The sequence below is a fragment of the Vibrio sp. E150_011 genome (genome assembly GCF_053544015.1).
On sequence record NZ_JBHFOL010000022.1, the window covers coordinates 1 to 57,671 of the forward strand.

Here is a 57,671-nt window from a genome sequence, read left to right on the forward strand (position 1 = left end):
GTCCTGGGTCCTGGGTCCTGGGTCCTGGGTCCTGGGTCCTGGGTCCTGGGTCCTGGGTCCTGGGTCCTGGGTCCTGGGTCCTGGGTCCTGGGTCCTGCAGGATGATGTTTTTAGGTTGCGTGATGTCAAGCGATTAACATAGCTTCTGCCAAGACACCCTAGGAACTAGGAACCTCTCTTCCCTAAGCCCGCTTTCCCCCCTATACCGTCGGCACTTTCAGCAACGTGATTTCTATCGTGGTCATATCCGGTCCTAGTTGTTCAACGCTTTTGATGACTTGGCCGGTTTCTTTGTCTTTCCAGTAGCTGTTGACTATTTTTGCGTCGATGGCATCAAATGTGACGGTTTCTGTGACTTTTTGGGTGTCGTAAGAGTTCACTGCGGTCGTAAGACGCTCGTCGCCACGCTCGGTTTGCAGGGCAATACCGTCGTAACCGTATTGGTATTTGGGCATCCAGTCATAGGTGACTTGCCAAGAGGTGTTGGTTTGTTGTGTACGAGACACGCCGGCTAGGTTGCCATCGTAAAGCCCGATGGTTTTTACGATGCGACCAGATTCAGTGATGATGACAGCTCGGTCTGAAGACATCCATTTATATTGAATCTTGCCGGTTTGAGTGTTGGGCTCAGCAAAGGCTAAAACCATAAAAATTTGTGGCCCTTCGTTAATTCGAACATAGGCGCTGGCGTAGGGAAGTTTATTGATGTTCTCGGCATTGAACTCAATGTCGTCAGCCCCAAACACCGCTTCAGCCATGGTGGCATTCACGTCTTGAAAGCGTTGCGAGCAGGCGGTGAGAAAAAGTACGGCGCACGCGAGAAGATATGGCTTAAGGTTCAAACTGACGTCCTTGTGGGTGGGTCCTGCAGGATGATGTTTTTGGGTTGCGTGATGTCAAGCGATTAACGTAGCTTCTGCTACGACACACTAGGAACTAGGAACTGCTCTTCCCTAGGGCCGCTTTAAATCAAAACAGCCTCTCCTACTGTACAACTCGTAGAGAGAGGCTAATTTAGAACAACAAAAGCCTATTGGGCTGGTGATGTTACTGTTGTTGCTGTGCTGTCATCCGAAGATGCAACGGCAACGACTGTCACTGCAGCTGCAGCGCCAACAGCGATAGCACCGGTTGTTGCTGCGCCAGCAGCACCACCAGCAGCGCCACCAGCACCAGCTGCGCCAGCTTCTGCTTCCGCAAACGCTGGGCTAGCCATGCCCGCTGCAATCGCCATTACTAATGCGATTTTTTTCATGATTATATTCCTTTACTCAATTATCGATAATTCAGTGCACTCAGTTGAACACACTGAACTGCTATGTTAGTGGAAAGTGTAAAGCGTTGTAAATGGGATTTTTTTTACAATTTGCTGACAGAGGGAGGGAAAAGCGGAAAAAAGCGGCAAAAGAAGGTCCTAGGTCCTGGAAAGAGCGGTTTAGTGCTCTTGTTGAGTGGTGAGTTTTAATTTCAATATTTTTAAATTGCTTCCAAATAATCCTACTTCAAAATAACCCCAGGAACTAAAATCGCTTTTCCTAGGACCCAGGGCCGCTCTTCCCCGTTCTTCCCCCCATTTCCCCCTTCGCATTAAATCTTATATACTCAAACCAATTATCCCATTCAAATTGGAAGAGTTTTATGATCATTGTAACTGGCGGCGCTGGCATGATTGGCAGCAACATTATCAAGGCGTTAAACCAAGCAGGCCACAACGATATCCTGGTTGTCGACAATTTGAAAAACGGGCGTAAATTTCAAAACCTCGTTGATCTTGATATTACCGATTATATGGATCGTGATGATTTCTTAACGCAGGTCATGGCGGGTGACGATTTTGGCCCTATTGAAGCCGTATTCCATGAAGGGGCGTGCTCTGCGACGACAGAATGGGATGGCAAATATGTCATGCTCAATAACTATGAGTACTCAAAAGAAGTACTTCATTACTGTTTGGAGCGTGAAATTCCGTTCTTGTATGCGTCTTCTGCTGCCACTTACGGCGATACGACGGTATTTAAAGAAGAGCGTGAATACGAGGGTGCACTGAATGTGTACGGCTACTCTAAACAACAGTTCGATAACTACGTACGTCGTTTAACCGCCGACGCTGAAGCGCACGGTGAAACGCTGTCACAGATTACGGGTTTCCGTTACTTCAACGTGTACGGTCCTCGCGAGCAGCACAAAGGCAGCATGGCATCAGTGGCTTTCCACTTGAATAATCAGATGAACGCAGGTCAGAACCCTAAGTTGTTTGAAGGCAGTGCTCAGTTTAAACGTGACTTCGTTTATGTTGGCGATGTAGCGGCGGTTAACCTGTGGTTCTTAGAAAATGGTGTTTCAGGTATTTTCAACTGTGGTACAGGCAATGCGGAAACATTTGAAGCGATTGCGGAGGCTGCAATTAAGCACCATGGTAAAGGAGTAATAGAAAACATTCCTTTCCCTGATCACTTGAAAGGTGCTTATCAAGAGTTTACCCAGGCGGATTTGACTAAACTGCGTGCAGCGGGTTGTGATGTTGAGTTTAAGACCGTTGCTGAGGGTGTGGCTGAGTATTTGGCGATTGTGAATAGTAAATAGGTCCTGGGTCCTGGGTCCTGGGTCCTGGGTCCTGGGTCCTGGGTCCTGCAGGATAGTGTATTAGAGACGACACCAGTTAACGACAACCAACGGTTTTCCGTATATTCACCACAAGCACCATCTAGGGCCTAGGAACCGCTCTTTCCTAGAACCATTTTTAGTTTTAAAGGATACCACCATGAACATTCTTATGGCTCTCTCCCAGCTTGAAGTGACGGGAGCGGAAGTCTACGCCACGACGGTTGGCAATGAATTAACCGCTCGAGGTCATAATGTGTTTTATGTGTCTGACACGTTAACCAAGCCTCATGATGGTCCCTTTTTCTCTTTGCGTTTTAATAAGCGCAGTGTGCCGCGTCGTTTTTGGCATGTGGGTTATTTAATTTATCTCATCAAGAAGCATAATATTCAGCTTGTGCATGCGCACTCTCGAGCCTCGAGTTGGAGTTGTCACGTCGCGTGTAAGTTGACGGGCACGCCTATGGTAACGACCGTGCATGGTCGCCAGCCCTCACATCGAACCCGTAAAAAGTTTCATGCTATGGGTGACAAGGCGCTTCCAGTGTGTGAGGCGATTCGTAATCAATTGGGTAAAGATCTTGAGGTGCCGTCGCATAAGATGATGGTTGCTAGAAACGGCATTGAAACGCGTCACTTTTTCCCTTCAGCGCCTCCCAAAAACGATAAGCCCGTCATTACCATTATTGGCCGTCTTACTGGCCCAAAAGGGGATCTATGCTATCGCCTGCTTGATGAGTGCCTCGATACTGCCCTGTATCATATTAAAGTGGTCTCAGGTTCAGCGATGGAGCCTCGTTTTGAGCGTTTTCAAGGTGATGTTGAATTTACTGGCTACACCAACGATGTGGCGTCGCTACTCCATGAATCGGATTTAGTCATTGGTGCTGGCAGAGTGGCGATGGAGTCATTGCTTTGTGGTCGCCCTACGCTTGCTATTGGTGAAGCCAATAACATAGGTATTGTAACGCCGGCGAATGTGGCACAAGCAATGGCTACCAATTTTGGTGATATTGGACCCAAAGATTTAGATATTGATTTTTCTGCTATCGCTCAGCAAATCGACGTTGGCCTGACGACCTCGCACTGTGAACCAGAGGTTTCCAGTACGATTCGAGACAACTACGACTTAGCCAATGTCACCGATCAGCTTGAAACCATCTATCAAGATGTGGTCATCAAAAAAGTGAAGAAAGACATCCCTGTCATCATGTACCATCGCTTTATCGATAATGATGACCAGAAAGGGGTGCACGGGACTTATCTGCACGTCGACATGCTTGAGAAGCACTTTAAGCTCATCAAAAAAATGGGCTTTGAAGCGATTACCTTTGAAGATCTCAGCAAATTAAAAATGATTGATCGCCTTAATCCTAAAAAGCGCTACATCATGATTACTGTTGATGATGGTTATGTTGATAACCTCACCCTCTTACTCCCTTTATTAGAAAAATACGATTTGAAAGCGGTCGTCTATGCGGTGACCGGCGAGACGTTTAATCGCTGGGATGTCGAGAACGACGCTAACCCAGAAAAACGGGTCGAGTTAATGAACTCGGAGCAATTAAAGCAACTGGCAGACTCTGGTCGAGTGGAGATTGGTGGACACACGTTACATCATCCGATGCTTTCTACGTTGTCGCCTGCAGAGCAAGAAAAAGAAATTAATGACAATAAACACATTCTCGAAACCCTGTTAGGTAAGCCTCTCACGTCTTTTGCTTACCCTTATGGTGACTTAGACGATTCAAGTAAAGTCATCGCGCAGCATGCCGGTTATCAATACGCAGTAGCGACTAACTCCGGTCCGCTTGCATTTCACCAAGATCCGTATCAAATTCGCCGCATCGCTATTTTTCCAAAGACCGATGTATTTGGGCTATGGCGTAAAATCAAAGGTGATTACCTGTTTAGAAAGTATGGCAAAATGGGGACCCAGAGTGTGCCGTTTAAGATTCGACGTCGAAACAAGGTTCGGGTCGATGATGAATCTTGTATCAAAGCACATAAGAAATGTCGTATTCGCGATTGTAATATCACCTTAAAAGGCGATAACAATGTGCTTATTTTCGAAGAAGGCGCCAACCTGCGAGGCGTAAACGTTGAATTAGACGGCTCGCATTGCACCGTTGTCATTGGCAAACACAGTGTGATAGGCGGTGGTTGCTTTATCTCAGCGAGAGAAAAAGGCACAACCTTGACGATCGGTGCACACTGCATGCTTTCTAGAAATGTAAAACTAATGACCAGTGATGGCCACGATATTACGGTTGACGGCAAGCGCATCAACCCTGCGAGAGATATTAGTATCGGTGATCGCGTTTGGCTGGCTGACAATGTCACGGTATTAAAAGGCACATCCGTAGGAAATGGGGCAATTATTGGTATTAACGCTACGGTTACTAAGGCAATCCCTGAACGTACCATTGCGGTAGGAACCCCTGCAAAAGTCGTGCAACACAATGTAGAATGGTCAGAAGAGTTAACCTATTAAGTTGAACGTGATGAAAATACTCATAATAGGCCCGTCATGGGTCGGTGATATGGTGATGTCGCAAAGTCTCTATATTACGCTAAAACAGTTGCATCCACAGGCTACGATTGATGTTTTAGCACCGGCTTGGTGTAAGCCTATTCTAGAGCGAATGCCGGAAATAGAGACGGCCATCGAGATGCCTATTGGACATGGTAAATTTGACCTAAAAGGGCGATACCAGCTAGGTAAATCTCTACGCGGCAAAGGCTACACCCATGCCTTTGTGCTGCCGAATTCCGCCAAGTCGGCGTTGATTCCAATGTTTGCAGGGATACCAAAGCGTATTGGCTGGAAAGGTGAATCACGCTACGGCCTGCTGAATGATTTAAGACCTGAGAAGCGTATCTTCCAATATATGGTTGAGCGGTATGTCGCACTCGCCTATTCGAAATCAGAGATGCGCCAGCAGGTTCAACTCGAACGCTGCCCTCCCCCTCAGTTATATGTTGACCCATCACTGCAAGCCCAAACGCTCGCCAAGTTTCACTTGAATGCGGAGAAGCCGATCATCGGTTTATGCCCAGGGGCCGAATTTGGACCAGCCAAGCGATGGCCTGATGAATATTATGCCACGACGGCTCAGTACCTCATCGAACAAGGACATCAAGTGTGGTTATTTGGCTCAGCGAAAGACAAAGAGGTCACTGAAAAAATTCGCACGCAACTTAGTCCCGATGCTCAGCAACAGTGCTTTAACCTTGCTGGGGAAACGAGTTTGATTGAAGCTGTGGATTTACTGGCCGCCTGTCATACGGTTATCTGTAATGACTCTGGTCTCATGCACGTCTCGGCCTCTGTTGGCTGCAATATTATTGCCGTCTATGGTTCCAGCTCTCCAGACTATACGCCTCCGCTGTCTCAAAACGTTGCGGTGGTTCATACTGACATCGAGTGTCGCCCTTGCTTCAAGCGTGAATGCCCATTAGGGCATCAAAAATGCCTAACCGAACTGAAGCCAGAGGTTGTCATCGCTCAATTTAACCAATTAAATGGAACCCCATCATGAAGCATTTGTGGTACGAAAAAGGTGCTTACGCCTCTAAAAAAGCTAAGGCCTATATCGCCAACGAATTTTCACCTGAGAAAATTAAGAAGATCGCCGTAATTCGTCATGCAGCACTTGGCGACCAAGTCATTACCCGCCCTTTTCTGATTGAGGCTCGTCGATTTTTTCCAAATGCTGAGATTACCCTAGTGGGTGTTGCTAACTATCAGTATGGCTTGCCCTCTGATCTTGTTGATCACACCATTATCATGGCCGATCGCATTCAAAAGAAAGACATGTCTGTTAAACAACAATTGGACGATTTTCGTCAATTGGACGAACAAGATATTATTTTTGATCTCGCAGGGACCAGCCGCTCACATTGGATGACCTTTTTTAGCCAAGCAAAGCTAAAGTTTGGTTTCCCATATCACTCAATTATGCGTGGCACACTGTATAACATCGCGGTTTTTCGCTCTGATTTCCAACCAGAGTTAGAGTGCATGTTAGACATGCTCAAGATGCTGGGCCATAGCCCTAAGATGCCGTTAGATTTTGGCTATCCAAAGCATGATGATGTGTATGTAGACAGTGAACAACCAGAGATCCTTTATTTCAATGGCGCCTCGCAGACTCGTAAGATCCTGACACAAGAGCAAATGAAGCAACTGATGGAGAAAGTCACCACGGAACTCCCCCACTATAAGCATGTCTACCTAGAGGGTAAGAATGACTTTGAAAAAGCAGGCTTTCTTACTGATTTAACGACGCAAGATAACTTTGCTATTCAACCTTGCTTAGACTTAGACGCACTGATTGAAAGAATTGCTAAAGCGAAGCTTGTCGTCGCACCCGATACCGGGATACGAAATATTGCGGTATCAACGTATACGCCAACCGTGGGTATCTTTTATATCACGGTGCCATTTCGTTATACGCCACTGGATGGACGTCACCATATAGTCATGAATGCCAATGGCGACATTCCGTCAAATGAACAAATTATCGAAGCGATTCATTACGCTCTTTAGGTAAATTATGTCTACAAAGAAGCCGACTATTTCTATCATCTGTCCTTGTTACAATGAGCAAGAGGTCTTGCACATTTTCATGGAGCGTATTACTGCAGTTCTTAGTGACACGCAGTATGACTATGAGCTTATCCTGATCAATGATGGCAGCAAAGATGACACACTCAGCGTTCTCAATACGATAAAAGAGCAAGACAAACACGTCCGTGTCGTGAATCTTTCGCGTAACTTCGGCAAAGAAGCGGCATTAACCGCTGGTCTTGACCTTGCTCGAGGCGAGGTGGTCATTCCTATCGACGCCGATTTACAAGATCCTCCTGAGCTCATTCATGATTTCCTAAGAGAATGGGAAAATGGCTTTGATGTTGTGGTTGCCAAACGTGTTGATCGCAGTACGGATACCTGGGCAAAGAAACTAAGTGCCGAGCTTTTTTATAAATTCCACAATGCTGTTGCTCAAGTAGAGATTCCTGAAAATGTCGGTGACTTTCGCTTAATTAACCGACGTGTAGTGGATGCAATTCAGTTACTTCCTGAAAACCAGCGTTTTATGAAGGGGATTTTCTCGTGGGTTGGCTTTAAAACGTCAGTCGTTGAATATAAGCGTGATGCACGAGAAGCCGGCGAAACCAGTTTTAACGGCTGGAAACTGTGGAACTTTGCCTTAGACGGCATTACCAGTTTTAGCACCGCACCGCTGCGTATTTGGCTTTATGTGGGTGGATTCATTTCTGCGCTGTCATTTATTTATGGCAGTCTGACCATTATTAAAACGCTTATCTATGGCATTGATTCACCCGGTTATGCATCACTGATCACTGTGATACTCTTTCTTGGTGGCGTACAGCTGATTGGTATTGGGGTGATGGGTGAGTATGTCGGTCGACTCTATATGGAATCGAAACGACGTCCAACGTACATTATCGAAAGCGACGATTACCACGATAAAGATGATGCTTCTGACAAGAAGAATGCCTTAGAAAAGGGCGAGCATAGTGAGTGATCTGCTCAATCGCTTATTACAATATCGTATTGTACGATTCGGCTTAACGGGCGGACTGGCGACCGCTATTCATATTAGCGTCGCTTTTGTCTTCTTGGCTTACATCAAAGACAATGTATTTTTGGCTAATATCTGCGGATTCACTCTCGCTTTTATTTTCTCTTATTTTGCACAAACTGTGCTGGTGTTTAGGCACAAGGTAAACTGGGGGAATGCGGCTCGCTTCTTTTTGGTCCAATTTGGCTCTTTGATGGCAGCACAAGGGATTAGTGAGCTGTTTTCTAACGTGATACTTTCTGACGTTAACAGTTATCTACGTGTCATTATCGTTGTCTTCATTTTGCCTATTATTACCTATGTCGTACATAAGGTGTGGACATTCTCAGAAGCTAGAGCTTAGAGCTTAGAGCTTAGAGCTTAGAGCTTAGAGCTTAGAGCTTAGAGCTTAGAGCTTAGAGCTTAGAGCTTAGAGCTTAGAGCTTAAGATGTCGAAATAAGAAACACGAAACAAGCAGTAACCACTTGGTATTTTAATAGACCTTGGTTTTATTCACTTATACTTCAGGACGTTGACTCTCAACATGTTATCAAAATCTTTTTTAGATAAAAACTTCACCGCCCTTTACTTACTGGGCCTCATCTTGGGTCTCGGGTTTGCTTTTGTCTACGCAGACAATCAAATCCTCCTTGGCGACCAGATGCAAATGATCGAAAAGGGCTACCTCGGTGCGTACGCTGATGTGTGGTTGAACTTTGGTAATGGTGCCAGTGCGGTAGGAAATGTTCCTGGTTCGCTTTCTACGTGGTTAGTGGCGGGTCCATTGCTGGTATGGGACTCACCTTGGGCGCCAGTGTTGTTATTGTTCGCAATGCGCATCGCTTCTTTGTTCCTACTCGACTCTGTGCTCAAGCAAATCTTTGATAAACCGATGCGTTTGGCTTTCTTAGCCCTGTATTGGCTTAACCCTTGGTTACTGTACGACAGCCTTCTTTATAATCCATCTTATTTGTGCTTCTTCGCTTCTCTGCACCTTTGGAGCGCATTCAAGATGAGAGAAGGTAAGTCATTTATCTATACCTTCTTACACATCCTATCTATCGGATTAGCGATGCAGCTTCATTACTCGTGGCCTGTTCTCGCCGTCTTATCGCTGTACATGTTTTATCGCGAAATGGGCAAGGTGTCTTGGGTGGGATTTACCGCTGCGCTGGTTGTGCTAATGGTCTCTCTGATACCGTACTCCCAAGAATATCTAGCAAATGATGAACTGAGTAGAGATGATAGCGATCGCTATATTGGTTATGGATTAGTCCACGTTTATCCTGTTTTAAAAGCGCTACTTTATTGGGTTCGTTATGCTTCTTTACTCTTCTCAAACAAGGTCATCGCTTACAGTGAGTTTCATTGGTTTACGAGTATTGAGTTCCTTAGAATCGCAGCGCTGTACTTGTGGAAAGGGATTATCTTCTTAATCGGCGGCTTGTCCGTTGTGTTGTCGGCCAAAGTAAGCTGGGATTGGTGGAAGTCGATCAAGAATGACATCAAGCGCGTCCCTAATACACCGGTCATCCAAGACAAAGCGCAATGGCTCAAACTCTATGCCTTTGGTGCGGTGATTGGTGTTTTAGTCAGTGCGGCATTATCGCCAATCACGTTCTCCTATTGGCATTTAATCTTGATTTATCCATTCGCCCTGATTCCTATGATGTTTGCGATTCAGCGTTACTCGGAGAGCCATGGGCATCTAATGGCAAAAATTGCACCCGTCGTCGTTGGGTATTTATTGGTGATTAATGTTTTGGCGTCTCATGACAGCATTAAGTATTCGTATACCGTCAGCTTTAGCGATCAGGTTAATCAATATTTACTCGAAACGCCTGAGAAGTATAAATTAGACCAACGCGATGCATTCAAAGGGCTGCTATAACCATGCTACGAGTCCTTTATTCTTTACTTCTAGCACTAATTGCGCCTTTATTTCTTTACGGTTTATACAAAAAAAAACCAGGAAAGCCGTCGGTAGGCGCTAGATGGAAAGAGCATTTTGGGGTGACGCCTTTATTGGCGCTTCGCTCCAATGAAGCCGGAGGTCCCTTATGGATTCACGCGGTTTCCGTTGGTGAGGTCATTGCGGTTTCCCCCCTTATAAAGGCGATTAAACAACAACATCCGTCCCTTGTGGTTGTGGTAACCACAACCACACCGACTGGCGCAGAACAAGCAGAAAAACTCGGTGATTTAATCCATCACCGATACATGCCATTAGATTTTGGGTTCGCATTGCGTCGTTATATCCGCATTATCCAACCTAGCCAATTGTTGATAATGGAAACAGAGCTATGGCCTAACACTCTGCATGCTGCAGCAACGGCGCAGATCCCAGTTAGTATTCTCAATGCTAGGCTTTCTGAACGATCTTATCAGCGCTATCAAAAAGTGAACGGGGTTGTTCGCTCTATGTTTTCACACCTTCAGCGCATTTATTGTCAAAATAGCGATGACCAAATACGGTTTCATAACCTTGGTGTCCCGATGTCAAAAATCACAGTCACGGGATCTATAAAGTATGATATTCAAGTTGATCCAATAACTCTTCAAAATGGTCGCCAGTTGAAAGAACAACTAGGAAACCGTCCTATATGGGCCGCTGCCAGTACTCACTTTGGTGAGGATGAGTTGATTATCGAGGCACATAAGGCCTTGTTAGTCACTCATCCCAACGCCCTGCTCATACTGATACCTAGGCACCCAGAACGATTTAATCAGGTCTTTGAGCTTTGTCAGCAATTGGGGTGTGACACCGTTCGACGAACCCAAGTTCACGATAGCTTGCCAGCAAACTATCAGATCTATCTTGCCGATACCATGGGTGAAATGATGACCATCCTTGGTGCTGCAGATATTTGTTTTATGGGCGGAAGCTTACTCGGCAGCAAAGTTGGCGGACACAATTTATTAGAGCCTGCCGCATTAGGCGTGCCCACACTCATCGGCCCGAGCTATTTCAATTTTAATGAGATTACGGAGGTATTAACCTCCAGAGACGCCACCCTTGTCGTCAACGCTCCTGAGCTTGCAGCAACATTAGAACAGCTATTTAATCATCCCCAGCAATTATCAGCAATGCGTCAAGCAAGCTTGGAGGTTGTGGCTGAAAATCGTGGTAGTATACAAACCACAATAGATCGCATGTATTTATAATTATGTTTCGTATAAGAACTACATGCCTAAATAACCTCGTGTGGCTATAACCTCCTAGGTCTATAGCCACCTATTTTACTTTTATTCGTTTTAAGGGTTTAAGTTTTGATGGATATCAGCTCAAAAATACAGGCGTCGTCGCATTCAGGTGCGACGCTGCAAGTACTTCAAGAGTCTGGCGAGTACTTTGTTCGCAAGCAGATTCATTCCGCCATTGACAAAAACCTGAGTGCGATTCAAAAACAACGTCGTTTTAAATCGATTAAAACACCCAGTTACGACATCATCGCTATCCCAGTCACGGATATTGATCATCAAGAAGATGAGCTTTCTATCATGATGCCTTATATCGAAGGTTTGGGTGGTGAACAAGTTGCCTACAAAGGCTCCAAAACCGTAGCAAAAAACCTTAAAGTTGCTCTGGATTTTTATCTGATCAATGGCATCGCTCTCGGTGATGACCAGCTCTATCCTGTCGACTCTGTGATAGATAAGCTAGAGCAAATATCGAATAACTTGGAAGGTAAATGGTCTCTTTTCCCTGATCTTGAGTCACACCTAGCGACGTTCAAGCAATATTGTAATAAAGACCTATTGATGCCAATGGGTGAGTGTCATGGTGATTTAACGCTCTCCAACCTTAAGGTCACTGAAGAAAATCAACTCGCACTGTTTGATTTCCTCACGTGCGAGATTAATAGCCCTATCCAAGATGCTGCCAAGTTAATACAAGACTTCGAGTATGGGTGGAGCTTTAGAAAAGAGAAGGTCAGCGTTCGTATTAAAGGTGAGATTTTTTGTGAGCATGCTATGCCCTCTTTTCTCAAAACCCTAGACCGACTCTTCTTCTATGAAATGAGAGTCGTAGAAACTTTAACCATATTGCGGATTGCCCCTTATATCCAAGAACAGGACAATGTTACTATTGACTGGTTCAACAACGTCATGAAAAAAACCATGCGCAAAATAATAGGATAACTATGTTTACGTTAATTCTTCCCGTCGCCGGACGCTCCTCTCGATTCCCTAATATGCGTCCAAAGTGGCTGCTTACCATGCCTGATGGCAAACTCATGATCGAAAAATCAATCGAGAACATCGATTTAGATGTATTTGATCGTGTTGTGGTTGTGTGTCTCAAAGAGCACCTAGAAAAGTACACATCAGAGGAAATGGTTTTAGAGAGCTTTGAGAAAAGTTGTGGCGTAAAACCCGACTTAGTCATTCTGGATGAGCCAACATCATCCCAATCCGACACGATTTATCAAGCGATTAAGCAAGGTAATATTGAAGGTTCAATCTTCATCAAGGATTGCGACAACCTCTTTACTTGTTCACCAGAGCCTATCAACTCGGTTGCAACCATAGACCTAAATGACATTGAATTAGTCGATGCTAAAAATAAGAGTTATGTCGAAGTTGATTCTCTTGATGTGATTTCTAATATTGTAGAGAAAGAAGTCATCAGTAACTTCTTCTGCTGTGGCGGCTATAGCTTCCGTTCAGCCGATGATTTCTGCCAAACGTTTGACAGCATTTCGTCAGAAAGTGAAGTGTATATTTCACATGTTATCTACAAAATGCTGATGTCGAACGAAGAATTTGTTCGCAAAACTGCAACCGATTATCTTGATTGGGGGACACTGCGCGAATACCGTCATTACTGTAAAAAACACCTCACTGTTTTTTGTGATGTTGATGGAGTACTACTTAAAAATGGCAGTAAATTTGCCAAAAGCGGTTGGAAAACACCTGGACTTGAGGCTAACTTGCGCAAAATTGCAGAACTGCAAAAAGACGGTGGGCTGTTCCTTGTCTTGACGTCTTCTCGTCCAGAAAGTGCGATTGAGTACACTACCCAAGAGCTCGCTAAGTTCGGGGTGCGCGTGGATCGTTGTTTATTTGGTTTACCACACACTCGTCGCTACTTAATCAACGATTACTCTGCCACTAACCCTTATCCATCTGCAGTCGCTATTAACCTAGAACGTGATAGTGAAACACTTAGCCATTTATTTGATGACTAACTCGTCATATGCCAGTCGACGCTGTCGACTGGCAAAGATTACGGTACCCCTGCTATGCCTTCCATTATTCAAGATGAATCTATCACTTTTGTTGTCCAAGGCCCTGTTCAAGCGAGCTCAAGCCGTAAACAAATTTCAGGTATCACTCATCAATGCCTGAACTCTATACGCCAATACTTTCCATCCTCAACGATTATATTGTCTACGTGGGAAAACCAGCCAGTTCAGGGGCTTGATTATGATGTGTTAGTAGAATCGAAAGACCCTGGCAGCAATACTATCTATCACGACGATACACCGGTTACACTGAACAACAACCGTCAGATTATCAATACACATGCAGGACTGTCTCGAGTAACAACCCAATACGCGGTTAAAATTCGAACAGACAATGTACTCACTGGTCGACAATTTGTTGAACTATATCAGAAATATAACCAACTACCTCGAGACCCCAAGCTTTCCTATTTTAAACAACGAACGTTAACAAGTAGCACTTTTTTTCTGAGCTGCCACTACGGAAAGCCCGTTCATTTCCACAAAAGCGACTTATTTGACTTTGGTTTAACGGAAGATTTGCTAAAAATTTGGCCGTATATACTGGTCAATGAGCCTCGCTTTATCCAGCAACCAGGATATAAAGTTCGATACCCAGCTACTGAGCAATTTCTCTGTTTATCTTGGTTAGGGGCGTTACTCAACAAGCCATTACACATTAATGCAAAGGCCGATGATGACGCAGGGCTAGGTCGAACATTTTGGCCTCTGTTTTTGGCGAATAATATCATTATCGACCTACCAGAAAAACTGGGCCTTGATGTCACAGAGCGTTTTTACAAACGGGGCAATTTTGCACTTGAGTATGACCTGAAAGATTGGCTTTATCTCAATAACGCCTCACCATCGCCAAAAGATGTAAAACGTCTTTCTCGAGCACTCAAAGCTGCCACGGCTACTGTTGCTCGAGGCTTAGGCAAGCCAAAGTCACTAAGCTAATGTTTGATGAAGTAACTACCATGACCCAGAAAAGCCAATCAAAATACCAAAACGGTCCAGAAAACCGTATCGAATCAAAAGATATTACTTTTGTGATTCAGGGGCCTATTTTTCCAGACATCACCGCGAATAGTATCCATTCGCTCCGCCGTTTATTCAAAAATAGTCCAATAATATTATCAACTTGGGAAGGCAGTGATACTCGGGAGTTAGACGCTGATATGGTTTTAGTCAATCAAGACCCTGGAACCACAGTGATAGGCTATCGCCAAGACGATTCCCCAATGTGTATTAACATCAATCGTCAATTACGGTCGACACTAAGTGGCTTACGTCAGGTGAAAACTCAGTACGCGGTAAAGCTTAGAAGTGATAACATCATCAATGATTCACGCTTTGTGGATGAATTTTTCAATTACCCAAAGAGAAATGCACAATACTCTATTTTTAACCAAAGAATTATTACCAGTACGTTTTATGCGAAAGAACAAACTAAAGGTATTTCTATCCCCTACTTTATGTCTGATTTTTTCCACTTTGGATTAACAGAAGACCTTCTAACGCTATGGGATATTGAAGAGTTTTTGCCTTTTCTGTACGACAAAGAAAAAAAGGGACAACGTCAGCATTGGCAGAGCCCAAATCGCCTACTTCATACAGAGCAAATCATGTGGAGTAAATGTCTGAGCAAGTTTTTCGACGTAGCGCTAGTCGACGAGTATGGTCAGTCAAAAGATATCGAAAAGTCATATCGATATATGATTAATAACCTCATTTTACTTGATAACGAACACAGCCTAAACCTCTCGGTTCAACCGCGCTTAGAACAACCAAACCCATTCCCTTATGAGTTTATATCTCAAACACGTTGGACATGGCTTTATCAGCAAGAATTTAACGTGACATCCAGTATTGGTTATCTATTTAAACTTAAATGGTACCTAGCAAGAGTGTTGAAATTTGGTCACAAAGGTATCCTCAACAGCATAAAAACCGCTACAATTCGATACAAAACTAGATGAAAATCTAGATTACAAAACCAAACAAACCTGTATTATATTTGCACTTCATTAGTTAGGCATCACTGTGACGACATCAACTTCTTGGCTTTTGCGAACCAATATTTTTCTTCTTATCGGATTATCCATTTCTATACCTGCATCTAAAGCGGGTATGAATGCATTCCTTTACCTCTATATCATCAGTTCATTTTTCGTACTGAAACTTAAAGATGTTAGGTTGCCAAAGAAGTACCTTTCCTTAATTCAGTATTCAATTATCATATTTGGACTTGGCGGTGCACTATCGTTATTGTCCAAAGGCGATGCTAATAACCTACTTATCTATATTCAAAAGTATGCTTATTTATTGATGCCTTCGGCCATAATTATCAGCATCCATCAATTCCCAAGAGCTTTAAAGTGGTCTGCTGTCGCTTTTCTTAGTAGCTGTGCATTTTGTTTGATGATTGATCTCTATAAATTTGCTTTTGTTTTCGACTTTTTCCGAGAAGGCCCTACACGCATATGGGGCCAAATAGGCTATAGTCGATGGCCTGTAGCGCTGGTTACAGCCATCACACTTGCCTGCTTAATTGAGCTCAATCTAAAATCATTGAAATATAGGTACCTTGCTTATGTTTTCATTGTTATATCATTATTTGGACTCGCTTTGACTGGAACGAAGGGAGGGATTGTTGCTGTTGCTATAGTAGGAATGTCATACATTGGCATTAAATCCCGAAAACATCGCTTCATATTACCTCTTGCTATCATAGGCGCTGTTTTAGCATTTAACCTACCGGTAATTCAAAAGAGCATCGGTGAGCGTTTCTCACTAAAAGAATTAAAGACCGCAAACTCAACAACAGAACGTGTAACTATGTTGAAAACAGGTGTTGCGATAACAAAATTCAATTCAGATAATGACCTCAATTATCTACTTTGGGGCGCGGGACTAGATAAGCCAGAAGTGCCTTATCAACAGGCTCTAGATTCTTTAGATAGCCCGACACGAGCTACTTTATTGCTAAAAAATGAATACTGGGGGTATACCGACTTACACAACAGCTACTTTGATCAGCTCTTGAAGAACGGTGTTATTTTCTCTGTCCTATTCTATGTCTTACTAACTATGATGCTTTATCATGGCTACAAATCCATGCGTCAACAAAAATTAATACGACATCTTCCTGTCATGTATGCTGGAACTATAATCGCCTATTTAGTATACAACATGTTTTACAGCAATTTCTCAGACTACGCTATTTACTCGCAGATATATTTTATAGCGCTAGCACTGGCCTTGCCTCTCGTGACTGATACAAAGAAGGTTCAAGATGACATCAGTTCCGAAGCAAAGCTGGAATCATGAACTGGCATATTGTTGAATCAGACCAATATCGGTTTCTTGAAATAGTACACCGCGCTTGTTTTTTTCTTTAAAGAATGAGCGCTCAAGTCTTTTCAAATTAGACTTTTTCCAATCGCAGCCCGATTGCTGACGACACTTATCAAAATCAATAATCCACACCTTATCTTGCTCATCAATCAAGATATTGTGGATATTGAGGTCAGTATGATTAACTTGCGCATCATGCATCTTACGGATCTCTTGACCAATGTTTTGATACATACTTTCTGGCAACGATTTTTCTTGCAAAATAGCGACCAAGTCGCGTGCGTTCGCAATCTTTTCACTCAATAAATCGGCACGGTAATAGGGACCTACTTTTACCGCGCGAGCGGCGATGGGACGAGGTACATTTACACCCGCGGCAATTAACGTGTGAAGCAATTGATATTCTTGATAGCTGCGTGTTTGCTCCCAACCCGCAAACCAATACTGATCTTTGACCATTTTTCCAAACAAGCCACCACGGCGATAATGCCTCAATGCGGCCTCAACGGTTTGGGTTTGCACAAACCACGTGGTTCCTCGGCCCTGAGCACTGCCAATGACTTTATCTTGCGATTGCCAAAAGTCCGGTTCAAAAACCTGTTCGATCGGCTCTTGCAGTAAGGCTTCATCATACCAATACGTTATGTTGTTCTTGTTCACTGTTTCCACAAACGCTTCCTAAGCTAAGGGCCTTGGCACTGACTCCACGGCTATCGTTATTATTTTCTTGCATCTAATTTTACATTCAAAGCACTCAACTGCATAATCCTTATATCTCCCTTTTCATTTAGACACTATGGCACTTTTTAATTCCCCTCCACGCTCTATTTGTGTGCTTCGCTTATCCGCAATTGGTGATGTTTGCAATACCGTTGCAGCGGTGCAGGCTATCCAGACGTTCTGGCCAGACACTCAGATAACATGGGTGACCGGTAAGCTAGAAGCTAAACTGCTGGAAAGTATTGAGGGTATTCATGTTGTGGTATTTGATAAACAAGCAGGCTGGAAGGGCTATACAGCGCTTTGGCGGGAATTAAAAGGTCAGCGGTTTGATGCGTTGCTGCATATGCAATACGCTTTCCGGGCAAGTATTGCCACACTAGGCATTAACGCTCGCTACACGTTAGGTTTTGATGGTGAGCGAGCGCAAGACTTTCAAGGGTTATTTACCAATACGAAGGTGCCGTCTCCCAATAAAATGCATGTTCTTGATGGGCTAATGGCCTTTACTGAAGTGCTCGGCGTGCCTCATGCTGCGCCTCTTTGGTCACTGCACTACTCGGAAAAGCACGCGCATTGGGCAGACAAGTCTCTTAACCGCGATCAGCCTAGCTATCATAGTAAGCCGCGTAACCTTGTTATCGTCCCTGCGGCGAGCAAGGGATACAAAAACTGGACAGCAAACGGCTATGTTGCGGTGATCAAGCATGCCATCACTCAAGGTTGGAATGTTATTCTAGCGGGAAGTCCGGCAGCCATTGAGGTTGAACTTGGCCAAGTGATTGAGCGTCAACTCTTGCCTTCCGATACGAGCTCTCGCGCTGACTCGCCGTCTATATCACACCACGTGACCAACTTAATTGGCCAAAGCAGTTTGTTAGAGATGTTGGCACTGATCGATAAGGCCGATATGCTCATCGCGCCTGATACGGGCCCAACACATATGGCCAATGCGATGGCAACCCCCGTGATCGGCTTATATGCTCACCACAACCCAAAACGAACAGGGCCATATAATTACCAAGACTATGTGGTCTCAGCCTATGAAGAAGCCATCCAAGCAGAAACTGACAAACCCAGTAGTGAATTAAGTTGGCGAGCAAGAGTAAAAGACAAACAAGCGATGCAGCGTATTCAACCTGAAGAGGTCATCGCCATGTTCGATCGCGTTGTTGAGCAAGAGCAGTTAGGCCCTGATTTGCTAAAATAAATCGCCATGGCTAAACCGTCTACGTGAGACTCACTGCCCCCTTCATAGGGATGACCGAATTTTTGATTAAGGTAAATAACGTGACTAAACCAACCCTTGCTGTCGCTTTGATTGTAAAAAACGAAACCAAACACTTACGAGCCTGCCTGGAAACGGTTCAGGGCTGGGTGGATGAGATCGTGATTCTTGACTCGGGAAGCACCGACGATACACCAGCCATCGCGGCGGAATTTAACGCTAAATTTCAGGTGAATTCAGAATGGCCTGGGTTTGGTGCTCAACGTCAATTGGCACAAAGCCATGTTGAGTCTGATTTTGTTTTTTGGCTGGATGCCGATGAGCGCGTCACGCCAGAGCTAAAACAAAGTATTTTGACGGCGGTTGAACGCAATGAACCCAACACGATCTACCAATTTGCTCGCTTAAGCTGGGTATTTGGGCGCTTTATCAAGCACTGCGGTTGGTATCCTGACAAGGTGCTTCGACTTTATCCCACCAAGCTAACGCAATATAACGACTCGTTGGTGCATGAAAAAGTAGAAACGAATGCCTCAATGACAGTAGAAGCATTGGATGGCGATTTAATCCATTACACCTACGATGATATTCATCATTATCTCGTCAAATCAGCGGGCTACGCTAAAGCTTGGGCAGAACAGCGCGAAGCACGTGGCAAACGCGCAAGCATCTCGCAAGGTATCGTGCATGCCATTGCTTGCTTTGTGAAGATGTACATTGTGAAAGCTGGGTTCTTAGATGGCAAACAAGGCTTTTTGCTTTGTCTGTTATCGGCGCATTCTACGTTCGTGAAATACGCCGATTTGTGGGTTAGGACAAGTACGTCTCAGCCCAAGGAGTAAGCGTCTCCAGTACCACACGAGTATCAATGCGAGTCATGTTTTCTTGACTCGCTTTATCTTCTGACGCCGGTGGACAAAAAGCGATATGTCGCCCTTCAGAGTTAAGTGGTCGCCAGCGTAGTGGTGTTGCTGAGCGCTTAGACGGGAAGAAACCCACCGTCGGAACATCTAACGCCGCGGCGATATGCAACGGTCCCGTCGAGCCAGCAATAAACAGGCTTGCACAAGCTATCGAACAAGAGAAATCGACTAAGCCATTATTCTTGTCGTACACCACGCTTGCTACGTGACGAGACTCCAGTGCAACCCTCAATTCTTCGGCTTTCTTTTCCTCTCCTGGTCCAGCAGTTAATACCACCTCAACCCCTTGACTGTCAGGCGATGTTTGCTCACGAAGAGCAAGGCCTGCCACCAGTTCAGCGTATTGTTCAATCGACAGATTATTTGCCGAGCCACCGCTGCCTGCATGCACATACACCCAAGGTTTTTGACTCTCCAAGCCAAGGCTTTGCGCTAGCATCGTGCGTTGCAGGGTGAGTTGCTGCGTATCAAAACTGAAATACGGCGCTTTGGGCTCAACAACATCTATCTTATTGTCATTTAAGAAAGCTCGCACAAGATCGAGGTTGTATTCATATTCTGGCTTGGCGCTCTGCGAGCGTTTTTGTTTAATGCGATGATTATAAAATATCTGCGCGAGTTTCGTTGCCGGGGCTAAGCGATAAGGAATGCGTGCTTTCCACACCAGTAACGCGTTGTACATGGTTGAAAACAGATTGATAGAGGCATCAAACTGCGCCGCTTTCAGCTCCGCTTGCAATAACTGCTGCTGCGCTTTATCTGCCTGTTCGCCTACATCCACAATCACGTCATCTATCCATGGACAGGCTGTCGCCAATGCTACGGTGTATTTAGGCACCAAGGCGGTAATATGACAATCCGGTAAAGACGATTTCAGCATCGCGAAGCTCGGCCATGCCAACATAAAATCACCGATTTTATCGTTTCGAATGACCAGGATTTTTTTCATCATCTTACTTCTCTCTCATCGCAGATAGGGCGCGTCTCAACGTTTCTTCATAATAACAACTCGAAGACAGAATGGTAACTCTCGCGCTCGCTTAAAGAATTTAAAATCGCGCATAATTTGCTACACTGACTGAAATTTCAAAATAGAGCCAACGCCGTGACACAGAAGCGAATTTCTCGAGTAATCTATCCAGGTACCTTTGATCCTATTACCAACGGTCATCTTGATTTGATAGAACGAGCGTCTTGTATGTTTGATGAGGTCATCATCGCCATCGCTGCCAGTCCCAGCAAAAACACGATGTTTACGCTCGAAGAACGAGTGGATTTTACTCTTCAAGTCACTCAGCATCTGGAGAACGTGACGGCAAAAGGGTTTTCTGGCTTGTTGGTTGATTTTGCGAAACACGAAAAAGCCAACGTCCTCATCCGTGGTTTACGCACCACTGGTGATTTTGAATACGAATTTGGGCTTACTAATATGTATCGCCGCTTACTGCCAGGCATGGAAAGTGTCTTTCTAACCCCGGCCGAAGAACATGCGTTTATTTCATCGACACTGGTTCGCGAAGTAGCGATCCATGGTGGGGACGTGAGTCAATTTGTGCCACCTATTATTGAAAATGCCTTAAAATCAAAAAATATCGTCTAGAAAAATATTTTCGTCGATAAAATCACAATCCCTAACAATAGATTGAATATCTGTTTATTGACCTACACTTGAACATTATGTGAGACTTCGTGGGTTTTTTAATCGTACCGGCGGCAATTGCTGCGCGGTACTTATTTTGCAAAGCGATCATTACGTTAGGTAATGAGGCTGGAGTTGTAAACAATGATAAATAAACAGCGCACGCTGTGGATACTGTTGATTGGTGCCTTACTGATTCGCCTATTGTCATTAGGCTTATATCCGTTAATGGACACCACTGAGTCTCGCTACGGTGAGATGGCAAGAATGATGGTAGAAACGGGCAATTGGCTAACGCCATTGTTCGACTATGGCGTCCCTTTCTGGGGTAAACCACCTCTATTCACATGGATGAGTGCAGCTAGTGTCGAAATGCTAGGACTCTCCGAATTTGCGCTGCGCCTGCCTCATTGGATTGCAGGTGTACTCGTGGTTTGGGCATCAGCGTGGGTGGCGAAAAAGAATGGCTACAACCCGCTCGTGGCGGCGCTTGTGCTGTCGACTACGTTGGTTTTTTCTATCTCTGCCGGTGCAGTGATGACCGATATGGCGTTGACTGTCGGACTGACGCTGGCCATGGTTGGATTTTATCAATGCTGGCGCGGTGAAACGCTATGGGGCTATGTGGGCTTTGCTGGCCTTGCGATCGGCCTTTTAGCTAAAGGCCCGGTCACCATTGTTTTATTTGGATTAGCCGTATTCCCTTGGATGGTGATTCAGCACGGCATTGTTGGCGCTTTTGTTGAACTATGGCGCCGTTTCCCGCTAGTCAAAGGCACGCTGTTAATGCTTGTCATTGCTTTGCCTTGGTACATCCTTGCCGAGCGTGCAACACCAGGTTTCATCGATTATTTCATTGTCGGCGAGCACTACAAGCGCTTTGTTGAGCCAGGCTGGACGGGCGATCTTTACGGTTCAGGTCACCAAGAACAAAAAGGAAAAATCTGGTTCTTCTGGCTGCTGGCAGTACTGCCTTGGTCATTGATTCTACCAATCATGATGATGGTTCGCGCTAAGTTTGGTCTCGAACAAGCGAAGAAAAACCAAGGCTTTACTAGCTTTGCTATCTGGTGGGCACTGGCGCCGCTGATCCTCTTTTCTTTATCCAGTAATATTCTGCCAACGTACGTGCTACCAGGCACACCAGCGGTGGCATTGCTTATTGCTATATTCTGGAAACAGAAAGATACCATCTGGGTATCGATTTCAGCCCTGATTGTACCCATTGCTCTCATTGCCGCCACATATCTACTGGCAACAGGAAAAGTTGCGGATAACAGTGATAAGACCATTTTTGAAACGGTTGATCCTGATATTAGCGCGTTCTATGTTTACCCGCGCTCCTACTCTGGTCAGTACTACAGTAACGGGAAAGCGAAGGTATTTGAGTCTGATAAGCAAGTTGAAGGCTTAGACGAGTTTTACATCATCTCTTACAACGACAGACAACGTGACTTTATTCCCTTTAAGGAAAAATACAGTTGTAGTGAAGAGGCGGTCGCCGAAAGTGCCGATCGCATGGCACTGTTGTGTAAGGTCAAACCTGAAACGAAGTAGTATAAGGCCGAGTGGCTATGGACGATTAACGCCATAAATCATTACGTTTATGGCGCACGAAAAAAAGGGACCGAGTGAAATCACTCGGTCCCTTTTTTTATCTCAACAATCCATAGCGAGCGTTATACCAAAGCGGTTAACTCTCGCCATTAGAATTGAGCGCTAGCGACTAGGGTTAAATACCATACTCTGCACGGTACGCCTTCACGGCTTCAAGGTGATCTGTGCTACCACCTTGACCTTCTAGATAGGTAATCAAGTCCGTTAGGCTAACAATAGAAATCACCGCACAACCAAAATCACGTTCCACTTCCTGAATCGCAGACAATTCACCCTTGCCCTTTTCTTGGCGATCAATTGCCACCAACACACCTGCTAAATCAGCGCCGTTGGCCTTAATGATTTCCATCGACTCACGAATGGCAGTACCCGCTGTAATCACATCATCCACCAGCATAATGCGACCTTCTAGTGGGCTACCCACCAAGCTGCCGCCTTCGCCGTGTGTTTTGGCTTCTTTACGGTTAAAGCAGTATGGCGTATCCACATCATAATGATCGGCTAGTGCCACCGCTGTAGTTGTGGCAATTGGAATACCTTTGTAGGCAGGACCAAATAGCACGTCGTACTGAATTGCAGAGTCCGCCAAGGCTGCCGCATAAAAGCGACCTAAGCGTGCCAAATCACGGCCTGTATTGAAAAGACCAGCGTTAAAGAAATAAGGGCTTTTACGGCCAGACTTTAGGGTAAATTCGCCAAATTTAAGTACTTCTTTTTCTAGGGCAAATTCAATAAACTCACGCTGGTATGCTTTCATCTTTTCTCTCTCTTTTGTTGTGTTCGTCACCCCTTAAAAATGGGATCGTCCAAAGCGAGTCATGCGCTTTATGAGGTTCTCGCTTTCGTGAGGATGACGGTTATCTTTTTAACCGTTATTCAGTGTGCGTTATGCACAAAAAAATAGCCCCCTTACGGAAGCCATTCAATAATTAGTCTGCTAATGCCGCCTTCTGAGCGGTGACGATCTCGGCAATGCCGTTTTTCGCGGACTCCAGCAACGCCATGAGCTCTTCATGACAGAATGGTTCGCCTTCTGCTGTGCCTTGGATTTCGATCATACGACCATCTTCCGTCATCACTACATTCATGTCGGTATCGGCGGCTGAATCTTCTACGTACTCAAGGTCACAGAAAATGTTTTCGCCAAGGATGCCAACAGAAACCGCGGCAACGTGGCTCTTCATTGGGTTCGCTTTCAGTGAGCCTTTCTTCACAAGGTGAGCAAACGCATCAGCCATTGCTACGCTCGCACCAGAGATAGCTGCAGTACGTGTACCGCCATCAGCTTGGATCACATCACAATCCACCGTCACCATGATTTCACCCATGGCTTCAAGGTCAACGACCGCACGAAGGCTACGTGCGATAAGACGTTGGATTTCCATCGTACGGCCACCTTGCTTACCACTTGCCGCTTCACGACGCATTCTTGTATGCGTTGAGCGAGGTAGCATGCCGTATTCAGCGGTTACCCAGCCCTTACCTTTGCCTTTCAACCAACGTGGAACATTTTCTTCCACAGTGGCGTTACACAATACTTTGGTATTGCCAAACTCGACAAGAACCGAGCCTTCAGCATAAGCAGTATAGTTGCGAGTAATTTTAATTGGGCGCACTTGCTCTGCTGCGCGATCATTTGGACGCATGGACATTACCTTTAATAGGGGAAGGGTTTGGTTGGGCGAAGATTATAGCGGAGAAGGGAGTATGGGTCTAGGTGCTTGGTCCTTGGTCCTTGGTCCTTGGTCCTTGGTCCTTGGTCCTTGGTAGAAGATAGTTCGCTTGACCCCAAGGGTCTAGGACCGTCTTTTACCTAGAGCCATCTTTTTAAACTGTGCTACCATGAGTGCAGTTTGAACAATTATTAAATTCAAGGAAATTAATCCATGATCTACAGCATGACCGCTTACGCTCGTAAAGAAGTCAAAGGTGACTGGGGAAGCGCCGTTTGGGAAATTCGCTCAGTAAACCAACGTTACCTCGAAACGTATTTTCGCCTTCCAGAGCAGTTTAGAGGCCTTGAACCTGTACTTCGTGAACGCTTCCGTAAGCGCTTGGCGCGCGGTAAAGTTGAATGTAACCTGCGCTTTGAAGCAAACCCAGCAGCAAAGAGCGAACTGAACATCAATGAAGCCCTCGCTCAACAGGTCATCAACGCAGCAAAACAAGTGATGAGCCTAACCGGCGAAGATAGCCGTTTGAACCCTTTCCAAGTCATGAACTGGCCTGGTGTGATGGAAACGCCAGAGCAAGACATGGATACCATCAATAAAGAACTACTGGTCGGTTTTGAAGCAGCACTCGTTGACTTTATTGAAGCCCGCGCAAGCGAAGGCAACAACATGAAAGCGCTCATCGACGCTCGTTTAGAAGCCATCACCGATGAAGTCGTCAAGGTTCGCGCGCGCATGCCTGAGATCATTGAATGGCAACGCGAGCGCCTATTAGGCAAATTTGAAGACGCTAAGATTGAACTAGAGACTGGCCGCGTCGAGCAAGAGCTGATTCTTCTTGCGCAAAAATCAGATGTAGCAGAAGAGCTCGATCGCCTTGATTCTCACGTCAAAGAAACCACGTCTATCATGAAAAAAGGGGGCGCTTGTGGTCGTCGTCTCGATTTTATGATGCAAGAGTTCAACCGTGAGTCCAACACGCTTGCGTCTAAGTCTATCAGCACCGACATCACCGCCTCTGGCGTAGAACTTAAAGTCTTGATTGAACAAATGCGTGAGCAGATCCAAAACATTGAATAACGTTGACGCTTTAATGAAGTAGGGCGCCCTACTTTCGTTAGGTTTACCTCTAACAACCTTTTATCAAAAGACCAGTAGTTACGCTACTGGTCTTTTTGCTTTCTAGACTTAAAGCCGCCCTACCGTTAACGCCATCTCAACACTTCACTTCACTTCACTTCACTTCACGGTATGGTTACCCATCAACGCCCCATCGGCAAAATATAACCAAAATGCGTCAAGCACACCTTAGTCATTCTCTATATTTTCCAGCCCATGCAATTTACTTCGTACTCGAATCATTTACCTCTTATCAATGTCAGGAATATGTCATGGCAATAGTATCGGTTATTCATCATCAATATAAAAACAACAGCGCCATGTTTTACCCTCCTTGTTGAACACCAATTTAAACACCTAACAATCAGATGTTTAAGCCAATTTATGGCTATTATTTTATTTTTACACATTGAAGAACATTCAATGAAAGTAATGGATAGCGCTTGATAATAAAATTAATATTACTTAGAGTACTAATCGTTTGGCTATAAGCTACATCTAAAAAGGATTGACAACATGGATCCCATACTGGAAGTTAAGGGACTGTACAAAGTGTTTGGAGAAGACACTGACCGCGCATTTTCAATGATTGATGAGGGTGCCGACAAAGAGAAAGTTTTCGAAAAAACGGGCTTAACCATCGGGGTTAACGACGTTTCTCTCAGCATTAAAGAAGGCGAGATTTTTGTTATTATGGGGCTGTCTGGCTCTGGAAAATCGACACTCGTACGCCTGCTCAATCGCCTCATCGAACCCACTCGAGGCAACGTTTTCCTCAAAGGCAAAGACATCGCACACATCTCAGAGGATGAGCTTCGTCAGGTGCGCCGCAATAACATCTCCATGGTTTTTCAAAATTTTGCCCTCATGCCTCACATGACCGTGATTGAAAATGCGGCATTTGGATTAGAACTCGCCGGTATTGAATTAGATAAACGCCGTGCAAGCGCTTTGGGTGCATTAGAGCGCGTGGGGTTGGAGCCGTATTCTGAGTCTTACCCCGATGAGCTTTCCGGTGGCATGAAGCAGCGTGTTGGTTTGGCAAGAGCGCTTGCCTGTGACCCAGATATTCTCTTAATGGATGAGGCGTTTTCCGCCTTAGACCCGTTAATTAGAACCGAGATGCAAGACGAACTCATTCGTCTGCAAAATGACGATAAACGTACCATTGTCTTTATCTCCCACGATCTCGATGAAGCCATGCGCATTGGCGATCGAATTGCCATCATGCAAAACGGGGAGGTTGTGCAGGTCGGAACGCCAGATGACATTCTCAATAACCCTGCTAACGATTATGTGGAAGCCTTCTTCCGCGGCGTTAACGTGGCCAATGTCCTGACAGCCAAAGACATTGCCCGCAAACAACCTGCTGCAGTCTTCAAAAAGTCTGAACATGATGGGCCCGCTTCTGCCTTACAAATCCTAATGGATAACGATCGAGATTATGGCATCGTCGTCGAAAAAACGAGCCACTACTCGGGCATTGTATCGATCGATTCGTTGCGTCAAGCGCACAAGGAAAAGCGAACCTTGGTCAGTGCTCAGATCGACCAAGGCATCACGCTTCAACCTAACCAACCAATCAATGAGATATTAGGGTTGGTGGCCAGCGTGCCTTACTCGGTACCGGTGGTCGATGACAGCGGAAACTATTTTGGCGTTGTGACGAAATCACGACTTCTTCAGACGTTAGATAAGGGATAAATGATGTCATCAGACCAAACTAATACCGATCCATGGTCACAACCGGTGCCTCAACAAGCGGCTTCTGATCCTTGGGGGCAAGCCAGCGACGCATCAAGCTCAACGGATTGGCTAAACAGTGAAACCGTTGATACCGTGCCCTTTGACCTTCTCAACCCATTCGAGAAAGCCGTGCTGCCCGTTGATAACTGGGTTGAGTCTGGGCTCAATTGGCTAGTAGAAAATGGCCGCCCTCTGTTTCAAGCGATTCGTATCCCGATCGATTTTATCCTAAGTTCATTTGAAACCGCGCTCGTTTCAACACCTGCGCCCTTCATGTTGATCATCTTATTCTTATTAGCATGGCAGTTTTCGAATCTAAGGCTTGGTCTCGCAACGGCGGTGTCTTTTGTGTTTATCGGCCTTATTGGCGCCTGGTCAGAGGCGATGGTGACCCTTTCATTGGTGATGACATCGGTGTTCTTTTGCTTGTTGATCGGACTCCCCTTGGGGATATGGTTAGCCAGGAGCCAAACCGCTGCGAAGTTTATTCGCCCGATTCTTGATGCAATGCAAACCACTCCAGCCTTTGTTTACCTAGTACCCATCGTGATGTTGTTTGGTATTGGTAATGTGCCGGGGGTCGTGGTGACCATTATTTTTGCTCTGCCGCCGGTCGTGCGCCTTACGATTCTGGGTATTCAACAAGTGCCTGAAGAATTGATCGAAGCCGGACATTCGTTCGGCGCCAGTAAAAAGCAGATGCTGTATCGCATCCAGCTGCCACTCGCACTGCCAACCATTATGGCTGGCGTGAACCAAACCTTAATGCTGTCGCTTTCGATGGTGGTTATTGCCTCTATGATTGCGGTTGGCGGTCTAGGTCAGATGGTACTGCGTGGGATTGGCCGTTTAGACATGGGGCTTGCCGCGGTTGGCGGGTTGGGCATTGTCATTCTCGCAATCTTGCTTGACCGAATCACTCAGGTTCTTGGGGTCAACGCTGGCAATACCAAACTACGTTGGTACCACACCGGTCCTGTTTCTATCTTGTTCAAAATGTTCACTCGGAAAAGTGAGCCAACATTAAATTTACGGAGAAATGAAAATGAATAATTCATGGAAGAAAACCCTAACTGCCAGCGTGGCGTCTGCACTCGTGTTATCGACAAATGTTTGGGCTGAGAAGCTGCCCGGCGACGGCGTTAGCATTCAACCACTTCAATCAACGGTTGCAGAAGAAACCTTTCAAACACTGATTGTTAGCCGTGCACTTGAGGCTCTAGGCTACGATGTGAAGGAAACAAAAGAAGTCGACTACAATGTGGGCTACACCTCTATTGCAAAAGGCGACGCGACCTTCCTTGCCGTTGGTTGGTTCCCACTTCATGCAGACAAATACAGCCAATCTGGTGGTGATGACAAATTCTATCGCAAAGGGCAATACGTCAGTGGTGCTGCGCAGGGTTACTTAATCGATAAAAAAACGGCAGAGCAGTACGGCATTACCAATATTGGTCAATTAAGCGACCCAAAAATCGCCAAGTTATTTGATGCTGATGGCGATGGCAAAGCCGATTTAACAGGCTGTAACCCAGGCTGGGGTTGTGAGCTTGTCATTGAAGAACAGTTGTCTGCTTATAAATTACGAGACACCGTGAGCCACAATCAAGGTAACTACGCCGCGATTATTGCCGATACTATCTCACGCTATAAGAACGGTGAGCCGATCCTTTACTACACATGGACACCATACTGGGTAAGTGGCGTATTGGTCCCGAATGAAGATGTAGTTTGGTTAGAAGTGCCGTTTTCGGCATTGCCTGGTGAGCGTAAAGGCGTTGATACGACGTTATCTAACGGCAAGAACTACGGCTTTGAGATGAATTCTATGAGCATCATTGCCAACAAGGCATTTGCTGAACAAAACCCTTCTGCCGCTAAGTTGTTTGAAATCATTAAGCTGAACATCAATGATGTGAGTGCTCAAAATATGATGATGAGCCAAGGTAAAAACAGCACTGCTGATATTGAATCGCATGTGAATGGCTGGATCAAAGCTAACCAAGGCCTGTTTGACTCTTGGGTTGCCGAAGCTAAAAAAGCGTCAATGTAATCTTAGTGGCGCGGTATGGTCCAGATAAGGCGATATAATCTTATTAAAACCTTATTACAGCCACTATGAGATAAATACCACCCTAGAAAATGTAAGCACTCCAATCGTTGGTAACTCAACGATTGGAGTTCGTGCAATACGCTTATGCTTATGCTTATGCTTATCGCTATAACCTGACGTTGTAAGCTATCGTTGCAAGCCAAAGCAATAAGCGACACAACACATCACCGCGATATCGTCTCTCTAATTACAGCAGAACCAGATACGTCCCAAACAGCGCACACAGCACATAAATCACGGGGTGCACTTCCTTACCCTTGCCCGCAACGACCATCGTAAACGCGTAACTGATAAAGCCCATTGCCATACCGTTAGCTGGAGAAAAACTCAGTACGGTGAACATGATGGTGAAAAACGCGGCAATGCGAGACTCTTTCTTTTCCCAATCTATCTGCCCAAGGCGACCAATCATATAGATACCGACCACCACCATTGCTGGCGCGACCATCGCAGCAGAGAAGACCGAGAATATTGGGTACAAAAACAACGATAAGAAGAATAGTCCTGCCACAACCACAGCGGCTAAGCCCGTTCTTGCCCCTTGCGATGACGCAATACCAGATTCAGAGAACGCAGTAATAGAGGTCGTACCCAGAACAGAACCAATCACCGTGCCACCAGCATCTGCTACCAGTGCAGAGCGTGCGTTCGGCACCTTGCCATCTTTATCAATGATGCCGGCATCTTTACCGACACCAACAATCGTGCTTAGTCCATCAAAGAAATCGACGATCAAAAAGATAATCACGATAAACAATAGGTCAAACATCTTCTCGGCCGTTAAACCTGAGATATCGAAGATCGCGCCAAAGCTCCCGGCCATACTTGGTGGCATCGACACGAGCTGCTCTGGGATTGGGGCATTTGATGTACCCATGAACGTATCGGCCAATACCGTTAATACAATGGCAGAAATGAAAGAGATGAACGTCGCCAGCTTGATGTCTCTGACCATGCAGCCTAGCGCAATAAAAATACTGATGTACGCAATGATGACTTTAGGGTCAAGGATGTCCCCCATGCCCACCAGAATAATAGGATTAGAGACGATAATGCCTGCATTCTTTAGGCCCAAGAAAGCAATAAAGAGACCGAGAGAAACCGTAATAGCGAGCTTAAGATCCTCTGGTATCGATTCAATCATTGCTTTGCGAATTCGGGTCATCGACAGGATCAAGTAAATAATGCCAGAGAAGAAGATGCCGAGTAGCGCCTCATGCCACACCAATGCCACCGAGCCACTTAATAGCATCCCTTTAAAGAAGCCGTTCATGCTCATACCTGGAGCAAGCATCACTGGGTAATTACCAAAAAAGCCCATAATAAGTGTCGCAATACCAGCAGCGAGTGCCGTAGCGGTAAAGACGGAACCACGGTCCATGCCAGGGATGTCACCAAGAATGGCAGGGTTGACCGCGAGGATATAACTCATGGCAAGGAAAGTAATGAAGCCCGCATACACCTCTGTGCCAACGGTAGACTTGCGCTCAGAAACTTTAAATGTAGATTCGATAAAAGAAGTTTTCGCTGATGGTTTACTAGCCACGTCGACACTCACGATAAAACCTGCTTATTTGGATTAGGAAAAGTCGCCAAGTTCAGTCATTGAACTTGGAAAAGTTGGCGCGGATTTTAATCGACCGTGTGAATATTTCAATGAATTTCGTGCCATTTGTGAATATTTTTTATCGCTTTAAAAACAACACCTTGATAAATAAGCAAACGTTTGCCACTACATTGCAATCACGACACGGACCGCCGAGCATTTTTTATGTTCGATGCCCTCTTTTATTATTTTTCCAGGTCAAGCCCTGTGACTTGTCGAAAATAGTCAAATTGTGCTACTCTTCGCCTCCATTTTTCTGACTGATTTTTCAACAGTCTCAGTCAGTATTATGTTTCGTTAATGAAACGCCTATCACTGCGCGTTTCTCGTTTTCAATCCAGAACTATGGACTCGTACCTATGGGCAAAGGCACTTTATACATCGTATCCGCACCAAGCGGCGCAGGTAAATCAAGCTTGATTTCAGCGATGCTAGAAACCAATCCTACGTATGCTATGAAAGTGTCGGTATCGCATACCACTCGTAGCGTGCGACCTGGTGAAGAGGATGGCGTGCATTATCATTTTGTTGAAAAAACAGAGTTTGAGTCGCTGATCGCTCAAGATGCTTTCTTTGAGTACGCCGAGGTATTCGGTAACTACTATGGAACGTCTCGACTATGGATTGAAGAAACCCTAAATAAGGGCATTGATGTCTTCTTAGATATCGATTGGCAAGGCGCTCGCCAAATCCGCGCGCAGATGCCGGAAGCAAAAAGTGTCTTCATTTTGCCACCGTCCAACGGTGAGCTGGAACGTCGTCTTAACGTTCGTGGTCAAGACAGCGACGAGATCATCGCTAAGCGCATGAGCGAAGCTAAGTCTGAGATATCTCACTATGACGAATATGACTATGTCATTATCAACGATGACTTTGATGTCGCGCTGATTGATTTCAAAGCGATCTTACGCGCTGAGCGCCTAAAACAAGATAAGCAAACCATCAAATACAAAGGCATGCTCGTCGCACTGCTTTCTGAGCAGTAGAGATAAGCGTGTTTTCGTCATTGTTTCTACGTATTTTGTGGTGATTTCCTGACAAAATGCAGTAAAAAGCAAATGACCTTACTATAACGGCCGTATTTACCTATATACTGTTACACAGACGCTACTGTTGTGCAGGTGATGTTGTTGTACAGGCGATATAGCTGTACAGACGTTATTGCTGTACGACAATGTCACTAAACAGACAATACTGGTAAACATGCATACTGGTTAACCGACGAGACTAGTAGTAAACAGGCGGTCGTCAGGCTCTATTGGGATCATTTGTGATCTAGCATCCAATCCCAATAGGCTGTATACTTTCTCGTCATCTAAAATTTAGTTAATTATTGGAGTTCTTATGGCACGCGTAACTGTTCAAGACGCTGTTGAAAAAGTTGGTAACCGCTTCGACCTAGTTCTTATTTCGTCTCGCCGCGCACGTCAAATGCAAATCGGTGGTAAAGACGCATTAGTGCCAGAAGAAAATGATAAGCCAACGGTTATCGCACTACGCGAAATCGAAGAAGGCTTGATCACTAAAGATGTACTTGATGCACGTGAGCGTCAAGAACAGCAAGAGCAAGAAGCCGCTGAACTAGCCGCGGTTAGCAGCATCGCTCACAACCGTTAATTCGGACCGAGTTTACTCGTGTTCCATCGACTTTCGGGCCTACAATTTGTACCTATTCGATAGCCTTAAAGACGTTGCCCAAGAATATCTAACAGAGCCTCACCTTGAGGCTCTGCGTCAATCTTATGTGGTAGCAAGAGATGCCCATGAAGGGCAGACCCGCTCAAGCGGAGAACCTTACATCATTCACCCTGTCGCGGTTGCTCGGATCCTCGCTGAAATGCGTTTGGATATTGAGACACTGCAAGCAGCGTTATTGCATGATGTAATTGAAGACACTGAAGTCACCAAAGAAGAGCTAGAAGAACAATTCGGTACCACTGTTGCCGAACTCGTCGATGGCGTATCCAAACTCGACAAGCTTAAATTCCGCGATCGTAAAGAAGCCCAAGCTGAGAACTTCCGTAAAATGGTTCTGGCAATGGTTCAAGACATCCGCGTGATTCTAATTAAGCTGAGTGACCGCACCCACAATATGCGTACGTTAGGCGCCCTGCGTCCTGACAAACGACGTCGTATTGCTCGCGAAACCCTCGAAATCTATGCCCCACTCGCCCACCGCCTTGGTATTCATAACATCAAGACCGAGCTTGAAGAACTTGGCTTTGAAGCCCTGTACCCGAACAGGTACCGTGTTCTGAAAGAAGTGGTGAAATCAGCGCGTGGCAATCGTAAAGAGATGATCCAGCGTATCCACAGCGAGATCGAAGGCCGCTTAGAAGAGGTAGGGTTAACGGTTCGCGTGTTGGGTCGTGAAAAGAACCTGTTCTCCATCTATAACAAGATGAAAACCAAAGAGCAGCGCTTCCACACCATTATGGACATCTATGCATTTCGAGTGATTGTCGATACCGCGGATACCTGTTATCGCGTGCTTGGCCAGGTCCACAGCTTGTATAAGCCACGTCCTGCTCGCATGAAAGATTACATTGCCGTACCAAAAGCCAATGGCTATCAATCCTTGCATACCTCTATGGTTGGCCCTCACGGGGTACCAGTTGAAGTACAGATTCGTACTGAAGACATGAACCAGATGGCAGACAAGGGTGTGGCTGCGCATTGGGCTTATAAAGGCAATGGCGATCGCTCCGGCACGACAGCGCAGGTGAAAGCCCAGCGCTGGATGCAAAGCCTGCTTGAGCTTCAGCAAAGTGCGGGCAACTCCTTTGAATTTATTGAAAACGTAAAATCTGATCTGTTCCCTGATGAGATCTACGTCTTCACGCCTAAGGGCCGAATTGTCGAACTGCCTCTTGGGGCAACCGCGGTCGATTTTGCCTATGCGGTGCATACCGATGTGGGGAACACCTGTGTCGGTGCACGTGTTGATCGTCAACCATACCCTCTCAGCAAGGCGCTGAAAAATGGGCAAACGGTTGAGATCATCAGCGCACCGGGCGCACGCCCAAATGCCGCTTGGCTTAACTACGTGGTGACATCACGCGCTCGCACAAAGATCCGTCAGGTTCTTAAAACCATGCGTCGTGAAGAATCCGTCGTACTTGGTCGTCGACTGCTTAATCATGCATTAGGTCGCCATTCTATCGATACTATCTACCCAGAAAATATCGATGAAGTACTCAAAGATCTGAAACTTGAAAGCACCGATGATTTACTTGCCGCGATTGGCTTAGGCGAACTGATGAGCATTATCATCGCTCGACGTTTGCTTGGTGATACCGATGAGTTGACGCAGACCAGTTCTGTACCATCGTCGGGTAAACGCCTGCCTATCCGTGGTGCGGAAGGTATATTGCTGACTTTTGCTAATTGCTGCCATCCGATCCCTGACGACAGCATCATTGCCCATGTTTCACCGGGTCGTGGGCTTGTTGTACACAGAGAAACCTGTCCAAACGTACGCGGCCATCAAAAAGAGCCGGATAAATACATGGCGGTGGAATGGAGCGATGGCTACGAGCAAGAGTTTACCGCAGAGCTGCAGGTTGATTTGCATAATCACCAAGGCGCGCTAGCTGAACTGACCAACGTCATTGCAAAAACAGGGTCGAATATCCACGGCATTTCAACCGAGGAAAGAGATGGCCGTTTGTATACCGTGACGGTATTACTGACGACACAAGACCGTGTGCACTTGGCGGGTATCATGAAGCGTATACGCGTGATGCCGCATGCCTTACGAGTCAGACGACGTAAAAACTAGTTTTCAATGTGTTAACTTCAACGGGTTCGATAGTCATATCGAGCCCGTTTTATTTGGACCTAATCATGAATCTCGAACGCTATAACCGAATCCAAGATGTACTTCGTGCACGCCAACCTGATCTCACGTTGCTGCTAGAGGAAGTCCATAAGCCCAACAACGTCTCAGCCGTCATTCGCACCGCCGATGCGGCTGGCGTCCACAAGGTGCACGCCGTTTGGCCCAATAAACAAATGCGCACGCTCAGCCACACCTCAGCTGGCGCGCGTAATTGGGTTGAAGTGGAAACTCACGATTCGATCTCTAGCGCTATTAGTGAGCTTAAACAGCAAGGTATGCAGGTTCTTGCTACTAACCTCTCTGACAAAGCGGTCGACTTTCGCGAGATTGACTACACCAAACCGACCGCGATTATTTTAGGCGGAGAAAAAGACGGGATTTCGAGCAGTGCGCTGAACGGTGCGGACCAAGATATTATCATCCCGATGGTCGGCATGGTTCAGTCTCTTAATGTTTCTGTTGCCAGTGCGCTAATCTTGTTTGAAGCACAGCGTCAGCGCCAATTAGCTGGCATGTACAATCGCGATGTCAGTGCGTTATCACCCGAAACCATACACCGTACGCTGTTTGAACGTGGCCACCCCGTTCTGGCGAAAGTCGCTAAGAAAAAACGCCTCCCTTATCCTCCATTGGATGACCAAGGGCAGATTATCGCCGATGAAGATTGGTGGAAGGAAATGCAACAGAAATAGGCATGGTTCTATGGTTCTATGGTTCTATGGTTCTATGGTTCTATGGTTCTATGGTTCTATGGTTCTATGGTTCTAGCCAACACTATCCATGGCCTATAGCAACCTTCAAAAACCACCTTCTCGGATGCAGTGACCTTAAACATCCAAGGAGGTGCAGCCACGATGAAAACATTTCTATCCATAAGGCCCTTTCATCCAAAGGCCCATTTTACCCGAAGAACCATGTTATCCACAGGACCATAGGACCGCTCTTATTCCCTCCTGTACAAAAAGACAGTAAAATGCTTGAATATCTTTATCTCTTTCTGTGATGGTTCGTCGACATGGCTCAGCTATTATCTGCAATTTCTCTTACTTCTCTTACTGGCGTTGGCGCTAAAGTCGCAGAAAAGCTGGCCAAGGTTGGGCTTCATACGGTTCAGGATTTACTGTTTCATCTTCCACATCGCTATGAAGACAGAACACGTATCTATCCCATCGTAAAACTGCATGCTGGGTTATGGGGCTCCGTGCAGGGAAAAATAATGAGCAGCGATGTCAATTTTGGCCGAAAGAAGATGCTCTCGGTTAAGATCAGCGATGGTAATGGAACCGTGACCTTGCGTTTCTTTAACTTCACCGCTGCCATGAAGAATAACTTTGCCGACGGCAAGATGATCGTGGCTTATGGTGAAGTAAAACGAGGCCACCTCGGCCTTGAGATTATCCACCCTGATTACAAGTTTCAAACTGAGGGGCGCAGACCCGCGCTTGAGCAAACCCTCACCCCGGTTTACCCCACCACGGATGGCTTACGACAACTGACCTTGCGTAACCTCACTGACCAAGCACTTGAGCTAATGGACAAAACTGCCGTTGATGAGCTGTTACCTAGTGGTTTATATAACCATCAAATCACCCTAACAGAAGCACTACACACCATCCACCGGCCGCCTCCTAGCATTAATATTGATGACTTTGACGAAGGAAAGCACCCGGCTCAACAGCGCCTGATTATTGAAGAACTGATGGCACAAAACTTGTCGATGCTGGCGGTACGTAGCCAAGGGCAACAAGACAAAGCCATCGCCCTGCCTGAGCAAGGTAACTACAAGCAACAATTACTAAATCAACTGCCGTTTACCCCGACTCATGCCCAGAATCGAGTGGTGGATGAAATTGAGCGCGACTTACTAAAAACCGCGCCAATGATGCGCTTGGTGCAAGGTGATGTTGGCTCAGGAAAAACACTGGTGGCTGCACTTGCCGCGCTGCGAGCCATCGAACATGGCTATCAGGTTGCCATGATGGCCCCCACCGAGTTGCTCGCAGAGCAGCATGCCATCAATTTCGCCAATTGGTTTGAGAGCATGGGCATTTCAGTGGGTTGGCTTTCTGGCAAACAAAAAGGCAAAGCCAAAGAAAGCGAATTAGCACGCATCGCCAACGGTGAGGCTCAGATGGTCGTGGGGACACATGCACTCTTTCAAGAATCGGTTGAATTTAACAACCTAGCCCTAGTCATTATTGATGAACAGCATCGTTTTGGTGTGCATCAACGCTTAGAACTAAGAGAGAAAGGGGCGAAACAAGGCTTCTATCCCCACCAGCTCATTATGACAGCGACGCCAATCCCAAGAACGTTGGCGATGACGGCATACGCCGATTTAGAAACCTCGGTCATTGATGAACTGCCTCCTGGCCGAACACCAATACAAACGGTTGCACTGCCCGACACCAAGCGCGATGCCATCATTGAGCGTGTCAAAAATGCCTGTTTAAATGAAGGTAAACAAGCCTATTGGGTATGTACATTGATTGATGAATCCGAGGTATTGGAGGCACAAGCCGCAGCGGATACCGCTGAAGAGCTGCAACGGCAGTTGCCTGAGATTAAGGTAGGTTTAGTGCACGGTCGAATGAAGCCAGCCGAGAAGCAGGCGGTGATGAAGCAATTCAAAGACAATGAGCTGCATTTACTCGTTGCCACTACCGTTATTGAGGTGGGGGTGGATGTACCGAATTCCAGCTTAATGATCATCGAAAACCCAGAACGCCTTGGGCTAGCGCAGCTGCACCAGCTTCGCGGCCGTGTGGGACGAGGAACCGTCGCAAGCCACTGCGTATTGCTGTATCACTCACCACTATCAAAAACCGCTCAGAAGCGCTTAGGCGTGCTTAGAGAAAGTAACGATGGGTTTGTGATAGCACAGCGAGACTTGGAGATCCGTGGCCCTGGTGAACTGCTAGGCACCAAGCAAACTGGACTGGCGGATTTTAAGATTGCCGATTTGATTCGAGACCAACGCTTAGTACCTGAAGTACAGCGACTCGCCCGCCATGTGCATGAGCAATACCCTGTCAATGCGAAGAAAATAATCGACCGATGGTTAGGCGATCGAGAGTTTTACGCGAAGGCGTAAACAAGATTTAGAGACACGGAAAGCGTCTCTATTTTCCCTTTTCCTCGCAGCGACTTGTTCCTCCGGCATTTCGCTACTTCGTTATCCTAGCGCTTCCATTATCCACCATTTCCGTCATTCCCTGCAAAAGCAGGGAACTTATTGAAGTGTGAGTCTTACCTTAAGCTGTTCTTACCGACAACAGGAAAACTGACTTGAGCCATGAGTCCGCCCTGGCTGCGGTTTGAAATACTGACCGTGCCATAATGTTGACCGATAATACGTTTAACAATCGCTAAACCAAGCCCAGTGCCTTCACTTCCTCTCGCCGTGTCACCACGAGTAAACGGTTCAAAAAGGCGACCAATTTGGTCAGCTTCAATACCAGGGCCATTATCCTCAATGCACACCCATGCCAATTTTTTATCCGCCGTCATGCCAGTACTGACCTTAACCCAGCCGTTACCATAACGAATCGAGTTCACCACCAAATTGGTAATAGCACGCTTAATCGCGATCGGGCTGCCGTTAATATCTTTGATCGCTTCCATCGGCTCAAAATCGATCTGTATTTCATAGCCGCCTTCTGAAGAGACAATATCCGATGAGATATCGTTTAGGCTCAATGCCTCAAAGGTTTGCGTATCGACAGGCTTCAGGTAATCCATAAACTGGCCGATGATTTCGTTACATTCTTCGGTATCACTGATGATGCCTTCGGCAAGGTAACTGTCTTGCGGTGACATCATCTCTGTTGCAAGACGAATTCGAGTCAAGGGAGTACGAATATCGTGACTGATCCCAGCCATCAACAAGGTTCTGTCTTCCTCAAGCTCTTGAATGCCTTTCGCCATTTGGTTAAATGCTCTCGTTACTGAGCGGATCTCCGAGGCCCCTTTTTCGGGAAGTGGTGGTGGGATTTCCCCTTTACCCACCAGCTTAGCGGCATGTTCTAACGCCATCAGCGGACGATTTTGCAAACGAATAAATAGCCACCCTCCCATCACAACAAGGAACGCCATAATCAAACTGTTTCTAAACAGCGGCGCAAAGTCTTCTTCTTGTAATTCGGACAACGGGATACGGATGAGGGAGTTAGGCAGCGCGTCAATCTGCATCCAGAGGATATAACTCTCCGCTCCGAGAATAAGACGAACCTCAGTCGGTGAGTCTAGCTCATCGCTCATTTCTTCACTCATCAAATCAATGGGCATCGCATGATGAAATTCACTGGCCATCGCACTGTCTTTGGCGTGAATGGTCACGCCCAGTTGCTTGAGAACGCGTCGCCTCAATGGCGCATCCATCTCAATTTTTTCATCAATCGCTTTATGGTCTTCCAAGATAAACGTCAGCTCATGCGCAAGGATCTTATTGAACTGTTGTAAGCTTGGGACCAAGGCATAATTGTAGACGGCATAGTAAGAGAAGACTTGGCTCGCAATCAGCAAGGTAAAAAACAACAAGATGGATTGCGTGAATGAGCTGCGAAATCGCATAGGACAACCTTTGAGGACAATGAAATGAAAAGTGGTGGCTCATAATAAACAAAAGGCCCTGAAATCATCCAGAGCCTTTTTGGTTTTCTTGTTATGCTTCTTTGCCATCAGGCACAAAGACATAACCCAAACCCCAGACGGTTTGAATATACCGAGGCTTGCTTGGATCAATCTCGAGCATGCGACGTAAACGAGAGATCTGTACATCAATGGAACGCTCCATTGCTGAATACTCACGTCCGCGTGCCATGTTCATTAATTTATCACGTGACATTGGCTCACGAGCATTGGTAACAAGGGCTTTCAGCACAGCAAACTCACCCGATGTTAACGGCATTGCCTCTTCACCACGGAACATTTCTCTGGTGCCTAGGTTCAAACGGAATTCACCGAATTCGACCAATGATTCTTCTTGGCTTGGCGCGCCAGGTGCCTCGATCGTTTGACGACGAAGTACCGCTTTAATGCGAGCTAGTAATTCACGCGGGTTAAATGGCTTCGGGAGATAGTCGTCAGCGCCGACTTCAAGTCCAACGATACGATCAACTTCATCGCCTTTTGCCGTCAGCATCAAGATAGGCAATGTGTTATTAGCATTGCGTAAACGACGACAAATCGACAAACCATCTTCACCTGGTAGCATTAAATCCAATACCATTAGGTGAAAGTTTTCTCTGGTTAACAGTCGGTCCATCTGCTCACTGTTAGCAACACTGCGTACTTGGAATCCTTGCTCTGATAAGTAACGCTCCAGCAATGCACGCAAACGCGCATCGTCATCAACAACTAAAATCTTGTGATTTTCTTGCATATTCGATTCCACCACTAAAAAAGCTATCTACATACTCACATCAAATGAGAACGATATAAGTATAAGAGGTAAATGTAACATTTCGTGGGCAAAATTTGCGCACAGAATTGTTAGCGTTTATGAATTAAGGGCCATGATTGTTACGCTGGTCACAAAGCCCGTCACTCTCATGTTGTTTTTTTTGTGTTATGACCTTTGGGTTGTACGAAACGAATTTAACAATGTCGTCAAATTCGTTTCTCTCACTAACCGTTTGTAACACTTTGACATCCGCTTTTGTGACGCTAAAAATTTCATAGCAACATTCCCTCGGTAAACTATACGGTATTAACAATACCAACGAAGGGGACGAGGACTTGAGACAAGACACCGGTGAACAATTTAACAAACACAATTTTGCGCAGGCATTAAAGTATTGGCGCAACTATCACGGGATGTCACAACTCGAGCTTGTAGAAGCACTGAGTTTATCTCATCGCGCGTTCCAGGGTATTAACCAACCCATGCTCAGTAAGTGGGAGCACGGCAATGGGCAGCCATCATTAATGCGTCGTATCGGAGTCGCTGCACTGTTTAGTCAAAACTATCAGTATCAAGCCGACGAGCAACGTATTATTCAAGGCGTCGACAAATATGATGACTTTTTCACCGGACATGATTCCATCTACTCTTATCGTATTGATGCGTTTAAGCACTATCGTTGGGAAGAATTACCAAGTGACTACCAAGAGCAAATCACACAAGCTCACAACTTGTATCGTCACCTTGCGCTCCCGGCATTAATTGAGTGTTTGAAAATTGATGAGATCAGTGTTGCCTTAGCAATGCATAATCAGACAATAGTCGGTCATGCCATTCTCGGTAAAAACAAATCCGGTCAAGAATGCTTATTGAGTTATCTCGCGATTGATAAGCCAAGCTACCAAGAAGTTCACCAATACATCTGTCAGCTGTTCAAAGGCAAAACAATATTAGTCAGCGCCTATTTACCGCTCGCAAAAACAATGCTTGAAGACATTTACGTGCCGATTAAATACCATCATGGTGATATCACGGTTTATGAATGCAACCTAGACACACTCAACAGCAACCCATTCTTTGAGCAACTTTTTGCTGATGCTCGTACCGTGTCGCTACTAAGCCACCATCAAAAGGTTCAACGAGATAAACGTACCGTTGTTCAGAATGATATTTCATACATAGCATAGATTGAGGTTTTCCAGTTTCATGGCAATATAACCATAACCTTGAAATACAATCACTATCTTGTGTTGAACATTGCTGAAAATGAAAACCAAATTAATTACTCGAGAAGGCTACAACAAACTCAAAGCCGAACATGATTACTTATGGCATGAACGACGCCCGGAAGTGACGAAAATTGTCACATGGGCGGCGAGCTTAGGTGATCGCTCAGAAAATGCTGATTACACATTCAACAAACGACTCCTTCGACAAATTGACCGCCGCGTCCGTTTTCTAAGAAAGTACTTACCTGATGTCACTATTGTTGACTATTCAACACAACAAGAAGGCAAGGTCTTTTTTGGGGCATGGGTAGAGATTGAGAATGAGGCTGGCGAAAGTAAGACCTTTCGTATTGTTGGCCCGGAGGAAATCTATGGCGGAGCGAAAGGCTACATCTCGATCGACTCTCCGATGGCTCGCGCACTACTAAAAAAAGAAGTCGATGATGAGTTCATGGTGGAAACGCCGGAAGGGGCAAAAGAATGGTTTGTGAATAAGATTACCTATCACGAGCCGAAGTGATCGTATCCAGGATACCCTCCACTATCGACAGATAAGACAGGCGCAATGACTTCGCGTTCAAAGGCCCTAGCACCCGCAGGTTAGACGCGCACCGTACTAAACGATGCGTGCCTTAATGCTAGTGAAACTTTTGATGCTAGTGAAACTAGAGCGCAATACCGATGTTGCTTACGCCCTGCTCTTTCAGCTCAAGACGCAGCTCTTTGATTAGCTCAACGTCGCGCTCTGTGCATTCGCGTAATGGTCTAAAAATTGCCCATTGGACATCCCACTCTTCGCAAACGACTTCATTGTCTTTTTGATTGTCGTTCGTGATCTCAATGTCTTGTTGGATTTCTTCAAGCTGAACGACGGTCATGACTGACTGCTGACTCACCTTCAATGACGATTCCATCAGGTAATCGCGGTCAAGTAGACCGTGCAATAATGTCGATAGAGACACACAAGCATCAATAGCAGGATGAACACCGTAGAAGTCAAAATCTTCTGAACTTGGAATAATTTCTTCAAGCTTTTCTAGCTGTTTTTCGAAATTGATTTTCGCCGTTTTCACAGTCAACAATTCCCACACGCTATCCAAAATATCACGGTATATTCGTGCTTCGGCAAACTGTGTGTTTTCACAAAACATCGCAAAATTAGGATACATGCGCTCGCACAAGCTGGTCATAAAAGTGATATGCTGCCAAGGCTCAAGTTTTTCGATACGTACCTGAATAGGGTTCTGTAACATGGTCGCTCTGCTGTGGTGAATAAAGACAGCGAAAGTGTAACCCCACGGATGAGGAATAGCCAGTAATGACGATGCAAAAGCATGCCTTAGCGCTTGTTACCGAAGACAATAATAAATACCTGTCTTTACTTGAGCAAAGGCAGTTGCCCGACTTAGAAATTTGCCAAAACAGCCAAGCCGCAACGATCGTGTTGGCCGCCCCTCCAAAACTGGCTAAAACACTGACTGATTACCCTAATGTGAAGTGGATTCAATCAACGTATGCCGGGGTGGATGCCTTACTCGACACGACGTCTAACCCGCATTTTCAACTCACCAATGTGAAGGGTATTTTCGGGCAACAAATCAGTGAGTACGTACTTGGCCATACCATCAATCATTATCGTCATTTCGATTTATATAAACAGCAGCAGGCCAATCGTGACTGGCAACCTCACCACTACCATTCGCTGCATGGTAAGCGAATGGCAATTTTCGGTACTGGTGCTATTGGCAGTCATCTAGCCAACGTTGTAAAAGCGCTGGGTATCATTCCTGTTGGTATCAATCGCACAGGCATTCCCCCGAGACAATCAGCATTTACTGAAACCTATCACATCAATGAAGCACACAAGGCGCTGTCCGCCATTGATGTTATTGTCTCAACATTGCCTAACACCCCCGAGACACTTGGTTTGTTTAACCAAATACTCTTTTCACCGTGCAAAGGGGCGCTCTTTTTCAATGTCGGCCGTGGTGCCAATGTCGATACGCCATCGCTACTGCGAGCATTGGAGCAAGGTCATATCGAGCATGCTTTTCTCGATGTGTTTATCAATGAACCACTCTCGCAAGAGTGCCCTTATTGGCACCATAGCCAAGTTACCGTGACACCGCACATTGCTGCGCTGAGTTTTCCAGATCAAGTAATCGACATTTTTGCGGAGAACTATTTGCGTTGGAGAGATGGTTTTCAACTGCAGAATTTGGTGGATTTTGATAAGGGATATTAATGGTTCTATGGTTCTATGGTTCTATGGTTCTATGGTTCTAGAAAAAACCACCATCATTGCATGTCAAAGGAACATATAGACAACACGCCATCTTCCAAAGACCACAGAGCGGCTCTTAACCCGCTCTTCCCTAGGACCTAGGACCTAGGACCGCTCTTTTACCGCCCTTTAACTTTAACCGCTCTTATTTCGGATACTCCTCAAACATCTTGTGCACTTGTTCTGCCACGAATACATCGCGGTCGGCGGTATCCATGGTTTCGGTCAATTGCCTCTGCGACACTGAACTCCACACCACTTCATTGGTGGTCGTTTGAATCAATTCAACATTAAGCTTACCGAACTTTTTCTCTTTTATTTGCTCAGGCGTGCGCACCCCGACACCATAACCGCCACCGCCGTAGCTACCTCCTCCAATGCCAAATCCAAACGTTGGGCCAGTTGTCTGAAGTTCAGTACCCTCTAAAATTCGATATCGGACGAGCACATCGCTGTCTACCGTCACCTTCTGAAAGCCTTTTTGAGCCATTTCTGAATCGACCGCTTTCTTTATACGTGCCGCATCGAGACCAATGGGTACATCGGGGTTTTCTTGATATTGATAGGTTTTAAAAGCAGAAAAATTCACACCAGAATCATAATCGGTAGCAACATCGGAGGCACACCCAGAGAGGGTAAGCAGTACCAAAGAAATAAATAGAGTCGGTTTTAAATTCATATCAGTCAGGGCCATTGTTTAATCTCGCTACGTTAAGCGTAGTCAACTTCGCTGAAGGTTCCTAATCTTTATTCAGTATTCTCGGTAATAAGATGTCCAATGTTTCAAGAGCTTCCATGCACAAATAAAAACGCCCGAAGACAAGCTTCGGGCGTTTAAACATAGACATCACGCGTATTGACTACGCCCGATGATTATTTGTGATAGGGCTTCGAAAGCTCGTGCACCGCGTCAACAAACACACCCGCGTTCTCTGGCGGCACATCAAGGTGAATGCCGTGACCAAGGTTGAATACATGTCCTGTACCACCGTCACCGAATCCTTCAAGGATAGTTGCCACTTCCTCACGAATACGCTCTGGTTGGGCATAAAGCATCGATGGGTCCATGTTGCCTTGCAGGGCTACTTTATCTCCAACACGCTTCTTAGCGTCGGCGATATTGATGGTCCAATCTAGGCCTAACGCATCACAACCAGTAGCCGCGATTTGCTCTAGCCACATGCCACCATTTTTAGTAAATAGTGTCACAGGAACACGACGGCCTTCATTTTCACGAATTAAGCCATCGACAATCTTATGCATGTATTGCAAAGAGAACAGGTTGTAGTCACGAGGGGTTAGCACACCGCCCCACGTATCAAATACCATTACCGACTGCGCGCCAGCTTTGATTTGTGCATTCAAGTATTCAATGACACTGTCTGCAAGCTTATCCAGCAACAAGTGCAGCGTTTGTGGTTCCGCATACATCATTTTTTTGATCTTAGTGAAAGCTTTAGAGCTGCCACCTTCCACCATGTAAGTCGCCAGCGTCCACGGGCTACCGGAAAAACCGATCAATGGCACTTCGCCTTTCAGGTCTTTGCGAATTTGACGAACCGCATTCATCACATATTGCAATTCACCTTCAGGATCAGGCAGACCGATTTTTTCGACGTCCGCTTTACAAGTAATTGGTCGCTCGAATTTCGGTCCTTCACCCGTTTCAAAATACAGCCCTAAGCCCATGGCATCAGGGATGGTTAGGATATCTGAAAAAAGAATGGCCGCATCAAGAGGAAAACGACGAAGAGGTTGAAGTGTCACCTCTGAAGCGAGCTCTGCGTTTTTACACAAAGACATGAAATCACCTGCAACCGAGCGCGTCTCACGATACTCTGGGAGATAACGGCCTGCCTGACGCATCATCCATACTGGCGTGTGGTCTACTGGCTCTTTTAATAGCGCTCTAAGATAGCGATCGTTCTTCAATTCCGTCATTCATTTTTCTCCAATTCGAAAGGCCATAGTTTAACGCTAATCATTGATGGTTTGCAGCCATAGATAACATTTCTTTTACCAAAATTTGAGGGGAGTCTGATTGCCTGCGCCATCGCTCAAAAATACAACACTTTGCAAGCGAGATCATATTATTAACAACTAAACTGGGGATGGATTTGCAACCCACTAGTAGCAATGTTAAAAATCAGTCTGCTAGCGAAAATTACAATAATATACTGAGTCTTGAACTCAGCATCTCATAACGACATCTTACTTACCCCCTCCGCTTGCGGAGGGTTTTTTTTAGTCGTTTTCAGTCGATACTCGGTTTACTGTTTCTTCAATCAACGCTCTCGCAATCGTGCCTTCTGGCGCTATATGAGGCAATGCCTCGGTATCAAACCACTGCGCATCTTTTAACTCACTGTAATCAGGCTTAACCTCACCGCTGTCATAATCGGCCAAGAATGCCATCATCATACTGGTAGGAAATGCCCAAGGCTGGCTGCCAAAGTAACGAATATTTTTTACTTTAATGCCTGTTTCTTCTTCTATCTCTCTTGCGACACATGTTTCTAGCGTTTCACCCACCTCAAGAAAGCCCGCAATCACCGTATACATGCTGCCAGCATGACGATTATGCTGCGCCAATAATATTTGTGTGCCCTTGCGTACTGCAACAATAATGCACGGAAATATACGAGGATAATGCAGGGTTCGACAATCTTGGCATTGCATCGCTAGTTGATTGTGATTGAGATGAGCCCGACCACCGCACTGCGGGCAAAAGCGCATTGACTGAGTCATATGGCCATACTGAATCGCCTTGGATAACTGACAAAAAAGGGCTTCGGGTAGCGATAACAATTCACGTAACGACGTTAATTCACGACAGCCGTCTACGTCAGCATCATTAATCCACATAACAGGTGCACCTTGATACTCCCCGATCTGAATGGCTTGCGATGCCGGCAAAGAAAAAGTTTCAGCAAGCCCAAAAGGGATCTGACCATCTTGTAGCCAAAGCTCACTTCCCGCAACCACACACCAATAAGCTGGGTGAATAGTCTCTTCACTTTTTTTTAACATCTTGAATCCTCAGCGCTTGCAGTTCATCCATTTTACTGGCAATCTAAATTCATACCAGCGGGAAAACTAGAAATTCTTAATCTGGTACCAAGAGAAACGATTTCTCATTAACCTTTGTTATGACAAAGCTTGCGACTGCACATTGTGGTCCAGATCATGAGGACATGGTCATGTTAAATAAATTCAAAAACGCACAAGCACAATGGGGTGGCTCAAGTGAGGTCATCGATCATTGGTTAGAAACAAGACAAGCGCTTATCGTTGAATACTGTAAGCTGGCTTCCTTACAACCGGCTTCAGCGCCATCTAATGTCATTGAGCTACCAAAACCATCCGATATTGGTTCGTTTTGCGATCACCTCGTTGACTATATCTCCGAAGGTCACTTCAAGATCTATGAGATGGTCATGGACAAGTGGAAAGCCACTGGGTTTAAAACCAACGAAGAGATTGATGGTGCATACGCGAAGATTGTTTTGACGACCGAGCCCTTGCTCGAGTTCAATGATAAATACGTTGCGCTGGCACACGATCATGACTTACCAAGCTTTGAGCCTGATATGTCTAAAGTTGGTGAAATCCTTGAGCTTCGCTTTGAAGTAGAAGACACATTAATTCAGCTTATTGCCGACAGTTTAGCGATTCCACCAGGCGCGTAATGCACTTGCAGCGATAATACTCGAACACGTAATCACGTAGCGAGTGGTGGTATAATCAGCCCCTGTTTACTCAGGGGTGAATGCGTTATTACTTCATGGCTTGTATCTCTATACAAACGCCACTCGGCTGAACACGACGGGTATCTAGCCGAGATAGCGGCTAGATATTCTATTGCCGTTTTCCTTCATCCCTATCTCGTAGCCTGCAAGTTGTCACGCCCTTCTTCTTATATAAAGTCGTTCCACATTCAGTATTACCCGAGGAAAATAGTTGGTTTCGCTCCAATAAAGATTGATTGTTTTGGGGCTATATCAAGTCAGGTGGGCAGGTAAGCTAACGTACTTTTGCCTCTTTCGGTGTTATATATCGCAAGTATCCAAGTCCAAATATGGTCATTCCTGCACAAGCAGGGATCTACTCACAACGTTTACGGAATCACAACGACTTCCCCACGCACTGAAACTTGTTTTTGGACAGAGGTCTCTCAAAGTACGTGACTCAACTTAAATAGAAATGAATGACACCAAAATAGGTTCACGACGCGCTGATGAAGATCCCCTTTTTCATGGGGATGACGGATATTTTTTTAGCCGTCATCCTCGCAGATGAGGTTCGCTCAAAGTGTGTGGCTCACTTAAATAGAAATGAATGACACCAGGATAGGTTCACGACGCGCTGATTAAGATCCCCTTTTTCAAGGGGATGACGGTTAGTTTTTACGCCGTCATACTCGCAGATGAGGTTCGCTCAAAGTGTGTGACTCACTTAAATAGAAATGAATGACACCAAAATAGGTTCACGACGCGCTGATGAAGATCCCCTTTTTTAAGGGGATGACGGTTAGTTTTTTTAGCCGTCATCCTCGCAGGTGAGGTTCGCCCAAAGTATGTGACTCACTTAAATAGAAATGAATGACACTAAAATAGGTTCACGACGCGCTGATGAAGATCCCGCTTTTTCAAGGGGATGACGGTTAGGCTTTACGCCGTCATACTCGCAGATGAGGTTCGCCTAAAGTGTGTGCCTCACTTAAATAGAAATGAATGACACCAAAATAGGTTCAAGACACGCTGATGAAGATCCCCTTTTTCAAGAGGATGACGGTTAGTTTTTACGCCGTCATACTCGCAGATGAGGTTCGCCCAAAGTGTGTGGCTCACTTAAATAGAAATGAATGACACCAGAATAGATTCACGACACGCTGCTGAAGCTCCCCTTTTTCAAGGGGATGACGGTTAGTTTTTACGCCGTCATCCTCGCAGATGAGGTTCGCCCTAAGTGTGGACTCACTTAAATGGCAATGAATGACACTAAAATAGGTTCACGTCACGCTGATGAAGATCCCCCTTTTTCAAGGGGATGACGGTTAGGTTTTACGCCGTCATCTTCGCAGATGAGGTTCGCTCAAAGTGTGTGACTCACTTAAATGGCAATGAATGACACTAAAATAGGTTCACGACACGCTGATGAAGATCCCCCTTTTTCGAGGGGATGACGAATAATGGATGTTTGGGTTGCTGATTAGGGTTAGCTTTTTATCCAGAAATGTTTTTGAAATTGATCCGTCTGTACTGCCATCGCATTAACCACAACGCTGCACGATGGGACACATAGTGACCTTATTACACGTAGTCGCGTTATTAGAAACTGGATAAACACGATTTAACGCGGATCAACAGATACAAAAAAGGCGCCTTTCGGCGCCTTTTTTCATTTCTTTCTGCGATTAATCGTCAGAAGAGAAGCCTGCATTAAGAAGTGCAGCTAGGTTATCCGTTGCTTGTTCAGCAGATGGGCCTTCCTGTACTTCGTCACGCTTAGCTTGACGGTCTTGGTGATAAGCAAAGCCCGTACCCGCTGGGATCAAACGACCCACGATTACGTTCTCTTTCAGACCACGTAGGTCGTCACGTTTGCCAGATACCGCTGCCTCTGTTAGTACACGCGTCGTTTCTTGGAACGATGCTGCAGAGATAAACGATTCTGTTGCTAGAGACGCCTTAGTGATACCTAGTAGGTCACGTTCGTAACCCACAAGCTCTTTGCCTTCAGCTTCCAATAGACGGTTAGCAATCTTAACTTGAACGTATTCAACTTGCTCACCTGGTAGGAATTCTGAATCACCAGCACGAGTGATTGTACACTTACGTAGCATTTGACGAACGATAGTCTCAATGTGCTTATCGTTAATCTTAACGCCTTGTAAACGGTATACTTCTTGAACTTCGTTCGCGATGTATTGCGTTACAGCGTGAATGCCACGTAGACGTAGAATGTCATGCGGAGTTTCTGGACCATCGGCAATAACGTCACCACGTTCAACACGTTCACCTTCGAACACGTTCAACTGACGATGCTTAGGAATCATCTCTTCGTAGTTATCACCGCCATCGCGAGTAATAACCAAACGACGCTTACCTTTCGTTTCTTTACCAAATGAAACCATACCTGAGTGCTCAGCAAGAATTGCTGGCTCTTTAGGCTTACGAGCTTCAAATAGATCCGCTACGCGAGGTAGACCACCGGTGATGTCTCGGTTTCCGCCAGATTTCTGAGGAATACGAGATAACGTGTCACCAACGCCAACTTCTGCGCCATCTTCAATGTTAACGATCGCTTTACCTGGTAGGAAGTAAAGTGCTGGTACATCAGTACCCGCGATCATTACATCTTTACCTAGCTCATCAACAAGTTTGATAGCTGGACGCATATCTTTACCTGCTGCTGGGCGTTGTGCCGCATCGGTCACTTCACTTGAAGATAGACCCGTTAGGTCATCAGTTTGACGAGAAACCGTTACGCCATCAATCATGTCTACGAATTGAATACGACCGGCCACTTCAGTGATGATTGGCAGTGTATGCGCTTCCCAGTTAGCCACAACGTCGCCAGCTTGAACTGTGTCGTTGTCGCCTTTCGACAGGATCGAACCATAAGGCAATTTGTGTTTCTCTTTCGTACGGCCGAACTCATCAATGATGGTCATTTCAGAAGCACGAGAGGTAATCACAAGTTTCTTGTCTTTGTTGACTACGAACTTAGCATTGTGAAGTTTCACAGAACCTGTGTTCTTCGCTTGAATGCTGTTTTCTGCTGCGGCTGTAGATGCGGCACCACCGATGTGGAACGTACGCATCGTTAGCTGTGTACCCGGTTCACCGATAGACTGAGCAGCGATAACGCCAACTGCTTCACCTTGGTTCACTAGGTGACCACGTGCTAGGTCACGACCATAACACTGTGCACAACAACCGAAGTCTGCATCACAGGTAACAACAGAGCGCACTTTCATGCTATCTACTGAGTTGTCTTCCATGATTTGACACCACTTCTCATCAATCAGAGTATTACGTGGAATCAGAACATCTTCAGTACCAGGCTTAAGAACGTCTTCAGCCACTACACGACCTAGTGCCAACTCAGAAAGTGCAACTTTAACGTCACCACCTTCGATATGAGGCATCATGTCAACACCTTCATGGGTGCCACAGTCATGTTCGTGTACTACAACGTCTTGAGCAACGTCTACTAGACGACGAGTTAGGTAACCCGAGTTTGCTGTTTTCAGTGCTGTATCCGCAAGACCCTTACGAGCACCGTGCGTTGAGATAAAGTACTGAAGGACGTTTAGACCTTCTTTAAAGTTTGCCGTGATTGGCGTCTCGATGATTGAACCATCTGGACGTGCCATCAGACCACGCATACCAGCAAGCTGACGAATCTGAGCAGCAGAACCACGAGCGCCCGAGTCAGCCATCATGTAGATGCTGTTAAACGACTCTTGTTGCTCTTCTTCACCGTCACGGTTAACGACCGTTTCAGATGAAAGGTTGTCCATCATCGCTTTCGCTACGCGATCATTGGTCGAAGCCCAAATATCGATCACTTTGTTGTAGCGCTCACCCGCTGTTACAAGACCTGATTGGAACTGGTCTTGGATTTCGCGAACTTCTTCTTCTGCTGATTCGATTTCGTCGTACTTCGCTTGAGGTACAACCATGTCATCGATACCAACCGATACACCTGACAGTGCCGCATAAGCGAAACCGGCGTACATGATTTGGTCAGCAAAAACTACGGTGTCTTTAAGACCAAGCTTACGGTAACACTCGTTAAGTAGGTTTTGAATTTGCTTCTTACCTAGCTTTTGGTTTACCAAGCTGTATGGAAGACCTGTTGGAACAATTTGCCACAACATTGCACGGCCAACGGTAGTATCTACCATGCTCGTACCGGTTATGCTGTTGCCATCTTCGTCAACCACTGTCTCAGTGATACGTACTTTTACGCGAGCATGAAGCTCTGCGCTCTTAGTACGGTATGCCTTTTCAGCCTCTTCAGGGCCAGCAAGGTACATACCTTCACCTTTGACGTTGATCTTATCACGCGTCATGTAGTAAAGACCCAATACAACGTCCTGAGAAGGTACGATGATTGGATCACCTGATGCTGGAGACAGAATGTTATTCGTCGACATCATCAGTGTACGTGCTTCAAGCTGTGCTTCTAGAGTTAGAGGCACGTGAACCGCCATTTGGTCACCATCGAAGTCGGCGTTATAAGCCGCACACACTAATGGGTGAAGCTGAATCGCTTTACCTTCGATTAGTACTGGTTCAAACGCTTGAATACCAAGACGGTGAAGTGTTGGTGCACGGTTAAGCAGTACTGGGTGTTCGCGGATAACGTCGTCTAGGATATCCCAAACAATCGCTTCTTCACGTTCTACCATTTTCTTAGCAGCTTTGATTGTCGTCGCCATGCCACGAGTTTCTAGCTTGCTATAGATGAATGGTTTAAATAGCTCAAGTGCCATCTTCTTAGGAAGACCACACTGGTGCAGACGAAGGTATGGACCCACTGTGATTACAGAACGGCCAGAGTAGTCTACACGTTTACCTAGAAGGTTCTGACGGAAACGACCTTGTTTACCCTTGATCATATCAGCAAGAGATTTCAGAGGACGCTTGTTAGAACCTGTGATTGCACGACCGCGACGACCGTTATCTAGAAGGGCATCAACAGACTCTTGCAGCATACGTTTTTCATTACGTACGATGATGTCTGGAGCCGCTAGCTCTAGAAGACGCTTCAAACGGTTGTTACGGTTTATCACACGACGGTAAAGGTCGTTCAGATCAGACGTCGCAAAACGACCGCCATCTAGTGGAACTAGAGGACGTAGATCTGGCGGTAGAACCGGAAGAACCGTCAAGATCATCCATTCTGGGTTGTTACCCGATTGAATGAAGGCTTCAACTAGCTTCAGGCGCTTAGTGATTTTTTTACGCTTAGTTTCAGAGTTAGTGGTTTCCAACTCTTCGCGCATTTGTTCCGCTTCTGCGTGCATGTCCATAGTAGACAGCAGATCTTTGATCGCTTCTGCACCCATCTTAGCTGTGAACTCATCACCCCACTCTTCTAGGCGATCCAAATACTCATCTTCAGTAAGCATTTGAGATTTTTCTAGATCAGTCATGCCTGGTTCTGTCACGACGTACATTTCAAAGTACAGTACGCGTTCGATATCACGTAGAGGGATATCCATCAACAAACCGATACGAGACGGTAGTGATTTTAGGAACCAGATGTGAGCAACAGGTGAAGCAAGCTCGATGTGGCCCATACGGTCACGACGAACTTTAGTTTGCGTTACTTCAACGCCACACTTTTCACAGATAACACCGCGGTGTTTCAAACGCTTATATTTGCCACAAAGACATTCGTAGTCTTTGACTGGACCAAAAATACGCGCACAGAATAGACCATCACGTTCTGGTTTGAACGTACGATAGTTGATCGTTTCTGGTTTCTTAACTTCACCAAACGACCATGAACGAATCATGTCAGGTGAAGATAGACCGATTTTGATTGCATCAAATTCTTCGGTCTTATGCTGTGCTTTTAGAAAGTTTAATAAGTCTTTCACAATCAGCTCCTGTGAGGAGTTAAAAGGGGCCCGCTCAAACACTTAAGAGCGAGCACCTTCCTACCAGATAATCCTATAAAAGGATTATTCGTCTTCTAGCTCGATGTTGATACCTAGCGAGCGAATCTCTTTCAACAATACGTTGAACGATTCTGGCATGCCAGGTTCCATGCTGTGGTTACCGTCGACGATGTTTTTATACATCTTCGTACGGCCGTTAACGTCATCAGACTTAACCGTTAGCATTTCTTGTAGAGTGTAAGCAGCACCGTATGCTTCTAGTGCCCATACTTCCATCTCACCGAAACGCTGACCACCGAACTGAGCTTTACCACCAAGTGGTTGCTGAGTTACTAGGCTGTACGAACCAGTAGAACGAGCGTGCATCTTGTCATCAACAAGGTGGTTCAGTTTCAGCATGTACATGTAACCAACGGTTACAGGACGCTCAAACTGGTCGCCAGTACGGCCATCAAACAAGGTTAACTGACCTGATTCAGGTAAGTCGCCAAGTTTAAGAAGTTCTTTAATAGACTTCTCTGATGCACCATCAAATACTGGCGTCGCAATTGGTAGGCCACCACGTAGGTTTTTCACCAATGTACGAACTTCATCGTCAGACAGTTCAGCAATATCAACTTCTTGACGTGTACCACCAAGATCATAAACCTTCTGCAAGAACTCACGGAACTTAGCCAGTTCCTGTTGCTCTTTCATCATCTGGTTGATCTTGTCACCGATACCTTTCGCCGCCAGACCTAAGTGAACCTCAAGGATCTGACCGATGTTCATACGCGAAGGTACACCCAGTGGGTTCAATACGATGTCAACAGGCTGACCTTTTTCATCGTAAGGCATGTCTTCAACAGGGTTGATCTTAGAGATTACACCCTTGTTACCGTGACGACCGGCCATTTTATCACCAGGCTGGATGCGACGTTTAACCGCTAGGTAAACCTTAACAATCTTAAGAACACCAGGTGCTAAATCATCACCTTGAGTAATCTTACGACGCTTAGTTTCAAACTTCTTATCGAAGTCAGCTTTTAGCTCGTCGTTCTGCTCTGCAAGTTGCTCAAGTTGAGTTTGCAGTGCGTCATCTTCTAGCGTTAGCTCTAGCCATCTCTTACGATCGACAGAATCCAGTCTTGCTTCAGAGTAACCACCTTGAAGTAATACCGCTCTTACACGCGCTAGTAGACCACCTTCAAGAATTTGGAACTCTTCAGTTAGGTCTTTCTTCGCTTCTTTAAGCTGCATCTGCTCAATTTCAAGAGCACGCTTGTCTTTTTCTACGCCATCGCGAGTAAAGACTTGCACATCAATGATCGTACCAGAAACAGAGTTTGGTACACGTAGTGATGTATCTTTAACATCTGATGCTTTTTCGCCGAAGATAGCACGTAGTAGCTTCTCTTCAGGAGTAAGTTGAGTTTCACCCTTAGGCGTAACTTTACCTACTAGGATGTCACCACCCTTAACTTCAGCACCAATGTAAACGATACCTGACTCGTCTAGTTTAGACAGAGCAGACTCACCTACGTTTGGAATATCCGCTGTGATCTCTTCAGAACCCAGCTTAGTATCACGAGCCACACAAGATAGTTCTTGAATGTGAATTGTCGTGAAACGGTCTTCTTGAACTACGCGCTCAGATACTAAGATCGAGTCTTCGAAGTTATAACCATTCCAAGGCATAAACGCGATACGCATGTTTTGACCAAGTGCCAATTCACCAAGATCCGTTGAAGGACCATCGGCCAATACATCACCACGAGCAACTGGCTCACCAGGAAGTACTGTTGGACGTTGGTTAATACACGTGTTCTGGTTTGAACGGGTGTACTTAGTTAGGTTGTAAATGTCGATACCAGCTTCACCAGGGATCAGCTCTTCTTCATTAACCTTAACTACGATACGAGATGCGTCTACTGACTGCACCATACCACCACGTTTCGCTACCGCTGTAACACCCGAGTCAACAGCTACGTTACGCTCGATACCAGTACCTACTAGAGGCTTGTCGGCGCGTAGAGTTGGAACGGCTTGACGTTGCATGTTCGCACCCATCAATGCACGGTTCGCATCATCGTGTTCTAGGAACGGGATAAGCGAGGCAGCGATCGATACTACTTGGTTTGTTGCAACGTCCATGTAGTTAACATGGTCACGCGGGTGAAGACCAGATTCGCCTTTTTGACGAGCTGTGATCAGCTCTTCAGCAAAGCCGTTTTCTTCTGTTAACGCGGCATTCGCCTGTGCGATAACAAATTGACCTTCTTCGATAGCTGACAAGTAGTCAACTTCATCAGTCACAACACCTTCTACAACACGACGGTACGGCGTTTCTAGGAAACCGTACTCATTACAACGTGCAAACGCAGATAGTGAGTTGATCAAACCGATGTTTGGACCTTCTGGCGTTTCGATCGGACATAGACGACCGTAGTGCGTAACGTGTACGTCACGTACCTCAAAGCCAGCACGCTCACGAGTAAGACCACCAGGACCCAAAGCAGAGATACGACGTTTGTGCGTCACTTCTGATAACGGGTTGTTTTGGTCCATAAACTGTGAAAGCTGTGAAGAGCCAAAGAATTCTTTAACAGCTGCAGAGATCGGCTTAGCATTGATAAGGTCTTGAGGCATGATTGCATCAAGGTCACCAAGACTTAAGCGTTCTTTCACTGCACGTTCTACACGAACTAGACCAACACGGAATTGGTTTTCAGCCATTTCGCCAACACTACGGATACGACGGTTGCCAAGGTGGTCGATATCGTCCACTTCGCCAATGCCGTTACGAATGCCGATCAGCTTCTTCATGACTTCAACAATATCTGTCTCGTCAAGAATGCCTTGCTCTAGCGCGTCTTCACGACCGATTGAGCTGTTAAACTTCATACGACCAACGGTCGATAGGTCATAACGCTCTTCAGCGAAGAACAAGCTTGCAAATAATGATTCTGCCGCTTCTTTCGTTGGTGGCTCACCCGGGCGCATCATGCGGTAGATTTCTACCAATGCAGAGATGCGGTCTACCGTGCTGTCGACACGTAATGTGTCTGACATGAACGGACCGTGGTCTAGATCGTTCGTAAATAGAACTTCTAGCGCTTTGTGGCCAGCCTGAGATAGGTTCGCTAATGCTTCCAAGCTGATCTCGTGGTTTGCACCAACGATGATTTCGCCTGTCGCCTCATTGACGTAGTCTTTAGCGGCTACTTTACCGACGATGTATTCGACCGGTACTTCAATGAAATCAACGCCATCTTTTTCAAGTTGACGGATGTGACGCGCAGTGACACGACGACCAGTCTCAACATAAGTCTTGCCGTTTGCTTCGATATCGAAAGATGCCGTTTCGCCACGTAGACGCTCTGGCACCAACTCCATTAATAGAGTTTGTTCTTTAACTTCGAAGTTAATTTTATCGAAGAAAATATCGAGGATCTCTTCCGACGTTTTACCTAATGCACGAAGAATGATCGATGCTGGTAATTTACGACGACGGTCAATTCGAACGTACAAGTTATCCTTAGGATCAAACTCGAAATCGAGCCATGAACCACGGTAAGGAATAACACGTGCGTTATAAAGAACTTTACCTGAAGAGTGGGTCTTACCCTTATCGCTGTCGAAGAACACGCCTGGGCTTCGGTGCAGCTGGGATACGATAACCCTCTCGGTACCATTAATTACGAAGGTACCATTGTCTGTCATAAGCGGAATTTCGCCCATGTAGACTTCTTGTTCTTTAATATCTTTTACAGTACCCGCTGGTGCGTCTTTATCAAACACAACTAGGCGTAGTTTAACGCGTAGTGGCTTTGAATAAGTTACGCCACGAATTTGACATTCTTTAACATCAAACACTGGCTCGCCAAGACGATAGCTAACGTATTGCAGCTCAGAATTGCCGTTATAGCTCTGAATTGGAAAAACAGAACGAAAAGCAGCCTCAAGTCCATATTGTCCTTCAGGATCCTGTTCGATAAACTTGTCGAAAGAATCAAGCTGGATCGATAGCAGGTATGGAATGTCCAATACTTGTGGACGAGTACCAAAGTCCTTACGGATGCGCTTTTTCTCGGTATAAGAGTAAACCATGGGGTTCCTCAGCTCGCTG

45 protein-coding genes and 1 pseudogene are annotated in these 57,671 nt (G+C 45.7%); 31 read left to right on the forward strand and 15 right to left on the reverse strand.

Going from position 1 to position 57,671, the window contains the following annotated elements:
- Positions 1 to 200: 200 nt before the first annotated feature.
- Together ACE1OE_RS21645 and ACE1OE_RS21650 are read right to left on the reverse strand one after the other, a co-directional pair.
- Positions 201 to 842 carry a YjbF family lipoprotein gene (locus tag ACE1OE_RS21645; protein WP_449212258.1) on the reverse strand — a complete coding sequence of 214 codons (642 nt, stop codon included), beginning with the start codon at positions 840 to 842 and terminating at the stop codon, positions 201 to 203.
- A gap of 188 nt (positions 843 to 1,030) precedes the next feature.
- Positions 1,031 to 1,255: a hypothetical protein gene (locus ACE1OE_RS21650; RefSeq protein ID WP_372062966.1), complete on the reverse strand. Its 225-nt coding sequence runs from the start codon at positions 1,253 to 1,255 to the stop codon at positions 1,031 to 1,033.
- Positions 1,256 to 1,638: 383 nt separating this feature from the next.
- Between ACE1OE_RS21650 and rfaD the strand changes: the two genes are divergently transcribed.
- The 14 genes and pseudogenes from rfaD to ACE1OE_RS21720 all read left to right on the forward strand — a co-directional run bounded on the left by rfaD (position 1,639) and on the right by ACE1OE_RS21720 (position 16,754).
- Positions 1,639 to 2,583, forward strand: coding sequence for an ADP-glyceromanno-heptose 6-epimerase (gene rfaD, locus ACE1OE_RS21655; RefSeq protein WP_449212259.1), 945 nt, complete (start codon positions 1,639 to 1,641; stop codon positions 2,581 to 2,583).
- 178 nt (positions 2,584 to 2,761) lie between these two features.
- Positions 2,762 to 4,528, forward strand: a pseudogene (locus ACE1OE_RS21660) (polysaccharide deacetylase family protein); the annotation flags it as partial.
- The gene (locus ACE1OE_RS21665; protein ID WP_449212285.1) at positions 4,529 to 5,095 is read left to right on the forward strand and encodes an acyltransferase; all 567 of its coding nucleotides are present in this window, start codon (positions 4,529 to 4,531) and stop codon (positions 5,093 to 5,095) included. It begins immediately after the preceding pseudogene.
- Positions 5,096 to 5,105: 10 nt separating this feature from the next.
- On the forward strand, positions 5,106 to 6,143 hold the full coding sequence (waaF, locus tag ACE1OE_RS21670; RefSeq protein ID WP_449212260.1) for a lipopolysaccharide heptosyltransferase II: 1,038 nt from the start codon (positions 5,106 to 5,108) through the stop codon (positions 6,141 to 6,143).
- Positions 6,140 to 7,153, forward strand: a complete 1,014-nt coding sequence (locus ACE1OE_RS21675) for a glycosyltransferase family 9 protein (RefSeq protein ID WP_449212261.1) — start codon at positions 6,140 to 6,142, stop codon at positions 7,151 to 7,153. Before waaF ends, ACE1OE_RS21675 begins: the two co-directional genes overlap by 4 nt.
- A gap of 7 nt (positions 7,154 to 7,160) precedes the next feature.
- Positions 7,161 to 8,156, forward strand: a complete 996-nt coding sequence (locus tag ACE1OE_RS21680; RefSeq protein ID WP_372062970.1) for a glycosyltransferase family 2 protein — start codon at positions 7,161 to 7,163, stop codon at positions 8,154 to 8,156.
- The gene (locus ACE1OE_RS21685; RefSeq protein ID WP_449212262.1) at positions 8,149 to 8,556 is read left to right on the forward strand and encodes a GtrA family protein; all 408 of its coding nucleotides are present in this window, start codon (positions 8,149 to 8,151) and stop codon (positions 8,554 to 8,556) included. Before ACE1OE_RS21680 ends, ACE1OE_RS21685 begins: the two co-directional genes overlap by 8 nt.
- Positions 8,557 to 8,737: 181 nt before the next feature.
- Entirely contained in the window at positions 8,738 to 10,084 is a 1,347-nt protein-coding gene (locus tag ACE1OE_RS21690; protein ID WP_449212263.1) for a 3-deoxy-D-manno-octulosonic acid transferase, read from the forward strand.
- A 2-nt stretch (positions 10,085 to 10,086) separates the two neighbouring features.
- Positions 10,087 to 11,358 carry a lipid IV(A) 3-deoxy-D-manno-octulosonic acid transferase gene (gene waaA, locus ACE1OE_RS21695; protein WP_449212264.1) on the forward strand — a complete coding sequence of 424 codons (1,272 nt, stop codon included), beginning with the start codon at positions 10,087 to 10,089 and terminating at the stop codon, positions 11,356 to 11,358.
- Positions 11,359 to 11,466: 108 nt separating this feature from the next.
- Positions 11,467 to 12,336 (forward strand): phosphotransferase, encoded by an 870-nt coding sequence (locus ACE1OE_RS21700; protein ID WP_449212265.1) that lies wholly within the window; start codon positions 11,467 to 11,469, stop codon positions 12,334 to 12,336.
- Between the two features lie 2 nt (positions 12,337 to 12,338).
- The gene (locus ACE1OE_RS21705; RefSeq protein WP_372062975.1) at positions 12,339 to 13,385 is read left to right on the forward strand and encodes a hypothetical protein; all 1,047 of its coding nucleotides are present in this window, start codon (positions 12,339 to 12,341) and stop codon (positions 13,383 to 13,385) included.
- A 54-nt stretch (positions 13,386 to 13,439) separates the two neighbouring features.
- Positions 13,440 to 14,381, forward strand: a complete 942-nt coding sequence (locus ACE1OE_RS21710; protein ID WP_449212266.1) for a WavE lipopolysaccharide synthesis family protein — start codon at positions 13,440 to 13,442, stop codon at positions 14,379 to 14,381.
- Between the two features lie 20 nt (positions 14,382 to 14,401).
- Entirely contained in the window at positions 14,402 to 15,403 is a 1,002-nt protein-coding gene (locus ACE1OE_RS21715; protein WP_449212267.1) for a WavE lipopolysaccharide synthesis family protein, read from the forward strand.
- A 64-nt stretch (positions 15,404 to 15,467) separates the two neighbouring features.
- A complete protein-coding gene (locus tag ACE1OE_RS21720) occupies positions 15,468 to 16,754 on the forward strand; it encodes an O-antigen ligase family protein (protein WP_449212268.1) in 1,287 nt (428 codons plus the stop codon).
- Here the strand turns inward: ACE1OE_RS21720 and ACE1OE_RS21725 are convergent.
- Positions 16,749 to 17,450, reverse strand: a complete 702-nt coding sequence (locus ACE1OE_RS21725) for a 3-deoxy-D-manno-octulosonic acid kinase (RefSeq protein ID WP_449212269.1) — start codon at positions 17,448 to 17,450, stop codon at positions 16,749 to 16,751. The genes ACE1OE_RS21720 and ACE1OE_RS21725 overlap by 6 nt on opposite strands.
- A 127-nt stretch (positions 17,451 to 17,577) precedes the next feature.
- Here ACE1OE_RS21725 and ACE1OE_RS21730 point away from each other — a divergent pair, with 127 nt between their 5' ends.
- Complete coding sequence (locus ACE1OE_RS21730) at positions 17,578 to 18,711, forward strand: glycosyltransferase family 9 protein (RefSeq protein WP_449212270.1); 1,134 nt, start codon at positions 17,578 to 17,580, stop codon at positions 18,709 to 18,711.
- 50 nt (positions 18,712 to 18,761) lie between these two features.
- Positions 18,762 to 19,571: a glycosyltransferase family 2 protein gene (locus ACE1OE_RS21735; protein ID WP_449212271.1), complete on the forward strand. Its 810-nt coding sequence runs from the start codon at positions 18,762 to 18,764 to the stop codon at positions 19,569 to 19,571.
- Here the strand turns inward: ACE1OE_RS21735 and ACE1OE_RS21740 are convergent.
- Complete coding sequence (locus ACE1OE_RS21740) at positions 19,540 to 20,601, reverse strand: glycosyltransferase family 9 protein (protein ID WP_449212286.1); 1,062 nt, start codon at positions 20,599 to 20,601, stop codon at positions 19,540 to 19,542. The genes ACE1OE_RS21735 and ACE1OE_RS21740 overlap by 32 nt on opposite strands.
- Before the next feature lie 156 nt (positions 20,602 to 20,757).
- On the opposite strand from ACE1OE_RS21740, the gene coaD reads away from it, so the two are divergent.
- On the forward strand, positions 20,758 to 21,252 hold the full coding sequence (gene coaD, locus ACE1OE_RS21745; protein ID WP_102471204.1) for a pantetheine-phosphate adenylyltransferase: 495 nt from the start codon (positions 20,758 to 20,760) through the stop codon (positions 21,250 to 21,252).
- A gap of 183 nt (positions 21,253 to 21,435) precedes the next feature.
- Entirely contained in the window at positions 21,436 to 22,848 is a 1,413-nt protein-coding gene (locus ACE1OE_RS21750) for an ArnT family glycosyltransferase (protein ID WP_449212272.1), read from the forward strand.
- A 175-nt stretch (positions 22,849 to 23,023) separates the two neighbouring features.
- On the opposite strand, the gene pyrE is transcribed toward ACE1OE_RS21750, so the two are convergent.
- The gene (pyrE, locus tag ACE1OE_RS21755; RefSeq protein ID WP_449212273.1) at positions 23,024 to 23,665 is read right to left on the reverse strand and encodes an orotate phosphoribosyltransferase; all 642 of its coding nucleotides are present in this window, start codon (positions 23,663 to 23,665) and stop codon (positions 23,024 to 23,026) included.
- Between the two features lie 172 nt (positions 23,666 to 23,837).
- Positions 23,838 to 24,554: a ribonuclease PH gene (rph, locus tag ACE1OE_RS21760; RefSeq protein ID WP_102471207.1), complete on the reverse strand. Its 717-nt coding sequence runs from the start codon at positions 24,552 to 24,554 to the stop codon at positions 23,838 to 23,840.
- 240 nt (positions 24,555 to 24,794) lie between these two features.
- Between rph and ACE1OE_RS21765 the strand changes: the two genes are divergently transcribed.
- From ACE1OE_RS21765 to proX, 4 genes are all read left to right on the forward strand, one after another.
- Positions 24,795 to 25,661: a YicC/YloC family endoribonuclease gene (locus ACE1OE_RS21765; RefSeq protein ID WP_372062983.1), complete on the forward strand. Its 867-nt coding sequence runs from the start codon at positions 24,795 to 24,797 to the stop codon at positions 25,659 to 25,661.
- 555 nt (positions 25,662 to 26,216) lie between these two features.
- Positions 26,217 to 27,404, forward strand: a complete 1,188-nt coding sequence (gene proV / locus ACE1OE_RS21770; RefSeq protein WP_372062984.1) for a glycine betaine/L-proline ABC transporter ATP-binding protein ProV — start codon at positions 26,217 to 26,219, stop codon at positions 27,402 to 27,404.
- 3 nt (positions 27,405 to 27,407) lie between these two features.
- Positions 27,408 to 28,499: a glycine betaine/L-proline ABC transporter permease ProW gene (proW, locus tag ACE1OE_RS21775; protein ID WP_449212287.1), complete on the forward strand. Its 1,092-nt coding sequence runs from the start codon at positions 27,408 to 27,410 to the stop codon at positions 28,497 to 28,499.
- On the forward strand, positions 28,492 to 29,499 hold the full coding sequence (gene proX / locus ACE1OE_RS21780; RefSeq protein WP_449212274.1) for a glycine betaine/L-proline ABC transporter substrate-binding protein ProX: 1,008 nt from the start codon (positions 28,492 to 28,494) through the stop codon (positions 29,497 to 29,499). The genes proW and proX overlap by 8 nt, the downstream gene beginning before the upstream one ends.
- A gap of 247 nt (positions 29,500 to 29,746) precedes the next feature.
- On the opposite strand, the gene ACE1OE_RS21785 is transcribed toward proX, so the two are convergent.
- Complete coding sequence (locus ACE1OE_RS21785) at positions 29,747 to 31,117, reverse strand: NCS2 family permease (protein WP_449212275.1); 1,371 nt, start codon at positions 31,115 to 31,117, stop codon at positions 29,747 to 29,749.
- Between the two features lie 407 nt (positions 31,118 to 31,524).
- Between ACE1OE_RS21785 and gmk the strand changes: the two genes are divergently transcribed.
- From gmk to recG, 5 genes are all read left to right on the forward strand, one after another.
- Positions 31,525 to 32,151 carry a guanylate kinase gene (gmk, locus tag ACE1OE_RS21790; protein ID WP_102471216.1) on the forward strand — a complete coding sequence of 209 codons (627 nt, stop codon included), beginning with the start codon at positions 31,525 to 31,527 and terminating at the stop codon, positions 32,149 to 32,151.
- Positions 32,152 to 32,509: 358 nt separating this feature from the next.
- Positions 32,510 to 32,782, forward strand: a complete 273-nt coding sequence (rpoZ, locus tag ACE1OE_RS21795; protein ID WP_102471217.1) for a DNA-directed RNA polymerase subunit omega — start codon at positions 32,510 to 32,512, stop codon at positions 32,780 to 32,782.
- A gap of 46 nt (positions 32,783 to 32,828) precedes the next feature.
- A complete protein-coding gene (spoT, locus tag ACE1OE_RS21800; protein WP_102471218.1) occupies positions 32,829 to 34,946 on the forward strand; it encodes a bifunctional GTP diphosphokinase/guanosine-3',5'-bis pyrophosphate 3'-pyrophosphohydrolase in 2,118 nt (705 codons plus the stop codon).
- A gap of 65 nt (positions 34,947 to 35,011) precedes the next feature.
- Positions 35,012 to 35,698, forward strand: coding sequence for a tRNA (guanosine(18)-2'-O)-methyltransferase TrmH (gene trmH, locus ACE1OE_RS21805; protein ID WP_449212276.1), 687 nt, complete (start codon positions 35,012 to 35,014; stop codon positions 35,696 to 35,698).
- A 323-nt stretch (positions 35,699 to 36,021) separates the two neighbouring features.
- Positions 36,022 to 38,100 carry an ATP-dependent DNA helicase RecG gene (recG, locus tag ACE1OE_RS21810; protein WP_449212277.1) on the forward strand — a complete coding sequence of 693 codons (2,079 nt, stop codon included), beginning with the start codon at positions 36,022 to 36,024 and terminating at the stop codon, positions 38,098 to 38,100.
- Between the two features lie 155 nt (positions 38,101 to 38,255).
- Here recG and envZ read toward each other — a convergent pair whose 3' ends face one another.
- On the reverse strand, positions 38,256 to 39,578 hold the full coding sequence (gene envZ, locus ACE1OE_RS21815) for a two-component system sensor histidine kinase EnvZ (protein ID WP_102471221.1): 1,323 nt from the start codon (positions 39,576 to 39,578) through the stop codon (positions 38,256 to 38,258).
- A 91-nt stretch (positions 39,579 to 39,669) separates the two neighbouring features.
- The gene (gene ompR, locus ACE1OE_RS21820; protein WP_102471222.1) at positions 39,670 to 40,389 is read right to left on the reverse strand and encodes an osmolarity response regulator transcription factor OmpR; all 720 of its coding nucleotides are present in this window, start codon (positions 40,387 to 40,389) and stop codon (positions 39,670 to 39,672) included.
- 356 nt (positions 40,390 to 40,745) lie between these two features.
- Between ompR and ACE1OE_RS21825 the strand changes: the two genes are divergently transcribed.
- Entirely contained in the window at positions 40,746 to 41,597 is an 852-nt protein-coding gene (locus ACE1OE_RS21825; RefSeq protein WP_449212278.1) for a helix-turn-helix domain-containing protein, read from the forward strand.
- Positions 41,598 to 41,676: 79 nt separating this feature from the next.
- On the forward strand, positions 41,677 to 42,159 hold the full coding sequence (greB, locus tag ACE1OE_RS21830) for a transcription elongation factor GreB (protein WP_102471224.1): 483 nt from the start codon (positions 41,677 to 41,679) through the stop codon (positions 42,157 to 42,159).
- A gap of 145 nt (positions 42,160 to 42,304) precedes the next feature.
- On the opposite strand, the gene ACE1OE_RS21835 is transcribed toward greB, so the two are convergent.
- Positions 42,305 to 42,892 carry a YjaG family protein gene (locus ACE1OE_RS21835; RefSeq protein WP_449212279.1) on the reverse strand — a complete coding sequence of 196 codons (588 nt, stop codon included), beginning with the start codon at positions 42,890 to 42,892 and terminating at the stop codon, positions 42,305 to 42,307.
- Positions 42,893 to 42,957: 65 nt separating this feature from the next.
- Here ACE1OE_RS21835 and ACE1OE_RS21840 point away from each other — a divergent pair, with 65 nt between their 5' ends.
- Positions 42,958 to 43,884, forward strand: a complete 927-nt coding sequence (locus ACE1OE_RS21840) for a D-2-hydroxyacid dehydrogenase (RefSeq protein WP_449212280.1) — start codon at positions 42,958 to 42,960, stop codon at positions 43,882 to 43,884.
- Positions 43,885 to 44,068: 184 nt separating this feature from the next.
- Here the strand turns inward: ACE1OE_RS21840 and ACE1OE_RS21845 are convergent, their stop codons facing one another.
- From ACE1OE_RS21845 to nudC, 3 genes are all read right to left on the reverse strand, one after another.
- On the reverse strand, positions 44,069 to 44,617 hold the full coding sequence (locus ACE1OE_RS21845; protein WP_449212281.1) for a DUF4136 domain-containing protein: 549 nt from the start codon (positions 44,615 to 44,617) through the stop codon (positions 44,069 to 44,071).
- Positions 44,618 to 44,796: 179 nt separating this feature from the next.
- The gene (gene hemE / locus ACE1OE_RS21850; RefSeq protein ID WP_102471227.1) at positions 44,797 to 45,864 is read right to left on the reverse strand and encodes a uroporphyrinogen decarboxylase; all 1,068 of its coding nucleotides are present in this window, start codon (positions 45,862 to 45,864) and stop codon (positions 44,797 to 44,799) included.
- 303 nt (positions 45,865 to 46,167) lie between these two features.
- The gene (nudC, locus tag ACE1OE_RS21855) at positions 46,168 to 46,953 is read right to left on the reverse strand and encodes an NAD(+) diphosphatase (protein WP_372062991.1); all 786 of its coding nucleotides are present in this window, start codon (positions 46,951 to 46,953) and stop codon (positions 46,168 to 46,170) included.
- 164 nt (positions 46,954 to 47,117) lie between these two features.
- Here nudC and rsd point away from each other — a divergent pair, with 164 nt between their 5' ends.
- Positions 47,118 to 47,612, forward strand: coding sequence for a sigma D regulator (gene rsd, locus ACE1OE_RS21860; RefSeq protein ID WP_449212288.1), 495 nt, complete (start codon positions 47,118 to 47,120; stop codon positions 47,610 to 47,612).
- Positions 47,613 to 49,339: 1,727 nt separating this feature from the next.
- On the opposite strand, the gene rpoC is transcribed toward rsd, so the two are convergent.
- The gene (gene rpoC, locus ACE1OE_RS21865) at positions 49,340 to 53,542 is read right to left on the reverse strand and encodes a DNA-directed RNA polymerase subunit beta' (RefSeq protein WP_449212282.1); all 4,203 of its coding nucleotides are present in this window, start codon (positions 53,540 to 53,542) and stop codon (positions 49,340 to 49,342) included.
- An 84-nt stretch (positions 53,543 to 53,626) separates the two neighbouring features.
- Positions 53,627 to 57,652 (reverse strand): DNA-directed RNA polymerase subunit beta, encoded by a 4,026-nt coding sequence (gene rpoB, locus ACE1OE_RS21870; RefSeq protein WP_102471015.1) that lies wholly within the window; start codon positions 57,650 to 57,652, stop codon positions 53,627 to 53,629.
- Positions 57,653 to 57,671: the final 19 nt, after the last annotated feature.

What these genes read in the sequence shown, in the direction of transcription:
- rsd (WP_449212288.1), top strand. Translation starts at nt 47,118, where the DNA reads ATGGTCATGTTAAATAAATTCAAAAACGCACAAGCACAATGGGGTGGC.
- hemE (WP_102471227.1), bottom strand. Translation starts at nt 45,864, where the DNA reads ATGACGGAATTGAAGAACGATCGCTATCTTAGAGCGCTATTAAAAGAG.
- ACE1OE_RS21840 (WP_449212280.1), top strand. Translation starts at nt 42,958, where the DNA reads ATGACGATGCAAAAGCATGCCTTAGCGCTTGTTACCGAAGACAATAAT.
- envZ (WP_102471221.1), bottom strand. Translation starts at nt 39,578, where the DNA reads ATGCGATTTCGCAGCTCATTCACGCAATCCATCTTGTTGTTTTTTACC.
- ACE1OE_RS21710 (WP_449212266.1), top strand. Translation starts at nt 13,440, where the DNA reads ATGCCTTCCATTATTCAAGATGAATCTATCACTTTTGTTGTCCAAGGC.
- gmk (WP_102471216.1), top strand. Translation starts at nt 31,525, where the DNA reads ATGGGCAAAGGCACTTTATACATCGTATCCGCACCAAGCGGCGCAGGT.
- waaA (WP_449212264.1), top strand. Translation starts at nt 10,087, where the DNA reads ATGCTACGAGTCCTTTATTCTTTACTTCTAGCACTAATTGCGCCTTTA.
- ACE1OE_RS21845 (WP_449212281.1), bottom strand. Translation starts at nt 44,617, where the DNA reads ATGGCCCTGACTGATATGAATTTAAAACCGACTCTATTTATTTCTTTG.
- greB (WP_102471224.1), top strand. Translation starts at nt 41,677, where the DNA reads ATGAAAACCAAATTAATTACTCGAGAAGGCTACAACAAACTCAAAGCC.
- trmH (WP_449212276.1), top strand. Translation starts at nt 35,012, where the DNA reads ATGAATCTCGAACGCTATAACCGAATCCAAGATGTACTTCGTGCACGC.
- pyrE (WP_449212273.1), bottom strand. Translation starts at nt 23,665, where the DNA reads ATGAAAGCATACCAGCGTGAGTTTATTGAATTTGCCCTAGAAAAAGAA.
- rpoB (WP_102471015.1), bottom strand. Translation starts at nt 57,652, where the DNA reads ATGGTTTACTCTTATACCGAGAAAAAGCGCATCCGTAAGGACTTTGGT.
- proX (WP_449212274.1), top strand. Translation starts at nt 28,492, where the DNA reads ATGAATAATTCATGGAAGAAAACCCTAACTGCCAGCGTGGCGTCTGCA.
- ACE1OE_RS21705 (WP_372062975.1), top strand. Translation starts at nt 12,339, where the DNA reads ATGTTTACGTTAATTCTTCCCGTCGCCGGACGCTCCTCTCGATTCCCT.
- ACE1OE_RS21740 (WP_449212286.1), bottom strand. Translation starts at nt 20,601, where the DNA reads ATGAAAAAAATCCTGGTCATTCGAAACGATAAAATCGGTGATTTTATG.
- ACE1OE_RS21735 (WP_449212271.1), top strand. Translation starts at nt 18,762, where the DNA reads ATGACCGAATTTTTGATTAAGGTAAATAACGTGACTAAACCAACCCTT.
- ACE1OE_RS21680 (WP_372062970.1), top strand. Translation starts at nt 7,161, where the DNA reads ATGTCTACAAAGAAGCCGACTATTTCTATCATCTGTCCTTGTTACAAT.
- recG (WP_449212277.1), top strand. Translation starts at nt 36,022, where the DNA reads ATGGCTCAGCTATTATCTGCAATTTCTCTTACTTCTCTTACTGGCGTT.
- rpoZ (WP_102471217.1), top strand. Translation starts at nt 32,510, where the DNA reads ATGGCACGCGTAACTGTTCAAGACGCTGTTGAAAAAGTTGGTAACCGC.
- nudC (WP_372062991.1), bottom strand. Translation starts at nt 46,953, where the DNA reads ATGTTAAAAAAAAGTGAAGAGACTATTCACCCAGCTTATTGGTGTGTG.
- ACE1OE_RS21765 (WP_372062983.1), top strand. Translation starts at nt 24,795, where the DNA reads ATGATCTACAGCATGACCGCTTACGCTCGTAAAGAAGTCAAAGGTGAC.
- ACE1OE_RS21650 (WP_372062966.1), bottom strand. Translation starts at nt 1,255, where the DNA reads ATGAAAAAAATCGCATTAGTAATGGCGATTGCAGCGGGCATGGCTAGC.
- ACE1OE_RS21835 (WP_449212279.1), bottom strand. Translation starts at nt 42,892, where the DNA reads ATGTTACAGAACCCTATTCAGGTACGTATCGAAAAACTTGAGCCTTGG.
- ACE1OE_RS21750 (WP_449212272.1), top strand. Translation starts at nt 21,436, where the DNA reads ATGATAAATAAACAGCGCACGCTGTGGATACTGTTGATTGGTGCCTTA.
- ompR (WP_102471222.1), bottom strand. Translation starts at nt 40,389, where the DNA reads ATGCAAGAAAATCACAAGATTTTAGTTGTTGATGACGATGCGCGTTTG.
- ACE1OE_RS21730 (WP_449212270.1), top strand. Translation starts at nt 17,578, where the DNA reads ATGGCACTTTTTAATTCCCCTCCACGCTCTATTTGTGTGCTTCGCTTA.
- proV (WP_372062984.1), top strand. Translation starts at nt 26,217, where the DNA reads ATGGATCCCATACTGGAAGTTAAGGGACTGTACAAAGTGTTTGGAGAA.
- rfaD (WP_449212259.1), top strand. Translation starts at nt 1,639, where the DNA reads ATGATCATTGTAACTGGCGGCGCTGGCATGATTGGCAGCAACATTATC.
- ACE1OE_RS21665 (WP_449212285.1), top strand. Translation starts at nt 4,529, where the DNA reads ATGGGGACCCAGAGTGTGCCGTTTAAGATTCGACGTCGAAACAAGGTT.
- ACE1OE_RS21715 (WP_449212267.1), top strand. Translation starts at nt 14,402, where the DNA reads ATGACCCAGAAAAGCCAATCAAAATACCAAAACGGTCCAGAAAACCGT.
- ACE1OE_RS21700 (WP_449212265.1), top strand. Translation starts at nt 11,467, where the DNA reads ATGGATATCAGCTCAAAAATACAGGCGTCGTCGCATTCAGGTGCGACG.
- waaF (WP_449212260.1), top strand. Translation starts at nt 5,106, where the DNA reads ATGAAAATACTCATAATAGGCCCGTCATGGGTCGGTGATATGGTGATG.
- rph (WP_102471207.1), bottom strand. Translation starts at nt 24,554, where the DNA reads ATGCGTCCAAATGATCGCGCAGCAGAGCAAGTGCGCCCAATTAAAATT.
- ACE1OE_RS21690 (WP_449212263.1), top strand. Translation starts at nt 8,738, where the DNA reads ATGTTATCAAAATCTTTTTTAGATAAAAACTTCACCGCCCTTTACTTA.
- proW (WP_449212287.1), top strand. Translation starts at nt 27,408, where the DNA reads ATGTCATCAGACCAAACTAATACCGATCCATGGTCACAACCGGTGCCT.
- ACE1OE_RS21675 (WP_449212261.1), top strand. Translation starts at nt 6,140, where the DNA reads ATGAAGCATTTGTGGTACGAAAAAGGTGCTTACGCCTCTAAAAAAGCT.